This window comes from Aurantimonas aggregata (assembly GCF_010500835.1).
Taxonomy (GTDB): domain Bacteria; phylum Pseudomonadota; class Alphaproteobacteria; order Rhizobiales; family Rhizobiaceae; genus Aurantimonas; species Aurantimonas aggregata.
Map to the genome: position 1 here is coordinate 1 of NZ_JAAAMJ010000001.1, position 56,805 is coordinate 56,805.

Below are 56,805 nucleotides of genomic sequence, written 5' to 3' on the forward strand. Positions count from 1 at the left end.
CTACGACGACATCGTCGCCCACTGCTGTGACGCTTGGAACAAGCTCGTCGATCAGCCCTGGAAAATCATCTCAATCGGAATGCGGGACTGGGCGCATGAGTTCTGATCAGCGCACGTTGGTATCAGCTATGCGGGATGAAATTGGGGAAGTCGTCGGGGCTAAGGCCCCAGACCTGCGTCACCAGATAGAACGCAGCAAAGACCACGCTGGCCAGAATCGTCGTCTGGATGAACTTGCGGCCCATCCGCGCGTTCGACGGCGCCCCGTGGTCGGTGCCAAGCGTCACCTGGTCGTTCTCGATCTGGGAACGGTGGCCGAGCGGCAGAATGACGAACAGCGACGTCCACCAGATGATGAAATAAACGGCGAGCGCCGAGATCCAGCCCATCGTCACGCCTCCTCTAGTTCGGTGAGTGTGCCGAACAGATCGCCCGGATGCACGAACAGCACCGGTCTGCCATGGGCCCCTATCATAGGCTCCCCGTCGCCGAGCACCCGGCCGCCGGCGGCCAGGATCCGGTCCCGGGCGACCCTGATGTCACTCACTTCGTAGCACACATGATGCATGCCGCCTTTTGGGCTCTTTGCCAGGAAGGCCGCAATCGGCGAATTGTCGCCGAGCGGTTCAAGCAGTTCGAGCTTGGTGTTGCCGAGATCGACGAACACCACCGTCACGCCATGCTCCGGCAGCGCCAGCGGTGCCGATATCTCGGCACCGAGCATTGCCTGGTAGCGCTCGACCGCGACGGAAAGATCCGGCACGGCGAGCGCCACATGGTTCAGGCGACCGAGCATCGCGCTTCCTCAGGAACGGGTGACGAACACCGTCACGATCGGCTTCTTGCCCCAGGCCTCGAAGGCTGCCCCGCGGACGGCCCGCCGAACCGATTCCGCCACGAGGTCGAGGTCCTTGCGCCGGTTGGGCGGGATGCTCTCGACGGCGCCCGCGGCGGCGTCGATCATGATCTCCTCGATCTCCTCGCCGCCAGCATCGTCTTTCGGCATGCCGAGCGCGACGAGGTCGGGATCCTCGCGCATCTGCAGCTTGGCGGTCAATTCGACCAGCACCGAAACCTGCCCGACATTCGACAGCCGGCGCCGTTCGTTGATGCCCATCTCTTCGGCCGAGCCGATCAGGCGGCCATCCTTGTAGAGACGGCCGACCGGGACCTCGTCGATGATCGCGGCGGCACCCGGCGACAGTCGGACGACCCCGCCATTGCGCACCGGGATGACCTCGCGCACGCCGAGTTCGCTTGCCAGCAGCGCGTGCGCCGCCAGATGCGCCGCCTCGCCATGGGCGGGGATGGCGATCTTCGGCCGAACCCACTCGTACATCTGGCGCATTTCGCTGCGCCGCGGGTGACCGGACACGTGGACGAGCTTGGCGCCGTCCTCCAGCACCTCGATGCCACGTTCGACCAGGGCGTTCTTGATCTCGATGATGCCCTTCTCGTTGCCGGGGATCGAGCGCGAGGAGAAGATCACCAGGTCGCCCTTGGACAGCGAGACCGAGGGGTGCTCGTTGCGCGACAGGCGCGCCAACGCGGCGCGGGGCTCGCCCTGGCTGCCGGTGAGGATGATCACGGCCTTCTCCGGCGGGATGTAGCCGAAATCCTGTTCGCCCAGGAACGGCGGAATGCCTTCCAGATAGCCGAGCTCGCCGGCGACGTCGCAGACTCGCCGCATCGACCGGCCCATCAGCAGGACCTGGCGCCCGGCGTCGCGCGCGGCGGCCGCGATCGAGCGGATGCGCCCGACATTGGAGGAGAAGGTGGTTACCGCCACGCGCCCCTTGGCGGCGCGGATGATGTCGCCGAGCGAAGCGGAGACTTCCTTCTCGCTGGGGCTGATGCCCTCGCGCATGGCGTTGGTCGAATCGGCGATCATCGCCAGAACGCCCTCGTCGCCGATCTCGCGCAGGCGCTTCTCGTCGGTCGGCTTGCCGAGGACGGGCGTCGCGTCGATCTTCCAGTCGCCGGTGTGGACGACCGTGCCGGCGGGCGAGCGGATCGCCAGCGCGACCGGTTCCGGGATCGAATGGGTGACGTTGATCGCCTCGATCTCGAACGGGCCGACCTTGAACCGGTCGCCGGCGGCGAAGATCTCGACCGGGATCTTCGGCGCGCCGGCCTCGCCTTCGCGCTTGGCCGCGAGCAGCGCCGCCGTGAACGCCGTCGCGTAGACCGGCACCTTGTTCAGCCGCGGCCAGAGATCGAGCAGCGCGCCGTAATGGTCTTCATGGGCATGGGTGATGACGATACCCTTCAGCGCATGCTTCTCTTCCTCGAGAAACCGCGTGTCGGGAAAGATCAGGTCGGCGCCCGGGAAATCCGGCCCGGCAAAGGAGACACCGCAGTCGACCATGATCCACTCGCGGTCTTCTTCCGGACCATAGCCGTAGAGGGCGAGATTCATGCCGATCTCGCCGATGCCGCCTAGCGGCACGAACAATAGCTCACTCAAGGATGTTCTTCTTTCGCGTCATGTCACGGCGCGGGAAGCCGCGCTCGATGGGTTTCGTTCTCAGTCCAAATTCGTCGTGGCGGCAGGAGCCGTCGTGTCGGAGGGCGCCTTGCGGGCGTCTGCCTCCAGAAAGAAAAGATCGCCGGCGGAAATCGCCATGCGCGTTTCGTCCTCCCGCAGGAGGATCAGCCGTCCGTCCTCGTCGAGCGCCTCGAACCGCCCGGCCAGTGTCCGATCCGCCATGGCGACGCGACATTCGGCGCCGACGCCGACCGCGACGCCCAGCCATTCGCGGCGAACGTCGTCGAAGCCCCGCCCCCGATCGAACCGGGACAAGGCGCCGGCGAGGCCTTCGGCCACGGCGTCGAAGACGGTATCGAGTGCCAGGTCGGAAGCCCCTTCCCGCGCCAGGGAGGTGACCGGATAGGGAGCCTCATCGGGTATCAGTGAAACGTTGACCCCGCAACCGATCACCACCGCCATTCGCCCGTCCGGCAACCGTTCGCTCTCGAGCAGGATGCCGACCGCCTTGGCGCCGCCGATCAGAACGTCGTTCGGCCACTTGACCGCGACCGCCGCCGCGTCCGGCAACAGCCAAGCGAGCCCGTCGCGAATGCCGAGCGAGGCGACGAGGGGCAGCTTCGACAGATGTTCGAGCGGCGCCGGGTCCATCAGCAGCAGGCTGGCGTAGAGATTGCCCGGCTCGGAGGCCCAGCTGCGCCCTCGCCTGCCCCGCCCGGCGGACTGCCGCTCGGCGGTGACCCAGAGCGGGCCCGGATCGCCGGAACGCGCCGCCTCCAGCGCCACGCTGTTGGTCGAGGTGACCTCGCCGAGCGCCAGACGCCGCGGTCCTGAAGACGCCCCTTCCACCGTCAGAAGAAGGTGCGGGCCGCCGCCTCGGCGGCGGCGAAGATCGGGCCGCCGACGAGGAGATAGACCGGGAAGATGAACAGCGCCGAGACGCCGAGGACGACGCGCAGTTCCGTCGCCATCGGAACGAAGTCCTCCGAGGCGTCGTCGAACCACATCACCTTGACGATCCGCAGGTAGTAATAGAGGCCGACGACGCTGGCGAGGACGCCGATCACCGCCAGCGCGTAGAGCCCCGCCTCGACCGCCGCCATGAAGACGAAATACTTGGCGAAGAAGCCGGCAAGCGGCGGCAGGCCGGCCAGCGACAGCATCAGGATGGTCAGGAACAGCGCCATCGCCGGATTGGTCTTCGACAGGCCGGCGAGGTCGTCGATGTCCTCGACCATGCCGTCCTTGCGCCGCATGGCGAGGATGACCGCGAAGCTGCCTAGCGTCATGGCCAGGTAGATCGCCATGTAGAGCAGCACGCCGCGCACGCCCTCGGCCGTACCGGCGGACAGGCCAACGAGGGCGTAGCCCATGTGGCTGATCGAGGAGTAGGCCATCAGCCGCTTGATGTTGCGCTGCCCGATGGCGGCGAACGCCCCGAACACCATCGAGGCGATCGAGATGAATACCAGCACCTGCTGCCAGTCGACCGTCAGCGGCCCGAAGCCCTGGACGGTGAAGCGGGTCAGCAGCGCCATGGCGGCGACCTTCGGCGCCCCGGCCATGAAGGCAGTGATCGGCGTCGGCGCGCCTTCGTAGACGTCGGGTGTCCACATGTGGAACGGCACGGCAGAGATCTTGAAGGCGAGACCGGCGAGGACGAAGACCAGGCCGACGATGATGCCGAGCGAACGCTCGCCGAGCGCGACGGACGCCGCGATCGCGTGGAATTCGATCTGGCCGGTGAAGCCGTAGATCAGCGATGCGCCGTAGAGCAGCATGCCCGACGACAGCGCACCGAGGACGAAATATTTCAGGCCCGCCTCGGTCGAGCGCACGGAATCGCGGTTGATGGCGGCCAGCACGTAGATCGCCAGCGACTGCAGCTCGAGCCCCAGATAGAGGCCGATCATGTCCCCGGCCGAGACCATCATCATCATGCCGGTGGTCGACAGGACGATCAGCACCGGAAACTCGAAGCGGTTGAAGCGCTCGCTTTCGGCAAAGCCGACGGACATCACCACCGCCGCCGCAGCGCCGATCAGCACCAGCACCTTCATGAATACGGCGAACGGGTCGAGGATGAACGATCCGCCGAACGCCACGCCGAGCGGCGTCACCAGCACCAGCCACAGCCCGGCGATGATGATCAGGGCCACCGACAGACCGGTGACGGTCTGGGCGCTGCGCTCCCCGGCAAAGACGCCGTACATCAGCAGCAGCATCGCGCCGACCGCCATGATCAGTTCGGGCGCGACGATCGGAAGGCTCGTGGCCAACATGTCCGAAAGCATAGGCGTTCCGTTCCCGCTGTTACTGTGCCCGAGCGACCGCCGAGGCGGCTTCGAGCGCTGCCGTGTAGCCGCCGACGAGGTTCTCGACGGAGACGGCTGTCACGTTGAAGACCGGCATCGGATAGACGCCGAAGAAGATGATCAGGATCACCAGCGGATACAGGAGAATCTTCTCGCGCCGCGACAGATCCAGGATCGAACGCAGGCTCTCCTTCTCGAGAACGCCGTAGATTACCCGGCGATAGAGCCAGAGTGCGTAGGCGGCCGACAGGATCACGCCGGTGGCGGCGAAGATCGCCACCCAGGAATTCACCTGGAACACGCCGATCAGAGTCAGGAACTCGCCGACGAAGCCGCTGGTCCCCGGCAGACCGACATTGGCCATGGTGAAGATCAGCATCACCACCGCATAGTTCGGCATGCGGCTGACCAGCCCGCCATAGGCGGCGATCTCGCGGGTGTGCATGCGATCGTAGATGACGCCGACGCAGAGGAACAGCGCGCCCGAGACCAGGCCGTGCGACAGCATCTGGAAGATCGCGCCTTCGACGCCCTGCTGATTGGCGGCGAAGATGCCCATCGTCACGAATCCCATATGGGCGACGGAGGAGTAGGCGATGAGCTTCTTGATGTCCGTCTGCACCAGCGCGACCAGCGAGGTGTAGATGATCGCGACGACCGACAGGGTGAACACCAGCGGCGCGAAGTCGGCGGAAGCCAGCGGAAACATCGGCAGCGAGAAGCGCAGGAAGCCGTAGCCGCCGAGCTTCAGAAGGATACCCGCCAGGATCACCGAGCCCGCCGTCGGCGCCTCGACATGCGCGTCCGGAAGCCAGGTGTGCACCGGCCACATCGGCATCTTCACCGCGAAGGAGGCGAAGAAGGCGAACCACAGCCAGGGCTGCATCGACGCCGGGAAGTCATGCGCTAGGAGATCCGGGATCGAGGTCGTGCCGGCGTCCCAGTACATCGCCATGATGGCGACGAGCATCAGCACCGAGCCGAGGAAGGTGTAGAGGAAGAACTTGTAGCTGGCGTAGATCCGCCGCTTGCCGCCCCACACGCCGATGATCAGGAACATCGGGATCAGGCCGCCCTCGAAGAACACGTAGAACAGCACGAGATCGAGCGCGCAGAAGACGCCGATGACCAGCGTTTCCAGGACGAGGAACGCGATCATGTACTCCTTCACACGGAACTGCACCGACTCGACGCTGGCGAGGATGCAGATCGGCATCAGGAAGGTCGTCAGGATGACGAACAGCATGGAAATGCCGTCGACACCCATGTGGTAGGTGATGCCGCCGCCCAGCCAGTCGGCCTGCTCGACCATCTGGAAGCCGGCGATGGTCGGATCGAAGTCGACCCAGATCCACAACGACAGGACGAAGGTGAACGCCGTCGTCCATAGCGCCACGGCACGGATGTTCCGGCGCGCCAGGTCGTTGTCGTCGCGGATGAACAGGATCAGCAGCGCCCCGACCAGCGGCAGGAACGTGACGGTCGAGAGGATCGGCCAGTCGGTCATCAATTGACTCCCCCGAGCATCATCCACGTGACGAGCGCGGCGACGCCGATCAGCATCGCGAAGGCATAGTGGTAGAGATAGCCGGTCTGCAGCCGCACGACGTGGTTGGTGACGCCGAGCACCCGCGCCGAGACGCCGTCGGGCCCGAGCCCGTCGATGATCCGCCCGTCACCGGTCTTCCAGAGCATGCGGCCGAGCGCGATCGCCGGACGCACGAACAGGAAGTTGTAGAGCTCGTCGAAGTACCACTTGTTGAGCAGGAACTGGTAGAGGCCGCGATGGCGCTCCGCCAGGCGACGCGGCTGTTCCGGAAAGCGGATGTAGAAGAGCCAGGCCAGCGCGAAGCCGAGTGCCATCATCACCGTCGGCAGGAAGACGATCGCGAACGGGATCTCGTGCATGTCATGGAGAACGTGGTTCTCCGGCCCGGTGAACAGGGCACTGCGCCAGAAGGCGTCGTAGCCGCCGTCGATGAAGGAGTCGGCAAAGACGATGCCGGCAAGCAGCGCGCCGATGGCGAGGACGTAGAGCGGCACGAGCATCACCGGCGGCGACTCGTGGATATGGTGCATGACGTCGGCGGAGGCCCGCGGCTTGCCGTGGAAGGTCATGAAGATCAGCCGCCATGAATAGAAGCTGGTCAGAAGCGCAGCGAGCACGGTCAGGGCCCAGCCATACATGGCGAAGCTGTTGTGGCCGACGAAGGCCGCTTCGATCACCGCATCCTTGGAGAAGTAGCCGGCGGTGTACGGAAAACCGGTCAGCGCCAGCGTGCCGATCACCATCATCCAGTAGGTTTTAGGGATGTGCTTCCGCAGCCCGCCCATGCGGCGCATGTCCTGCTCGTCGGAAACGGCATGGATCACCGAGCCGGCGCCGAGGAACAGCAGCGCCTTGAAGAAGGCGTGGGTGAACAGGTGGAAGATCGCGACGCTGTAGGCGCCGACGCCGAGCGCGACGAACATGTAGCCGAGCTGCGAACAGGTCGAGTAGGCGATGACGCGCTTGATGTCGTTCTGCACGAGGCCGACCGTGGCCGCGAAGATCGCCGTGGTCGCGCCGACGAAGGTGACGACGGTCAGGGCGGTGTGGCTGAGCTCGAAGAGCGGCGACATCCGCGCAACGAGGAAGACGCCGGCGGTGACCATCGTCGCCGCATGGATCAGCGCCGAGACCGGGGTCGGGCCTTCCATGGCATCGGGCAGCCAGGTGTGAAGGCCGAGCTGCGCCGACTTGCCCATGGCGCCCATGAACAGCAGCAGGCAGACCGTGGTCAGCGCCGCGCCCATGCCGAGTGAATAGCCGGCGAAGCTCAGGACAGGCGCGCCAGTCGCCGCGGCGGCTTCCGCACCCTCCCCGCCCATCTGGGCCATGAGGTCGGCCGCACCGGCAAAGATCGTGTCGAGATTGACCGATCCGAACAGCACGTAGATGCCGAAGATGCCGAGGATGAAACCGAAATCGCCGACGCGGTTGACGATGAAGGCCTTCATCGCGGCGGCATTGGCCGACGGCTTCTTGTACCAGAAGCCGATCAGAAGATAGGACGCGAGGCCCACGCCTTCCCAGCCGAAGAACATCTGCACCAGGTTGTTCGACGTCACCAGCATCAGCATGGCGAAGGTGAACAGCGACAGATAGGCGAAGAAGCGCGGCCGATGCGGGTCGTGGTGCATGTAGCCGATCGAGTAGATGTGCACCAAGGCCGAGACGGTGTTCACCACCACCAGCATGACGAGCGTCAGCCTGTCGATCCGCAGCGACCAGGAAATGTCCAGCCCGCCGGACTGGATCCACGTCAGCAGCGTGACCCGAAGCGTCTCGCCGTTGCCGAAGCCGAAGGTGACGAAGGCGAACCAGGAAAGGGCCGCGGCGACGACCAGGAAGGCCGAGGTGATGTACTCGGCCTCCTTGGCGCCGATAGCGTTGCCGAACAGCCCGGCGACCAGGAAGCCGGCGAGCGGCAGCAGGACGATGATCTGATACACGCTCGATCAGCCTTTCATCGTGTTGACGTCGTCGACGGCGATGGAGCCGCGAATACGGAAGAAGACCACCAGGATGGCGAGGCCGATCGCGGCCTCGGCCGCCGCGACGGTCAGGATGAAGAGCGCGAAGACCTGCCCGACGAGATCGTTGAGAAAGGCCGAGAACGCCACGAAATTGATGTTGACGGCGAGCAGGATCAGCTCGACCGACATCAGGATCGTGATGATGTTCTTGCGGTTCATGAAGATGCCGAAGACGCCCGTGACGAACAGGATCGCTCCGACGGTAAGGTAGTGTCCGAGACCGACTTCCATTGCCAATTCCTTCGCTCTCAGATGCCCTTGCCGCTCTCGACCTTGCGGATCTCGATGGCGGTAGCCGGATTGCGCGCGACCTGCGTCGGGATCGACTGGCGCTTCAGCCCTTCCTTGTGTCGCAGCGTCAGGACGATCGCCCCGATCATCGCGACGAAGAGGATCAGCCCGGCCAGCTGGAAGAACAGGACGTAGCGCGTGTAGAGCACGGTCCCGAGCTGCTCGATGTTCGACATGGCCGCGAGCGGCAGCATCGGCATTGCCGTCGCGGCGGAAAGCTGCGGATCGTAGTAGCTGCCGGTCACCGCGATGATCAGCTGAGCGAGCAGGACCATGCCGATGATCGCCCCGATCGGCGCGTATTTCAGCGCCCCCTGCTTCATCCGCCCGAAATCGAGGTCGAGCATCATCACCACGAACAGGAACAGGATCGCGACGGCGCCGACATAGACGACGATGAGGATCAGCGCCAGGAACTCCGCCCCGACGAGCAGGAACAGCCCGGCTGCCGCGACGAAGGTCAGGATCAGGAACAGCACCGAGTGCACCGGATTGCGCGCGAACACGACCATCACGGCGGCACCGACCGCGATCAGCGCGAAGACGTAGAAGAACAGTGCCGGAAGGCCCAGCATGATCGGGCTCCTTGTGGTGGTCTTTAGGCCGCCCGCAGGCCGCCTTCTCGGAAAGTCAGGTGCTGGCGGAAGCCGGTCCCGCAGGCGAATTCGGGTGGTCGACCGGGGCGGAGAGGCCCCCGCCGCTTAGCGGTAAGGCGCGTCGAGCGCAATGTTGCGGGCGAGTTCCCGCTCCCAGCGATCGCCGTTGGCGAGCAGCCGTTCCTTGTCGTAGTAGAGCTCTTCACGCGTCTCGGTGGCGAACTCAAAATTCGGCCCCTCGACGATCGCGTCGACCGGGCAGGCTTCCTGGCAGAAGCCGCAGTAGATGCATTTCACCATATCGATGTCGTAGCGCACCGTCCGGCGCGTTCCGTCGTTGCGACGCGGGCCGGCTTCGATGGTGATGGCCTGCGCCGGGCAGATCGCCTCGCAGAGCTTGCAGGCGATGCAGCGCTCCTGGCCGTTCGGATAGCGGCGCAGCGCGTGTTCGCCGCGAAAGCGCGGGCTCACCGGGTTCTTCTCGAACGGATAGTTCACGGTCGCTTTCGGCGCGAAGAAGTACCGCATCGACAGGCCGAAGGCCTTGACGAACTCGACGAGAAACAGCGACCGGACGGTCTGGGCGATGGCGTTCATGAAAACCTAGCCTCCCAAGCTCGAGGCAACGACCGGTCCGACGAACCAGCCGACGATGGGAAAGAGGATCAACTGGGTGAACCGCGCGATATTCAGGGCGAGGCCAGGGCCAACCGGCTCCGACGCGCGCCGACGCGCCATCATGTCCCGCATGTAGCCGAGGACGAAGAAATCCGCGACGCCGATGAGGAGCCCAACCAGCGCACCGATGAAGGCCGGATCGCTCATAGACGCACCGGGCCCCAGCCCATGAACTGCAGCACGAAGGCGACGATCACGACCATCGCCAGCGAGATCGGCAGGAAGACCTTCCAGCCGAGCCGCATCAGCTGGTCGTAGCGGTAGCGCGGCACGAAGGCCTTCACCATGGCGAACATGAAGAAGCACAGCGCAACCTTGGCGAGGAACCAGATGACGCCCGGCACCCAGGTGAACGGGGCGAAGGCGAACGGTGGCAGCCACCCGCCCATGAACAGGATGGTCATGAGGCAGCACATCAGGGTGATGGCCGCATATTCGCCGAGCATGAACATCATGTACGGCGTCGAGCCGTATTCGACCATGAAGCCGGCGACGAGCTCGGATTCGGCCTCCGGCAGGTCGAAGGGCGGCCGGTTGGTCTCGGCCAGCGCCGAGATGAAGAAAACCACGAACATCGGGAACAGGCCGAGCCAGTGCCAGTCGAGGAAGGTGCCCGGCAGGCCGAGCATGGTGCCGATGCCGACCTGCTGTGCCAGCACGATGTCGGTCAGGTTGAGCGACCCGACGCAGAGCAGCACGGTGACGATGACGAAGCCGATCGAGACCTCGTAGGACACCATCTGCGCGGCCGAGCGCAGCGCGCCGAGAAAGGCGTATTTCGAGTTCGACGCCCAGCCGCCCATGATGACGCCGTAGACCTCGAGCGAGGAGATGGCGAAGACGTAGAGGATGCCGAGATTGATGTCGGCGATCACCCAGCCGTTGGCGACCGGCACCACCGCGAAGGTCGCGAGCGCCAGCGTCACCGCCACCAGCGGCGCCAGAAGGAAGACGATCTTGTCGGCACTCGCCGGGATCACCGGCTCCTTCAGGACGAACTTCAACAGGTCGGCGAAGGACTGGAACAGGCCCCAGGGCCCGACGACGTTTGGGCCGCGGCGCAGCTGCACGGCCGCCCAGATCTTGCGATCGGCGAGCAGGATGTAGGCGATCAGCACCAGGAGGACGACCAGGAACAGGACGCTCTGCGCCAGGATGATCAGGCCCGGGATGACGTAGAGGGAAAACATGTCTGCCACGGTCGCCGTCCCTTACTCTGCGGCTTCGAGCTGCGCGGCATGCGCAAGCTGCGAACATTCGGCCATCACCTTCGAGGCACGAGCGATCGGATTGGTCAGGTAGAAATCGCCGATCGGCGAAGCGAAGGAGAGACCCGAGAGCGTGGTTGCCCGGTCGGCGAGCGCCAGGACGCCCGAAGGGTCGGCTGGCTCGACGAAATCGGACTGCATCCACGGGTGCGACTGATACAAGTCCTGCCGCAGCGCCGCAAGGGAATCGAAGGGGAGCGTGCGTCCCAGCACCGCCGACAGGGCCCGAAGGATCGCCCAGTCCTCGCGGGCGTCGCCCGGCGGGAAGGAGGCGCGGCTGCCGACCTGTGCCCTGCCCTCGACGTTTACCCAGGTACCGGATTTCTCGGTATAGGCCGCGCCCGGCAGGATCACGTCGGCGCGGTGCGCACCGCGATCGCCATGCGTGCCGATATAGACGACGAACGGACCGGCCGCGATGTCGACCTCGTCGGCGCCAAGATTGAACAGCACGTCGACGCCACCCGACGTCATCGCCGCAAAATCCTGTCCGGCCTCGCCCGGGACGAAGCCGATGTCGAGCCCACCGACGCGCGATGCGGCGGTGTGCAGGACGTTGAAGCCGTTCCAGCCCTCACTGACCGCGCCGACCTGGCGGGCAAGCGCTGCGACCATGGCAAGCACGCCGGCGCCGTCACGCCCGGCAAGCGGGCCCTGGCCGAGGATGATCATCGGCCGCTCGGCCTTCATCAGCGCGTCGAAGAAGCCCTTGCTGGCGCCCTCGATGTCGGAGAGCGTGTCGCTGCCGGCGCCGAGATAGGTGGTGTCGTAGCGAAGGTCGATTGCCTCGCCGATCACCCCGATCGGGAAGCCGCCCATCCGCCAGCGCTTGCGGATCCGGGCATTGAGCACCGACGATTCGAAACGCGGATTGGCGCCGATGATCAAGAGCGCGTCGGCATCCTCGATGCCGGCGATGGTGGTGTTGAAGAGATAGGACGCCCGGCCATTGACCGGATCGAGCTGTGCGCCGTCCTGCCGGCAATCGAGACTGGTCGAGCCGAGCTCGGCCACCAGACGCTTCAGCGCCCACATCTCCTCGACCGCGGCGAGGTCGCCGGCGACGGCACCGATGCGGCTGCCGTCGACGCCCTCGACCCGCGCCTTGATGGCAGCGAAGGCCTCCGCCCAGCTGGCCGGTCGCAGCCGCCCGTCCTGGCGGACATAAGGCTGGTCGAGACGCTGGGTGCGCAGGCCGTCCCAGACGAAGCGGGTCTTGTCGGAGATCCACTCCTCGTTGATCTCGTCATTGGTGCGCGGCAGGATCCGCATGACCTCGCGGCCGCGCGTATCCACCCGGATCGCCGAGCCGACCGCGTCCATCACGTCGACGGTCTCGGTCTTCGACAGCTCCCACGGCCGTGCCTGGAAGGCGTAGGGCCGCGAGGTCAGCGCACCGACCGGGCAGAGGTCGATTACATTGCCCTGCAGCTCGGAGGTCATCGCCTGCTCGAGGAAGGTGGTGATCTCGGCGTCCTCGCCGCGGCCGACGAGGCCGAGCTCGGAGATGCCGGCGACCTCGGTGGTGAAGCGGACACAGCGGGTGCAGTGGATGCACCGCGTCATGATCGTCTTGACCAGCGGGCCGATATATTTGTCCTCGACCGCGCGCTTGTTCTCCTGGTAGCGCGAGCGATCGACGCCGAAGGCCATCGCCTGGTCCTGCAGGTCGCATTCGCCGCCCTGGTCGCAGATCGGGCAGTCCAGCGGATGGTTGATCAACAGGAATTCCAGCACGCCCTCGCGGGCCTTCTTGACCATCGGCGTGGTGGTGAAGACTTCCGGCAGTTCGCCGTTCGGCCCCGGGCGCAGGTCGCGCACGCCCATGGCGCAGGAGGCCGCCGGCTTCGGCGGTCCACCCTTCACCTCGACAAGGCACATGCGGCAATTGCCGGCGATCGACAGCCGCTCGTGGAAGCAGAAGCGCGGGATCTCGGCGCCGGCGGCCTCGCACGCCTGCAACAGCGTGAAATGGTCGGGCACCTCGACCTCGATATTGTCGACTCTCAGCTTGGTCATCTGCCAGATCCTGCCTATTCGGCCGCTACGAGCACGGGGCGAACCTCATGCGCATTGCGCGAGAACTCGTCGATCCGCCGCTCGATCTCGGCGCGGAAGTGACGCACCAGGCCCTGGATCGGCCAGGCGGCCGCGTCGCCAAGGGCGCAGATCGTGTGACCTTCCACCTGCTTGGTCACGTCCAGCAGCATGTCGATCTCGCGCTTCTGCGCGTTGCCCGTCGCGAGGCGTTCCATCACCCGCCACATCCAGCCTGTGCCCTCGCGGCACGGCGTGCACTGGCCGCAGCTCTCGTGCTTGTAGAAATACGAGAGCCGCGCGATCGCCCGGACGATGTCCGTCGACTGGTCCATGACGATCACCGCGGCGGTGCCGAGCGAGGTCTTGATGTCGCGCAGCCCGTCGAAATCCATCGGCGCGTCGATGATGTCCGCCGCCGGCACGAGCGGCACCGAAGATCCACCCGGAATCACTGCCAGCAGATTGTCCCAGCCACCGCGAATGCCGCCGCAATGCTTCTCGATCAGTTCGCGGAACGGAATGCCCATGGCTTCTTCCACCGTGCACGGCCGCTCGACATGGCCGGAAATGCAGAAGAGCTTGGTGCCGGTGTTGTTCTGCCGACCGATGCCGGCGAACCAGGCGCCGCCGCGGCGCAGGATCGTCGGCGCAACGGCGATCGACTCGACGTTGTTGACCGTCGTCGGGCAGCCATAGAGGCCGACATTGGCCGGGAACGGCGGCTTCAGCCGCGGCTGGCCCTTCTTGCCCTCGAGGCTTTCCAGAAGCGCCGTTTCCTCGCCGCAGATATAGGCGCCGGCGCCGTGGTGGACGATGATGTCGTAGTCCCAGCCGCATTTGTTGTCGCGGCCGAGCAGGCCCGCCTCGTAGCACTCGTCAATCGCCTGCTGCAGCGCCTGGCGTTCACGGACATATTCGCCGCGGACGTAGATGTAGCAGGTGTGCGCCGCCATCGAGAAACCGGCGTAGATGCAGCCCTCGATCAGCGTGAACGGGTCGTTGCGCATGATCTCCCGGTCCTTGCAGGTCCCGGGCTCGGATTCGTCGGCGTTGATGACGAGGTAATGCGGGCGGGCGGGATCGGCCTCCTTCGGCATGAAGGACCATTTGAGGCCGGTCGGAAAGCCGGCGCCGCCGCGCCCGCGCAGGCCCGACGCCTTCATCTCGTTGATGATCCAGTCGCGGCCCTTGCCGATGATCTCGGCGGTGCCGTCGAAATGGCCACGCTTCATCGCGGCCTTCAGGCTCTTGTCCCTGAGGCCGTAGATGTTGGTGAAGATGCGGTCTTTATCCTGAAGCATCTATCGTCTCCTCGCCCGCGTCATGCGCGGCCCGCGACGTCGCCCTGCAGCGCGCGCGCCTGGTCGATCCAGCGATCGCGCAGGACGCGGCCCCGGAAGTTCAGGTAGTTGTCGACCCAAACCAGCTCGGCCTCGCGCCACTCGGCGATCTGCCAGTAGTGGAACACGCCGAGCGCGTTGAGCTTGTTCTCGATCACCGGGCCGATGCCCTTGATCCGCTTCAGATCATCCTTGTCGCCGCGCGGTTCGGGCAACAGGTCGGTGGGCCGTTCGCCCGCCTCCTTCGCCGCGTCACCGCCCTCGCCCCGGCTGGCGAAGTGATCCTTCGCCGCGGGCCCCGGCGACGTATCCGACGTATCGGTTCGGTCGCCTTCGATCTCGGACGGGTCAAGCGGCACGTCACTCACCAGACCGGGCGTGGTGGCACGCCGATCACGCGCAACGCCCTCGTCGGGACGATACTTGCCGGCGATCGTCGCGGCCTCGGCATCGGCTTCCCGGGCACGCAGATTGCCACCCGCCGGCGCCTCGGCCACCGGGGTGTCACCGGACACCTGATCCGACTCGGCTGCGTCGCGATCGGCCTGGTCGCTGGGGCGCGCATCGACCGTACCTCCCTCTTGGCCGGATCCCGGGCGTGCGGCCGCGTCGACCAGCTCGTCCGTCACGTCCTCTTCGGCCGCATGGGAATCGTTCGCCGCATCGGCCTTGCCGGGGGCCGAAATGCTCGGATCGGTCTCTTCGGCGTAGCTGTCGGGACGGCCCGCCTTGGAATCGTCCTCGGTCACAGCCGAGCCGGCACCGCTGCCCTGCGGCGCAGCGCCCGATGCCGGTCCGTGCGCGCTGGCTTCCGAACCGCCGGCACTTGCCGTCTGCCCATCGGCGATCAGGTCGTCATAGTCGCCGGTGAGGCTGGTCAGGCCGCCGAGCGGCGCCGACAGATGGCGGCCGTTCTGGGGGCCGGGCGCGACGTCCGCACCCCTACCCGCCTCGAACAGATCGATGATCTCTTCCAGCCGCTCCGGCGTCAGATCCTCGTAGGTATCGTGGAAGACCATGACCATCGGCGCGTTGACGCAGGCCCCGAGGCACTCGACCTCTTCCCAGGACAGCGTCCCGTCGGCGTTGGTGTGGAACGGCTCGGGATGGATCTTGCTGCGGCAGACGTCCTTCAGGTCGTTGGCGCCGCGCAGCATGCAGGGCGTCGTGCCGCAGACCTGGATATGGGCTCTTGTGCCGACCGGCTTCAGCTGGAACTGGGTGTAGAAGGTCGCGACCTCGAGGACGCGGATCAGCGGCATCGCCAGCATGTCCGCGACATACTCGATAGCCGCCTTGGTGACCCAGCCATCCTGATCCTGCGCGCGCATCAGGAGCGGGATTACTGCCGACTGCTGACGGCCCTCGGGATATTTGCGGAGCGTCGCCTCGGCCCAGCGCGCGTTCGCCTCGGAGAAGGCGAACCCGGCGGGCTGGACGGTATCTTCCGCGAGACGTCTGACAGACATCGGACCTCGACTTAGAACCGGTTCAACATTGCGATGTTGCGCCGCGTTCTATCACATGAATGACAAAAGGCCAGTGGCCGAAAGCCGCACGGGCAGGCCCTTTGGCGGCCGCCTCGGCTTTCGGATGATGGCAGCAGGTAGTGGTTGGAAGACCGCCGCGACGCCGTGAAACCTGTCGCGACGGCTTGTTCGTTGGCAACGAGCGAACCGCCAACCGGCGGTCGCATACCGCCTTTGTCGTTGCTAGCGGTCGACCTCGCCGAAGACGATGTCGAGCGTGCCGAGAATCGCCGACACGTCCGCCAGCATGTGGCCCTTGCAAAGGAAATCCATCGCCTGAAGGTGAGCGAAGCCCGGCGCCTTGATCTTGCAGCGATACGGCTTGTTGGTGCCGTCGGCGACGAGATAGACGCCGAACTCGCCCTTCGGCGCCTCGACCGCGGCATACACCTCGCCTTCCGGTACGTGGAAGCCTTCGGTGTAGAGCTTGAAGTGGTGGATCAGCGCTTCCATCGAACGCTTCATGTGGGCGCGGCTCGGCGGCACGACCTTGCCCTCGGAAGCCGAGACCGGCCCGACGCGGTGCGCTCCCTGAAGCTGCTCGACGCACTGCTTCATGATCTTCACCGACTCGCGCATCTCGACCATGCGAATGAGATAGCGGTCGTAGCAGTCGCCGTTCTTGCCGATCGGGATGTCGAAATCCATCTCCTCGTAGCACTCGTAGGGCTGCGACTTGCGCAGGTCCCAGGCCGCGCCCGAGCCGCGCACCATGACGCCGGAGAAGCCCATCGCCCATGCGTCCTCCAGCGTCACAACGCCAATATCGACATTGCGCTGCTTGAAGATGCGGTTCTCGGTCAGCAGCCCCTCGATGTCGTCGCAGGTCTTGAGAAACGGGTCGCACCATGCGCCGATGTCGTCAATGAGCTGCGGCGGCAGGTCGACATGGACGCCGCCCGGACGGAAATAGGCCGCATGAAGCCGCGAACCCGAGGCTCGCTCGTAGAAGCCCATCAGCTTCTCGCGTTCCTCGAAGCCCCACAGCGGCGGCGTCAGGGCGCCGACGTCCATGGCCTGCGTCGTCACGTTCAACAGATGCGACAGGATCCGGCCGATCTCGCTGTAGAGGACGCGGATCAGCTGTCCGCGCTTCGGCACGTCGACACCCACCAGCCGTTCGATGGCGAGGCAGAAGGCATGTTCCTGGTTCATCGGCGCGACGTAGTCGAGCCGGTCGAAATACGGGATCGCCTGCAGGTAGGTCTTGTGTTCGATCAGCTTCTCGGTGCCGCGGTGCAGGAGGCCGATATGCGGGTCGACCCGCTCCACCACCTCGCCGTCCAGCTCGAGCACCAGGCGCAACACGCCGTGCGCGGCCGGATGCTGCGGGCCGAAATTGATGTTGAAGTTGCGGACGTCGATCTCAGCCATGCGGCTCTTCCTGCGTGGGCGCGACTTTGGCGAAGAATTCCGCGCCGGTCAGCATCTCGGTCTGGTTGGCGAAGGCGTACCAGTGCGGCTTGGAGTCGACGAAGATCTGCCGGGCAAATGGCGGCTCGCCGAGATCGTCTATCGCCGTCGCCGACAGCGCGTAATGCTCGCCATCGACGCTTCGCCAGAACAGCGGTGTTCCGCAATTGCGGCAGAAGCCCCGCTCGCCCCATTCCGACGAACGGTAGATGCCGAGGGCGTCGATGCCCGCCGGAACGACGTTCGTGGCGCCCTCGACGGTCAGGAAGGGTCCTGCCGTCCAGCGCCGGCACGCATCGCAGTGGCAGGCGGCAATCTCGAGCTCCTCGAAGTCGGCGTCGATCCGGACGCCGCCACAGAGGCATTTGGCATGCAGGCGCTTCTGGCTCATCTCGCCCTCCTCCAAACCTACTGCTTGGCCTTCTCGTCTCCCGGCAGGACGTACTCCGTCCCCTCCCAGGGCGAGAGAAAGTCGAAACTGCGGAATTCCTGGCGCAGGTCCACCGGCTCGTAGACCACCTGTTTCTTCTCGTCGTCGTACCGCACCTCGACGAAGCCGGTCAGCGGGAAGTCCTTGCGCAGCGGATAGCCCTCGAAGCCGTAATCGGTGAGGATCCGGCGCAGATCCGGGTGGCCGGTGAACAGGATGCCGTAAAAATCGTAGGCTTCCCGCTCGTACCAGTCGGCGGCGGGAAAGACGTCGCAGATCGACGGCACCGGCTCGTCCTCGCCGGTCGAGATCTTGACGCGGATGCGCTGGTTCTGGCGCGGCGACAGGAGGTGGTAGACCACCTCGAAGCGCTTGACCCGGGCCGGGAAGTCGACCCCGCACAGATCGACGAAATTGACGAACTGCGTCTGCGGATCGTCGCGCAGGAAGCTCAGCACCCGCACGATGGCTTCCGGGGCCACCGTCAGCGTCAGCTCGCCGAAGGCGAAGCGGCGGTCGATCAGGTGTTCGCCGAGGGTCTCGGCGACGTAGTCGGCCAGGTCGGTGGTCGCAAATTCGCGCATGGAGGTCCCGCTCAGCGTTCGATCGTTCCGGTGCGCCGGATCTTGCGCTGCAGCAGCAGCACGCCATAGAGCAGCGCCTCGGCGGTCGGCGGGCAGCCCGGGACGTAGATGTCCACCGGCACGATCCGGTCGCAGCCGCGCACCACCGAATAGGAATAGTGGTAGTAGCCGCCGCCATTGGCGCAGGAGCCCATCGAGATGACGTAGCGCGGCTCCGGCATCTGGTCGTAGACCTTGCGCAGTGCCGGGGCCATCTTGTTGGTCAGCGTGCCGGCGACGATCATCACGTCGGACTGGCGCGGCGAGGCGCGCGGCGCGAAGCCGAAGCGCTCGGCGTCGTAGCGCGGCATCGACATCTGCATCATCTCGACGGCGCAGCAGGCGAGACCGAAGGTCATCCACATCAGCGACCCGGTCCGGGCCCAGTGGATCAGCTCGTCGGTCGAGGTGACGAGGAAGCCCTTGTCGGCCAGCTCGTCATTGATGTCGGTGACGAAAGGATCGGCGGGAGCCGGCGCCAGCGGCCGCGCCGGAGCTGCCCCGGCATCGACAGCCGGCGAACGCAGCAGCAGCGGCTCGGAACCCTTGATCAATCCCATTCCAACGCGCCTTTCTTCCATTCGTAGATGAAGCCGATCGTCAGCACGCCGAGGAACACCATCATCGACCAGAAGCCGAACCAGCCCAGCGTCCCGAAGGTCGCTGCCCAGGGAAACAGGAACGCCACTTCGAGATCGAAGATGATGAATAGGATCGACACCAGGTAGAACCGTACGTCGAACTTCATCCGCGAATCGTCGAACGCGTCGAACCCGCATTCGTAGGCGGAGAGCTTCTCGTCGTCCGGCGCCCTGAACGCCACCAGGAACGGCGAAACCAGCAATGCCAGACCGATGAACAGGGCGACGCCCACGAAGATCACGATCGGCAGATAGGATGCGAGAAGCAGGTCCATCGCCTCGAAGCCTCATATCGGGTTGCCGCGGAACGCCCGCAACGGGCGGATCGTCGCGGTAAACGTGTGCGTCTACCGATCCGTATCGGATCGAAGCACCGCGGCCAGCGTCTCGGCAATGTCTGCCGCAATGCGGCGAGAACTATCCCCTTCTCCGCAGCGAAGCAAGAAGCCCGGCGGCGGCGGAAGCGGTGCCGGGAAGGCTTTACCCGGAACACGAGACGTCGCGCTCCGCCGCTACCTCGGCTAGGCTTGCGTTCCCGCCCGCCGAGCGCTGCGGGCCAGCCTGCGTCCCGACGCCGCCATAGAGGAGAAAGCATCATGGAAGAACGCGAACCCACCGCCTGGCAGCCGATGTCGAGCGTTCGACGCGACGGCGCGCGGATCCTCGTGACGGTCCGCTCGGGCGAACAGGGTCCTGCCGAGGTCGACACAGTCCGCTGGACCAGCGTCCGCGGCGCCCCCGAGAAAGCCTGGGTGGCGACGGACACCGATGCCGATTCGCCGGTCGCCTATCAGGACGACGAGTTGCTGGCATGGATGCCCTTCCCCGAGCCGACGGCCGACCGCGAGACGGCCACGTCGCCGCTCTGGCCGGACCCGGCACTGGAAAGCGATTTCGAGGAGGAGCAGGGCTCCGGCATCTGACCGCCGCTTCGGCGGAGGCTCGCCGGGAACGCGAAGGGCATGGTCAGCCCGGAAACGGGGACCAACGCAATGTCATGACCGCAGGAATGACTGCGGCGTCCACGGCTTCGACGATGAATGCTTTGGGAGGGGATCGATACGGATCAGGTAGAAACTGGCGCGAGTGACGGGGCTCGAACCCGCGACCTCCGGCGTGACAGGCCGGCACTCTAACCGACTGAGCTACACCCGCGCTCGACCGCTTGTGGCGGCTTGTGAGCGGTCGTTTACGGGCATCCCCGGGGGCTGTCAAGCGAAAGCCGGCGAGAAAGCCGGCACAAGTCGGCGACCGTCGCCAACCCGTCATAAACGGCCGAAATGGGCGGGTTTTTCCTGACGGGCAGCAGAGGGTCGAAAGCGCTCAGGCGCGAATCACGGCGGCAAATCACAGGGCAATCGCGCCGGGCGAGCGGTTCTTGCCGCCCTGCCTGCCCTGACCGACTCTTGCCAGCGGAGCGGCAAAGTCCTAGACGGAGCCGGCGGGCGATTAGCTCAGTTGGTAGAGCGCCTCGTTTACACCGAGGATGTCGGCAGTTCGAACCTGTCATCGCCCACCATTCCCCGTAGAAGCCATCAGAACGCCGCCGGCGGCGCATTCTTGCGCGGCACCTTATCGTTGCCTGCAAGCCTCCCCCGACCTTTCCTACCCCCCAAACGCGAACGGCCGGGACATGCCCGGCCGTTCGACGCTTGCTGGCGGTTAAGCCTACTTGTTGTTGACGGCGTCCTTGAGACCCTTGCCGGCAGCGAATTTCGGCACGTTGCGCGCCGGAATGTCGACCTCGGCGCCGGTCGAGGGATTGCGGCCCTTGGAGGCTGCGCGGTGCGAGACGGAAAACGTCCCGAAGCCGACGAGGCGGATGTCGTCGCCCTTGGCCATTGCGCCCTGGATGATCTCGAAGATCGCGTCCACGGCGGTGCCTGCCTGCTGCTTGGACAGCTCGGCCTTGTCTGCCACGGCAGACACGAGTTCGTTCTTGTTCATTGGATACCCTCCTGATTCGAAAGTCGTAACGACTCCGTGAGCACGGTGGTCGACTTTCGCGGATCGTCAACGCTTCGGCAACGGCAAAGTGCCGGATTCCGGGGACTTTGCTAAAAAAATGCCGCCCCGGAGGGCGGCATTTTCGATAATCGGCTCTGTTGCGTTCAGTGGGCAACAGCCGTTGCGCCGTCGTCGACCAGCGGAGTCCCCGTCATCGGCTCCTCCTTCTCGGACCACTCGACCGGCACGAGCGGCTCCGTGAGGGCATGCTTGAGCACCTCGCCCATGCGCGAGACCGGGATGATCTCCATCCGGTTCTTCACGCTGTCCGGGATCTCGGCGAGATCCTTGGCGTTCTCCTCCGGGATCAGCACCGTCTTGATGCCGCCCCTGAGCGCCGCCAGCAGCTTCTCCTTCAAGCCGCCGATCGGCAGGACGCGACCCCGCAGCGTGATCTCGCCGGTCATCGCGATATCCCGGCGAACCGGGATGCCGGTCAGCACCGACACGATGGCCGTCGCCATTGCGACGCCCGCGGACGGGCCGTCCTTCGGCGTCGCGCCTTCCGGCACGTGGACGTGGATGTCGCGCTTCTCGAACAGCGGCGGCTTGATGCCGTAGTCGAGCGCACGCGAACGGACATAGGACGCCGCCGCCGAGATCGACTCCTTCATCACCTCCTTGAGGTTGCCGGTCACGGTCATCTTGCCCTTGCCCGGCATCATCACGCCTTCGATCGTCAGCAACTCGCCGCCAACCTCGGTCCACGCCAGACCGGTGACGACACCGACCTGGTCCTCGGATTCCGCCTCGCCGTAGCGATAGCGGGTGACCCCGAGATAGTCTGACAGGTTCGCCGCCGTGACCTCGACCTTCGTCGCCTCGCCCTTCAGGATCTGCGTCACCGCCTTGCGGGCAAGCTTCGTCAGTTCCCGCTCGAAGCTGCGCACGCCCGCCTCGCGGGTGTAGCGCTGGGCGATCTCGCGCAGGGCGTCCTCGCTGACCGAGAACTCCTCCGGCTTCAGGGCATGGTCCTTGATCGCCTTCGGCAGCAGATGCCGGCGCGCGATCTCGACCTTCTCGTCCTCGGTGTAGCCGGCGATCCGGATAATCTCCATCCGGTCCATCAGCGGCGCCGGGATGTTCAGCGTGTTCGCCGTGGTGACGAACATCGTTGCCGACAGGTCGTATTCGACCTCGAGATAGTGGTCCATGAAGGTGGCGTTCTGTTCCGGATCGAGCACCTCGAGCAGGGCCGACGACGGATCGCCGCGGAAGTCCTGGCCCATCTTGTCGATCTCGTCGAGCAGGAAGAGCGGGTTAGTCTTCTTGGCCTTCTTCATCGACTGGATGACCTTGCCGGGCATCGAGCCGATATAGGTCCGCCGGTGACCGCGGATCTCCGCCTCGTCGCGCACGCCGCCCAGCGCCATGCGGACATACTCACGGCCGGTGGCACGCGCGATCGACTTCGCCAGCGAGGTCTTGCCGACGCCCGGAGGGCCGACGAGGCACAGGATCGGACCCTTGAGCTTCGACTGCCGGCTCTGCACCGCCAGATACTCGATGATCCGCTCCTTGACCTTCTCCAGACCGTAATGGTCGGTGTCGAGGATCTCCTCGGCCTTCTTCAGGTCGATCTTGATGCGCGAGCGATTGCCCCACGGCAGGCCGAGCAGCCAGTCGAGGTAGTTGCGGACGACCGTCGCCTCGGCCGACATCGGCGACATCTGCCGCAGCTTCTTCATCTCGGCGTTGGCCTTCTCGCGGCCTTCCTTCGAGAGCTTGGTCTTCTTGATGCGGTCTTCCAGCTCGGCCATCTCGTCGCGGCCGTCCTCGCCGTCGCCGAGCTCCTTCTGGATCGCCTTCATCTGCTCGTTGAGGTAGTACTCGCGCTGGGTCTTCTCCATCTGGCGCTTGACGCGCGAGCGGATGCGCTTCTCGACCTGGAGAACCGAGATCTCGGACTCCATGAAGCCGAGCGCGCGCTCCAGCCGCTCGCGGACGCTGACGAGGCTCAGCATCTCCTGCTTCTCGGGCAGCTTGATCGCCAGATGCGAAGCGACCGTGTCGGCGAGCTTGGAATAATCGTCGATCTGCCCTGCAGCACCAACGACTTCCGGCGAGATCTTCTTGTTGAGCTTGACGTAGTTTTCAAACTCCGAGACCACGGAGCGGGCCAGTGCCTCGATCTCGACCGGATCCTCGTCGGCTTCCTCGATGATGTCGGCATAGGCTTCGTGCCACTCGGAGCGGGCCGTGAAGCTTTCGATCCGCGCGCGATCGATGCCCTCGACCAGCACCTTCACGGTGCCGTCGGGAAGCTTCAGGAGCTGCAGGACGTTCGCCACCGTGCCGACCTCGTAAATCGCTTCGGCGGCCGGGTCCTCGTCGCTGGCGTTCTTCTGGGTGGCAAGCAGGATCTGCTTGTCCGCGCCCATCACTTCCTCGAGCGCCTTGATCGACTTTTCACGGCCGACGAAGAGCGGGACGATCATGTGCGGGAACACGACGATGTCGCGGAGAGGCAGCACCGGGTAGAGGCTCGCTTCGCCCCCGCCGGAACGTTCGGATGTATGGGACATGGTGTTCCTTTCTACGGCATCACGCCGTCCAGGCCGTCCGCGGCAGACCTTCATCAAGCATCCGCGGCGAACGCCTCAATGATCACTATCTGGGCAGGGAGCCCCTGCCATTCAAGCGGTTGCGGCACTACGCACTGGTCATCAAACCGTCACCAAAGAGCCCGCCCCGGCGGGAAGCCGGGACGGGCTCCTGTCCGTCCTCAGAGAATCCCGATTTGTAGGAACGTCAGGCGCTGACGTTCTCCTTCTCGGTGCTGCGGTCCGCGTAGATGTAGAGCGGCCGCGCATTCCCCTCGATCACGTCCTCGGAGATCACGACCTCCTGCACGCCTTCCAGCGTCGGCAGGTCGAACATCGTATCGAGCAGCATCGCTTCCATGATCGACCGCAGGCCGCGCGCCCCGGTCTTGCGCTCAATCGCCTTGCGGGCGATCGCCGTCAGCGCGTCCGAATGGAAGGTCAGCTCGACATTCTCCATCTCGAACAGCCGCTGATACTGCTTGACCAGCGCGTTCTTCGGCTGCTCCAGAATCTGCACCAGGGCCGGCTCGTCGAGATCCTCGAGCGTCGCCAGGACCGGCAGGCGACCGACGAACTCGGGGATCAGGCCGAACTTCAAGAGATCCTCGGGCTCGACCTGGCGGAAGACGTCGCCGGTGCGCCGCTCGTCCGGCGAGGCGACATTCGCCGCAAAGCCGATCGAGGTCTTGCGGCCGCGATCCGAGATGATCTTGTCGAGGCCGGCAAACGCGCCGCCGCAGATGAACAGGATGTTCGCGGTGTCCACCTGCAGGAATTCCTGCTGCGGATGCTTGCGGCCGCCCTGCGGCGGGACGGAAGCCACGGTGCCTTCCATGATCTTCAGCAGCGCCTGCTGCACGCCCTCGCCGGACACGTCGCGGGTGATCGAGGGGTTGTCCGACTTGCGGCTGATCTTGTCGATCTCGTCGATGTAGACGATGCCGCGCTGCGCCCGCTCGACATTGTAGTCGGCCGACTGCAGCAGCTTGAGGATGATGTTCTCGACGTCCTCACCGACGTAGCCGGCTTCGGTCAGCGTCGTCGCATCGGCCATCGTGAACGGCACGTCGAGGATGCGCGCCAGCGTCTGGGCCAGCAACGTCTTGCCGCAGCCGGTCGGGCCGATCAGCAGGATGTTGGACTTCGCCAGTTCGACGTCGTTGTTCTTCGCCGCGTGGGCGAGGCGCTTGTAGTGGTTGTGCACGGCGACCGACAGGACCTTCTTGGCGAAGGACTGGCCGATCACGTAGTCGTCGAGGACCGCGATGATCTCCTGCGGCGTCGGCACCCCCTCGCGCGACTTCACCATCGAGGATTTGTTTTCCTCGCGGATGATGTCCATGCAGAGTTCGACGCATTCGTCGCAGATGAAAACCGTCGGCCCGGCGATCAGCTTACGGACTTCGTGCTGGCTCTTTCCGCAGAAAGAGCAATAGAGCGTGTTCTTGGAATCGCCGCCGCTCGTTTTGCTCATTCGTCTTTCCTTCCGATCCGGTCCCCTCCAGGGAATCCGTTTATCGCTTCCGCGTCGAGCCTATCGCCACTTCACCGGCTCGCATAGGACCTGCCGGGGCAGACCTGCGATTTCGCACCGCACATTGTCGCACATTACAGCGTAGGCGCGAATGCTTGAGTGGCGCTTAACACCCTGGCAGGCATTATCCGCCCGCAAGTGTGGCCGGGACGTGGCGTCTCAGCTCTTGACTTCGGTCTCGAGGGCCACCCGCGAGGAGTAGACCTTGTCGACGATGCCGAATTCCCGCGCTTCTTCCGCCGTCATGAAGTGGTCGCGATCGAGCGTCCGTTCAATGGTCTCGTAGTCCTGGCCGGTGTGCTCGACATAGACCTCGTTCAACCGGCGCTTCAGCTTGATGATGTCCTGGGCGTGGCGTTCGATGTCTGACGCCTGTCCCGAGAAGCCGCCCGACGGCTGATGCACCATGATGCGGGCGTTCGGCGTGGCGAAGCGCATATCCTTGTGGCCGGCGCAGAGCAGCAGCGAGCCCATCGATGCGGCCTGGCCGATGCACAGGGTCGAGACCGCAGGACGGATGAACTGCATCGTGTCGTAGATCGCCATGCCGCTGGTGACGATGCCGCCTGGCGAGTTGATGTAGAGGGCGATTTCCTTCTTCGGGTTCTCGGCCTCGAGGAACAGCAGCTGGGCACAGACCAGCGTCGCCATCGAATCCTCGATGGGGCCGGTGATGAAGATCACCCGCTCCTTGAGCAGCCGGGAGAAGATGTCGTATGCGCGCTCGCCGCGGTTGGTCTGCTCGACCACCATCGGGACGAGGTTCATCGCGGTTTCGACGGGATGTGTCATGGAAGCGTCTCGCTGCTAGGTCGGATGACGGCCACCGGGTGATGGCGCCACAGAATCAGGTCGGGCCTGCGACCCCGTAGATAGGGCTTTGCAATCGGCCAGTGCAAGGCGGGTTGACAGCGGCGGTATTTTGACTGGGGTCATGCCGCATAGCCGGCACTCCACCCCCGGTATCAGCCGCGCCCGTCGCCGGAGCTGTCGATGTCGCTTTCGCCCGGCGGAATAGGCTTGCCGACGGCGTCCACCGAGCCATGCTGCGAGGTGCCGTCGCGTTCCGGCGGGTCGGCGGGCGCCAATGACGGCGGCAGGCTCTCGACCGGCCGAGGCCCCTCCGGCGCGTCCTGCGCCTCGACACGCACCGGCGGCGCCCTGCCCTTGCGGTCCTCGCCGAACCAGATGGTCGTCTGCGGGAACGGAATCTCGATGCCGCGCTCGTCCGCCATCCGCTTGACGATCTCCCGATAGGCACGGCCGATGCCCCATTGGGTTCCCGGTTTGGTCATCACCCGGCCGCGAACGACGACGGCCGAATTGCCAAGCTCCTGGACACCCCACATGTCGAACTCGCTGATCAGGTTCTCGCCGACGGCGCCCTGCTTCAGCTCGTCGAAGGCGTCGTGCATCATCTGCTTCACGTCGCCGATGTTCTCGCGATAGGCGACGCCGACATCCGCGACGTAATAGGCGAAGTCCTTGGAGAAATTCGCGACCTGGTCGACCGACGAGAAGGGAATCAGGTACCAGGTCCCCTCAACCGTCCTGAGTCCGACCGACCGGACAGTCAGGTGCTCCACCGTTCCCGAGATGCCGTTGACCTCGACGATATCGCCTTCGTTCATCGCGTTCTGGATTTGGATGAAAGCCCCGGTGATGATGTCCTGGACAAATTTCTGCGCGCCGAAACCGATGGCGAGGCCGACCACGCCGGCACCGGCGAGCAGCGGCGCGATGTTGATGCCGAGCTGCGACAGCACCAGCATCGTCACGATCACCACCATGGCGATGGTGAAGGCATTCCGGAACAGCGACAGGAGCGTGCGCTCGCGGGCCGTCGGGACGGTGCCGTAATGCGGGTTGAGCCGATACTCGACCCATGAGGACACGGCGATGTAGACCCCGACGCCGAGCACCAGTACGATGCCCGCGCCGATGACACTGCCGACGAAAAGCTGCCCGAGCGACGTCGCCAGCCAGGAACTGACGCTGAGCAGGTTCCAGACCTCCAATATGTACGCGACGACGATCAGGATCACGACGACCCGGATTACCGTCAGCGCGTTCGGAATGAACGAGTTCACCCGCTTTTCGAGCAGCGGCAGCCGGTCCTTGGCGGATTGCGGGATGGGGATGCCGCTGGCGATCACCCGCGACAGGACCGAGACGATCAGCCCGCCGATGGCCATCGCCGCGATCGACTTCAGGGAAGCGGTCGCCAGGAACGTCAGGCCGGTCTCCGGACTGCGCAGCCAGACGACGAACACGGTCAGCGCGAAGCCAATGGCGAGCAGCCACCAGACCTGCCCGAGAAAGGCGTTGATGCGCGCACCGAAGCTCTTGTCGCCGCGGTGCTTGGCGCGCTTCAGCCGCTCGCGGACGACGCCGCGATTGCGCAGGATGAGCCCGATCGTCAGGCCGAGCGTCAGCAGCACCACGACGAAGCGAACCGCGTCCGCCGCGGCTGCGCTCGACGACTGCTGGACGATCGGAGCCACGAACAGGAAGGTGTAGCCGAGGATCGAGATCAGCCGCGAAATCCAGAAATACCAGTAGCGGGCCTGCCGGTCCGAGAACGGCGTCAGGCGCAGCTCCGGGTATCGCGGCGACACGAACGCCGCTACCGCCACCTTGATCGTCTCGATCAGCAGGAACGCGTTGAGGAACAGCGCCTGGTTGATGCCCGGGCGCCCATCGTTGAAGATCGTCGCGGCGAGAAAACCGCCGGCCCCGCAGAGAAAGATCGAAAAGGCGTCTGCCAGACCCGAGACGACAAGCAGGGCCAGCTTGCGCAGCGGCCCCGCATGCTCGGCGCCGCGTGCCAGCCGACGGAACATCGGCGTCTTGGCAAGCCGCCCGACCGCCAGGATCAGGAAGACGACGACGGCGACCAGGCCGACCGGCGCCACCGCGTCGAAGATCCGGGGAATGTTGATGCGGCCGACGCCGGAGAGCATGTCGAGCGACGCCAGGCCACTGTCGCTCAGATGCGTCCAGGTCTCGCCAAGCCTGCCGATCAGGGCGCTGGAGTAGACGGCAATCTGGCCTGGCAACGTCAAGGCGGCGGCCTCGGCGACCGGATCGCCCGCCGCTTCCACGGGCGCACGATAGGCGGCCGCCTTCAGCGACTCGATGAGCCTGGCTCGTGTATCGTCGTTCTCGAGGATCCGGATCAGATCGTCGAGCGATGCCTCGTTTTCCGTCGTCGCCTCGTCCGTCCCGGCCCCGAGCGACAGGCTCGGCATCTGCGCCGGCACGGCGCTGGTCCACAGCAGCACGGCCATGAGACCGGCAAGGAAGGCGGCAGGGTGAAAGAGCGTCATGCAGGAAGAACCGTGTTTGCCTCGGATGCCGGTGGGGGTCTGGCGCGGGCTGCACCCTATCCCCTCGCCGGCAGTTCGTACCGGAAGCCCATCCTATTTCGAGGCGCTTTGACGAGACTGAGGCGCCCTAACGAAAAGGGCCGACTTGCGCCGGCCCTTTTATGATGACGTCTCGATCGGCGAGGATCAGGACCCGGCGATCATCGCCTTGTCGTCCTCGTCCTCGGCCATCAGCTCTTCCTTGGTGACCGTCTTGTCGGTCACGTCGGCTTCGGCCAGGAGGTGGTCGACGACCTTCTCCTCGTAGATCGGCGCGCGCAGGCTGGCGAGTGCGTCCGGGTTCTTCTGGAAATACTCGTAGAGCTGCTGCTCCTGGCCCGGATAGCGCCGGAGCTGCTCGAACATCGCCCGCTGCAGTTCCTCGTCGGTGATCTGGACGTTGGCCTTCTCGCCGATCTGCGAGAGCACCAGTCCGAGCCGGACGCGGCGCTCGGCCAGACGGCGATACTCGGCGCGCGCCTCGTCCTCGGTCGTGTCCTCGTCCTCGAAGGACTTGCCGGCCTGCGTCAGCTCGTTCTGGACCTGCGTCCAGATGTTGCCGAACTCGGCCTCGACCAGCTTCTCCGGCAGCTCGAAATCGTAGGTCTCGTCGAGCGCGTCGAGCAGCTGGCGCTTGACCTTCTGGCGGGTCGCTACGCCGTACTGGCTCTCGATCTGCTCGCGAACGACTTCCTTGAGGCGTGCGACCGACTCGATGCCGAGCTTCTTGGCCAGCTCGTCGTCGATCTCGGTCTCGAGCGGGGCCGCCACCGACTTGATGGTGACGTCGAAGGTCGCGGCCTTGCCGGCGAGATGCGCGGCGCCGTAATCTTCGGGGAAGGTCAGCTCGACGACCTTCTCGTCGCCGGCGGCAACGCCGATCAGCTGGTCCTCGAAGCCCGGAATGAACTGGCCGGATCCGAGCACGAGATTGGAGTCGCTCGCGGTACCGCCATCGAAGGGCTCGCCGTCGACCTTGCCGACGAAGTCCATCGTCACGCGGTCGCCGGTCTCGGCCTTGCCGTCCTTCGGCTCGTAGGTCTTGGCGCTATCGGCGATGCGCTTGACCTGCTCGTCGACTTCCTCGTCGGCGATCTCGACGATCGGCCGCTCGATCTTGATGCCGCTCGTGTCCTTCAGTTCGAAGGTCGGCAGCGTCTCGTAGGAGAGCGTGAAGCTGAAGTCGGACTTGCCGTCGAGGACCTTCTCGGCCTCGCCCTCGTCTTCGGTCATCACGATTTCCGGCTGCATGGCGGAGCGCTCGTTGCGCTCGGCGATGACGTTGCGCGGGGTCTCGTTGATGATCTGGTTGACGATCTCCGCCATCATCGACTTGCCGTACATTTTGCGCATGTGCGAGATCGGCACCTTGCCCGGCCGGAAACCCTTCAGCTGCACCCGGTCCTTGGCTTCGTAGAGCCGTGTCTGGAGGCGCGCTTCAAGGTCCGAAGCCGGCACGACGATCTGGATCTCGCGCTTCAGGCCCTCGGCCTTGGTTTCCGTTACCTGCATTCTCGATACCTTCTTGGTCTTGATAAGAGCCGATCCGTCACGCGGTCGGGCTTGTCACGAATTCGTCAGCAGCAGACTGGTGCGGGTGGAGGGACTTGAACCCCCATGCCTCTCGGCGCTTGGACCTAAACCAAGTGCGTCTGCCAATTCCGCCACACCCGCAGGAGCGCCGACATAGGGCGACGCGAGGCGCCGGCCTCTATATCACCCGCATCCGGGGCACGAAAGGGCAAATCGCGGCAGAAAACCCGGCCATTTGTGCCGAAAACCGCCGGTTTAGCTAATGAAGCGGCGTCACCTGCCTGTAGAGCTGCAGGTGGGGAGCATCGCCGGTCAGCACCACCCTCGTCGTGCGGATCCGGCGCCACCCGCCCAAGCTGCTGATTCGACTGTGCGAACCATCACCATGCTGCATTGCACCAAGCGCAAGGCTGTTATGCGCATTCGCGTCTAGCGAGGCCGCTCGCAGCCACCTAACTTCCTGACACCGAAGCGGCGCAGACAAATCACCAACGGCGCTTCAATCGATTGAAATTTTATCCGGGCGACACGACATGAACCTCATGCGGTCTTACAGCAACTGGCGGCGCTACCGCGAAACGGTCAACGAGTTGAACCGGCTTTCGCAGCGCGAGCTTTCGGATCTGGGCATCTCGCGCTCCGACATTCCTTCCCTGGCTCGCCGCGCAATCGGCTGACGCCTGACGACATCGAGTTTCGCGACGGCCCACCTCCTCCCGGGTCCTAGCGGATACGGGGCTGCCACTCCTCCTCCCAATCGGCAGTCTCATCCTAGTCGCCCGCCGGGTCCTCCCCCCGGCGGGCGCTCAGAATTGCAGAGATTTCACCGAAAGCCTTCTCCTCCCTAGGCTTAGGTGAATGTCGACCCGCGCATCCTCCTCCCAAAGCGCGCGGGTTTTTCTTGGTCGCTCGCCGGGTCCTCCCCCCGGCGAGCGTGCCGGGAAACAAGTTTCGCGACGACCCACCTCCTCCCGGGTCCGAGCGGATTGGTGCCTGCGCATCCTCCTCCCAGCGCAGGTTCAGTAGCGACGCCCGTCAGGTCCTCCCCCTGGCGGGCGTCTTCGTTTGTCGGGACGCACGTTCGAATTGCCGGCTCTTTCGGCAAGCGCGTTGCGCTGCTAGACTCGGCCCATGTCAAACAAACCCATTCACATCGTTGGCGGCGGTCTCGCCGGCTCGGAAGCCGCATGGCAAATCGCCGAGCAGGGCGTGCCCGTGGTGCTGCACGAGATGCGCCCCACCCGCGGCACTGAAGCCCACAAGACCGAGCACCTCGCCGAACTCGTCTGCTCGAACTCGTTCCGTTCGGACGACGCCGAGTCGAACGCCGTCGGCGTTCTGCACGCCGAGATGCGGCTGGCCGGCTCGCTGATCATGCGCGCCGCCGATTCCCATCAGGTGCCCGCCGGCGGGGCGTTGGCGGTCGACCGCGACGGATTCGCCGCTGCCGTTACCGCCGCCATCGAGGCACATCCGCTGATCCGCATCGAACGCGGCGAGGTCGAGGGGCTGCCTCCGGCGGAATGGGGCTCGTCCATCGTCGCCACCGGGCCGCTGACCGCTCCGGGTCTAGCCGAGTCGATACGCGCCGCAACGGGCGCCGACGCGCTGGCATTCTTCGACGCCATCGCGCCGATCGTGCATTTCGATTCGATCGACCTCGACAAGGCCTGGTTCCAGTCGCGCTACGACAAGATCGGCCCCGGCGGCACCGGCAAGGACTACATCAACTGCCCGCTCGACAAGGAAACCTACGAGCGCTTCGTCGCGGCGCTGGTCGAGGGTGACCGGGCCGAGTTCAAGGAATGGGAGGGAACGCCCTATTTCGACGGCTGCCTGCCCATCGAGGTGATGGCCGAGCGCGGCCCGGAGACGCTGCGTCACGGGCCGATGAAGCCGATGGGCCTGACCAATGCGCACCAGCCGGACATCAAGCCCTATGCCGTGGTTCAGCTGCGCCAGGACAATGCGCTGGGCACGCTCTACAACATCGTCGGTTTCCAGACGAAGCTGAAATACGGCGCCCAGGCCGGCATCTTCCGGATGATCCCGGGGCTCGAGAATGCCGAGTTCGCCCGGCTCGGCGGCCTGCACCGCAACACCTATCTCAACTCGCCGGTCTTCCTGGACTCCCGCCTCCGCCTGAAGGCGCTGCCGCATGTGCGCTTCGCCGGGCAGATCACCGGCTGCGAGGGCTACGTGGAATCGGCCGCGATCGGGCTCGTCGCCGGACGCTTCGCCGCGATGGAGGCACTCGGCGCGGAGATGGCGCCGCCGCCACAGACCACCGCGATGGGCGCTCTGCTCGCCCACATCACCGGCGGCCACCTCGCCCACGAGGAAGAAGGCGGCAAGCGCTCCTTCCAGCCGATGAACGTCAATTTCGGGCTGTTCCCGCCGCTTGAGCCGGGCACGATCCAGAAGCCGGAAGGCCTGAAGCGTTTCCGCGGCAAGGAGAAATCGGCCGCCCGCAAGAAGGCGATGTCGGCCCGGGCGCTAGGCGACTTCGCCGCGTGGCTGTCGCCACAGGCGCTCGCCGACGCGGCCGAATAGGCGTCGAGCGGCCCCCGGCCTAGGTCGGCCCGAACCGGCTTAAATCGGCTCCCATTCGCTGGCGCGGAAAAACAGGATCACTGTCGCGGCGCTGATGGCGCCGTCATTGCCCTCCTGGATAAGCTGCCGCAGCACCACGCGGAGCCGCCGCCCGGCGGCTCCCTCCAGATCCAGCACCGGCGGGACAAGTCGCTCAGGCTCGGTCGCAAAGACCGCTTCGGGAAGCTGCGCGACGGCTGGTGCAAGATCGAACCGATCATCGACGGTCCCGATCCGCACGACGAGCCGGTCCCCCTCGATCCAGGCGACGGGCCCGGCCACGGGAACTGGCTCCACAGGTGCGTCACCCGCAGCCATCGCCGCGACCGACAGCTCGGTCGTGGCGCGATCGAAGCCGTCGGTTTCGACGATGACACCCGCTGCAGCGGTAAAGCTTCGGACCGTCTGCAAGGCAGATGGTCGTGACAGGCCGAGCCCCACCATCAGGACGTCGAATGCCGCCGTATCGGTCACCCGCGTCTCCGCCGCCGCGACACGCTCGCGCAAGGCCGGATCGAGATAGGGTAGCACGCGCGCGATCTGCCCGGCCTCTTCCAGCGCCCGCAGTCGCGATCGCAAGCGCCGCTGCGCGACCGGATCGCGATCCGCGTCGCTGAGCGTCGCGGCTCCCGCGGCCCCGCCTGCCTCCGCGACGATCAGCGCCGTCTGGCTGCGACCGACGGTACTGGCTGCGCCCCAGGGTCCGAACGAGGAGAGGGCCAGCAGCACGAGCGGGACACCCGCCATGACGCGAATGTCGCCGCGCAACCGCTTCACCGCCTGCATCGCGACGACGAGACCGGCAGCCAGGATGCCGAGCGCCAGGTAATAGCGCGGCAGCGTCGCCCCTTCCGCGGCGATGCGGATGGTCGCGGCAATGGCCAGCAGCACCAGCGGCACGACGAGGATCGCCACGTAGCTCCGTCCGAACAGCCGGATCGGCGGCGTCGACTCCGAGAGGAAGGGCGCGATCGCGATCCGCAGCGAGAGGACGAGAAGCGCGAAGAAGGTGACGATCCAGCCGATCTCGTTCGCCGGCAGGCTCGCCGTCGACAGGATCTTCACGGCGTAGAGGTGGAGAACCAGTGCGGTGACGAGCGCCAGCGGCGCTGCGATCCAGCCCACCATGATCCGGACGCCCGCAACCAGCCGATCCTCCGGTCCCGGCAGGGCTTCGTCGAAACCGGTGGGCACGCGCCCCAGCGCGAACAGCGGACCGACCAGGGTAAAGGCGGCGACGAAAATGTGCTCATAGGCGTCGCCCGACAGCCCGACCGCGAACAGGAAGCGGATCATCTCGAGGATCGCCGACAGGCCGAGCGTGAACAGCAGCACCGACAGGAATGCGAGGACGACGCCGACGAAGGTCCACAGCGTATAGGTCCAGAAGCGCATGCCGTCGCCGCGCCCGACAAACGGCGACAGCGGCACCGCGAGCGTCACGGCCGCGATCAGTGCCGGGGGAAAGATGCCGAAGCGCGGCCCGAACCAGACGGCGAAACCGATCACCGCCGACACGGCCAGTGCACCGCCGTGTCGCAGCGGTGCAGCGAGTGAACGCGCCTCGGCCGCGAGCGTCGCCACGACGGCGCTTGCAGCCGCGCCATAGAGCGAGGCCAGCAGCCAGGGAAAATCCGCTTCGTTTGGGATAAAGCGTTCGCGGACCGCCAGGTTGGACAACAGGGAAATCGCGACGATCAGCAGGGTCGCCACCGGGAAACGCGCCGCGGCCGTTCCCGCACCGCGCGCCAGCGCCGCCGTCAGGCGCCTGATTCGTGCCGATCCTGTGGGGACCATCCCGCTCGCCATCCTGACAGCCTGTCCTTCCGGCCGGTCCCCGCGGACCGGTCCTGTTCGGTCCTAGCGCCGCATCCAGCGCCAGTAGTCGAAACTCTTGCGCAGCGCCGCGATCTGGACCGGGCGCTCGAGCGCCCCGGGCCCAGCCGCTTCGATCCGGTCGAGATATCGGGCGGCGAGAATGGCCGGCAGGAAAGCCGGGCGAAGGGCGAGCGGCATCCCGGCGGCATGCGACTGGAATGCCGCGATGTGCTCCCTGCCGAGAGCGACCATCGCCGCGATCGCGCGCGCTGCGGGTTCCCTGTCGCCGCGCAGCAGTTCTTCCGTCGTACAGCCCGCCGCCTGCAATAGGTCGCCCGGCAGGAACACTTGGCCCCGCGCGCGGTGGATGGGCAGGAGCAGCAGCGTTCCGGCGACCAACTGCGCCACACCCGCATGTCCCGCAGCATTCGCCGCATCGCCCGCCTCGTCCCGCGACAGCACCAGGCTCGCCAGCATGATCAGGGCCGACGCCGTCTCGCCGGCATAGGCCTCGTAGGCCTCCCGGGACGGCATCGGGTCGTCGTAGAGATCGAAGATCCGCGCCTCGAGCATGCGGTCGAAGGCATCGCGCGGCAGCTGATGGCGATCGATCGTCTCCAGCAGCGCCGCCGCCACCGGGTTGGCCGCCGCCTCGCCGGGCGACGCACCTTCTATCGTGTCGCGCCACCATTGCAGCCGGATCTCGCCGGGCAGCGGCTGGCTGACCTGCTCGCGCACCCGCGCCACTTCATAGTTGAAGGCGTACAGCGCTGCGAGATCGCCCCTCGCCTCGGCCGGCGCGAAGGCCAGCGAGAGCGCGCGGTCGCGGTCGTGCGTTTCGACCAGGCGCAGGCACTCGGCGGCGTCGGCGTTCATGCCGTACGGCTCCCGGGAGTCAACGAGGCGCGCGCCTCAATCCACCGCGATGAGAGCGGCGGCCACCGGCCGGCCCTCGGAGAGCATGATGTTGAACGTTCGAACCGCGGCGCCCGTCGACATCGGATCGCAGGAGATGCCGGCCTGGCGCAGGCGATCGGCGAGCGCCGGCGGCAGTCGCCGGATGTCGCGGCCGGTGCCGAACAGGAGAAACCGGATGCCATCGGCCTCTTCGAACACCTTGAGCAGCCGCTCGCCGTGGAAGGGCTGCTCGGCCGTCGCGTCCCAGCCATAGATCCCGGATGGCAGGCAGAGGATCGAGCCGCGATGCGACATGTCGGCAAAGCGAAAGCCGCCATTGCCATACGCCTCGATGGGTGCCCGCCCGGGGAAATGGGCGGCACGGATTTCGATCCCAGGCGCCATCCGGCGGTCAGGCCTTGCCTGCTGCCGAACCCGCGCGCTCGGCTTCCTCTTCTTCCTTCTTCGCCGCGAAATCCGCCGGGCGCAGCTTGAAGAAGATCAGCACCGGCGCCGCCACGAAGATTGTCGACAGCGCGCCGACCCCGACGCCGAACAGCATCGACGCGACGAAGGAACGGATCACCTCCCCACCGAAGATGAACAAAGCGAGCAGTGCCAGGAGGGTCGTCAACGTCGTCATGACGGTTCGCGCCAGCATCTCGTTGTCCGAGAGGTCGAGCAGCTCGCCGATCGGCATCTTCTTGAAGCGCCGGAGGTTCTCGCGGATTCGGTCGTAGATGACGACAGTGTCGTTCAGCGAGTAGCCGACGATAGTCAGGATCGCCGCAACGGTCGACAGGTTGAACTCCAGCTGGGTCACCGCGAGGAAGCCCAACGTCAGGATCACGTCGTTGATCGTCGCAATGATCGCACCGACCGCGAACTGCCACTCGAAGCGGATCCAGACATATACGAGGATGGCGAACAGCGCGGCGAGGACCCCGGTCACCGCCGCCCATGCCAGCTCGCCAGACACGGTCGGACCGACGACCTCGGTCCGCCGAAAATCGTAGTCGTCGCCAAGCGCCTGCTGCGCGGACTGGACGAGCGCCGCCTGAGCCGTATCGCCACCCTCGGCCGTGCCGAAGCGAACGAGAGCTTCGGTCTCGGATCCGAACTCCTGGACCTGGCTTTCGACGATGCCGACCGCGTTGAGCCGCTCGCGGATGTCGCCGACATCGGCGGTTCCGGATTTCGCCTGAACCTCGATCACCGTGCCGCCGGTGAAATCGATGCCGAAGTTCAGTCCCGCCGTGAACAGCATGACGATGGAAGCAAGGCACAGGAAGATCGACAGGGCGAAGACCTGCAGGCGGACCTTCATGAAGCGGATCGCGGTCACGTCCGGGACAAGCTTGATGAAGCCGCGCGGCAACTGCTTCGGCCGACGCCGCCGCACCCATTCCGAAGCGAGCAGCCGCGTCAGGGTAAAAGCAGTGAAGACCGTGGTGACGATGCCGATGGCCAGCGTCACGGCGAAACCGCGAACCGGGCCGGAGCCGAGGAAGAACAGGACGACGGCTGCGATCAGCGTCGTGATGTTGGCGTCGACGATCGTGCCGAGCGCCTTCTGAAAGCCGGTGTCGATCGACTGGATCACCGACCGACCCTGGCGCCGCTCGTCGCGGATGCGTTCGAAGATGAGGACGTTGGAATCGACCGCCATGCCGACGGTCAGCACGATGCCGGCGATGCCGGGCAAGGTCAGGGTCGCGCCGATGACGGTCAGGATAGCGAAGAGGATCAGGACGTTGGCGATCAGCGCAATGTTCGCCAATACGCCGAGGAAACCGTAGGCCGCCAGCATGAAGACGACGACGAGGATTGCCCCGATGACGCCCGCCGTCTCGCCGGCCGCGATCGAGTCGGCGCCGAGGCCGGGTCCGACCGTCCGCTCCTCGATGATGTTCAGCGTCGCCGGCAGCGCGCCGGCGCGCAGCAGCACCGAGAGATCGTTGGCGGTCTGGACGGTGAAATTGCCGCTGATCTGCGCCTGGCCGCCGAGGATCGGCTCGCGGATGTTCGGCGCCGACAGCACCTGCTCGTCGAGCACGATGGCGAAGGGGCTGCCGACGTTCTGCTGCGTGACGGCGCCGAAACGCTGGGCGCCCTGGCTGTCGAAGCGGATGTTGACGACCGGCTGGTTGGTCTGGCTGTCGAAGCCCGCCTGGGCGTCCGTCAGGTTCTCGCCGGAGACCATGATCTGGCGCTGTACCAGGATCGGCAGCGGCGGATTGTCGTTGGTGTAGAGAAGTTCCGAACCCGCGGGCGGCCGCGTGCCGCGCGCCACCTCGTCCGCCGAGGCGGACTGATCGACGAGACGGAAGCTCAGCTTGGCGGTCTGGTTCAGCAGCGACTTCAGCCGCTGCGGATCCTCCAGACCCGGCACCTGCACCATGATCCGGTCGTCGCCCTGGCGCTGGATCAGCGGCTCGGTGGTGCCCAGCTCGTCGACGCGGCGCCGCACCACCTCGATCGACTGCGCGACGGCGTTGGTCAGCCGGTAGTTCACGCCCGCATCGGTAAGCGTCAGCGTGATGACGCCCGGCTGCGGCTGCGCCAAATCAACCTCGGCAACGGAGGCGGTCCCCATCATGCCCGACGACAGAGGCGTCGCCAGAGGCTGGAGCGCTTCGATCGCAGCGTCGGCCTGCGCCGGATCACGCAACCGGACGGTAACGGTGGTTCCCGTGTCGGAGAGGCCCGCGTAGCCGATGCGCGCGGTGCGCAACGTCTGGCGCGCGTCGTCGCTCAGCGTCTGGACGCGCTCGCCCTGCAGTGACTGCCGGTCGATCTCGAGCAGGATATAGGATCCGCCCTGAAGATCGAGGCCGAGCGTCACCTGCTGCTTGGGTACGAACGAGGGCAGCTGATCGAGCATCTGCCGCGGGAAGAAGTTTGGGGCCGCATAGAGAATGCCGACGGCCACCATCAGCAGGACGAGAAACTTCTTCCAGGGCGAGAAATACAGCATAGGGATCCAAGCGGGTCGACGGACGTGCGGGTGGCAGCGTCCGTCCGTGGCATTCCGTCCACACGGTCGGCAAGTGCCGAGGCCGAGACATAGTCGAAGCTACGGCATCGGCGCCGTATCCTCAACAATCACGGCTATTTGGTGTTGGCAGCCGCCGGCTCGCCCTTGACCCGGACGTCGCTGACCATGGTCTGCAGCACCCGGACGCGGACCTGCTCCGAGATCTGGACCTCGAGTTCACCGTTATCCATGACCTTCGTCACCTTGGCGATGATGCCGCCGCCGGTGACGACCGTGTCGCCGCGACGGATGTTGCTCAGCATCGCCTCGCGCTTCTTCATCGCCGTGCGCTGCGGCCGGATGATGAGGAAATACATGATGGCGAAGACGGCGACGAAGGGCAGCACGCTGATCAGGAGATCGCTTCCACCGGCAGCGGAAACGCCGCTCTGCGCGAAAGCCTCGGACACGAACATCGGGAACCTCTTCGGAATCGAGGGCGGGAAGCCCTTTACGGAGTGCGCGGAATATACGAACGGTCGCCCCGAATGCAACAAGGCGTCCGTTTCACGCGACGGACATAGCCCAGGACTGATCGAAGACGCCATGGATGTCGAAGAATTTGCCCGGCTGCGGGAGACGATGGAGCGCATTGCCGCCAGCCTCGAGCGGCTTGCTCCCTCGCCGCCCCAGGCACCGGACTTTGCTGCTGCCGACTGCTTCGTGTTCGAGCCGCCGGCGGGCCTCGTGCCGGTCCAGATGGTCAACCGCGTGCCGATCGAACTGCTCAAGGGCGTCGACCGCTCGCGCGACATCCTGCTCGACAACACGTCACGCTTCGCGCGCGGGCTGCCCGCCAACAACGTCCTGCTGTGGGGCGCCCGCGGCATGGGCAAGTCGTCGCTGGTGAAGGCCGCCCATGCTTCGGTGAACGCGTCGCTGCCCGCCGGCAAGCCGCGGCTGAAGCTGATCGAGATCCACCGCGAGGACGTCGACGACCTGCCGCGCCTGATGGGCTTCGTGCGTGCCGCGCCCTACCCGTTCCTGCTGTTCTGCGACGACCTTTCCTTCGACATCGGCGATTCGTCGTACAAGTCGCTGAAGGCAGCACTGGAAGGTGGTGTCGAAGGACGACCGGCGAACGTCCTGTTCTACGCGACGTCCAACCGCCGGCACCTGCTGCCGCGTGACATGATCGAGAACGAGCGCTCGACGGCGATCAATCCGGCCGAGGCGGTGGAGGAAAAGGTCTCGCTGTCGGACCGATTCGGCCTATGGCTCGGCTTTCACCGATGCAGCCAGGATGATTATCTGGCGATGATCGACGGTTATCTTTCAGCCTACGGCATCGAGGCCGACCAGGCCGCCGTGCACCACGAAGCGCTGGAATGGTCGACGACCCGCGGCAGTCGGTCCGGCCGCGTCGCCTTCCAGTTCGTCCAGGACCTCGCCGGTCGGATGGGCCGGACGCTCGACGCGCCGGCAGCCTGAAACAAAGAGGCCCGGTTCCTCCCCTGGTGGAGCGGAACCGGGCCGAACGCCTGGAGGTCGGCGTTTACTGGAGGAACTTGGTCGGATCGACGGGGGTCGAATCCTTGCGAACCTCGAAGTGCAGGACTGGAACGTCCGTGTCCCCGCTCATGCCGGACTTGGCGACTTCCTGGCCCCGCTTGACGGTCGCGCCGCGCTGCACCGAGAGCGTATCGGCATGTCCGTAGACGGTGACCATGCCGTTGTCGTGCTTGACCAGCACCGTGTTGCCGAATTCCTTCAGGCCGTCGCCGGCATAGATCACGACGCCGTTCTCGGCGGCCTTCACCGAGGTGCCGCGTGGCACCGAGATGTTCAGGCCGTCGTTGCGGCGCGAGCCCACCTTCTCGCCGAAGCGATTGACGACGCGGCCCTGGACCGGCCAGCGGAACTGGCTGATGCCGGTGGAGGTCGGCGCGATGGCGGCCACCTGCTGCTCGGCTTCCTGCGCCACCGTGCTGGTGGGTGCGGCGGCCGGTGCTGCGGGCGCGGCGGCCTGTTCGGTGGACGGGCGGCCGGATTTCTCGGCCGTCGCCGGCGGCGTGTAGGCGACCGGCGTTACCGCCGGCTTGGTCTTCTCCGTCGGGGTCTGCGTCGCCGCGGCAGCCGGCTGGTTGCTGGCGACCTGTGTCGGGGCAGAGCCGCCTCCCGGCACGGTCAGCGACTGGCCGATGCGAATCGAATCGTCGCTAAGGCCGTTGGCCTGCTTCAACGCGCTGACGGATGTCCCGGTGCGACGGGCGATCGCGGCGAGCGTATCGCCGGAACTCACCGTCACCGAACCGCCCTGAGCCGACGACGCGGTACGCTGGTCGTTCGAGGGGCGGCGCTGCGGGGCCGACATCTGGGATGCCTGTGCCTGCAGCGTCGAGGGCGGCGCTCCGCGGTTGGCGTCGCTGGCGCCGACCGGCGCTGCGGCCATCGACGTCGAGCCGGCATTCGAGCCGTAGTTCGGCGCGGGCGGCGGCGGCAGAGATCCGCTCTGCACCGACGGCGTCGCGGCGCTGGCGCCGTAGGTCGGGGTCTGCTGGTAGGCTGGCGTGCCGATGGCGCCGGTGTTCAGCTGGTCGACGCCGCCCGGGTAGGGCTGCGCGGCAGCAGTCTGGGTCATCCCCGCCCGCGGCACCGCTCCGGTGTAGAAGCCGTCGTCGAATCGAGCCACGTCGGAGCTGCATCCGGCCGCGAGGCCCGCCAGGGCAACCATCGCAGCGGAACGCACCATACGGAGCCGTAGAGGTTTCAGCACATCGATACGCATCGCCGTCCCTTGCACGCAGAAATTCACTCTCGGGAGCATTGAAGCGCGTTAATGTTACTGCCGGGTTAAGTCTCTGGAGACGGACGTCGATTCTGTGCCGCCGCGGCACGAAAGCAGTAGTTTTCCACCGCCTCGAGCTCTGTCGGATGCATGGCGCGCCGTCGCGATCGGCCGCGCTTCGTCGCTCAGAGAACTTCGGCGGTTCCGAAGGCCAGAGGCTGGTAACGGACGGGCCAGAGATCCTCGCGCTCGAATCGGCTCCCGACCTTTCGGAGCCGAACCAGCGATTGCTCGCCGTCGCCCGGGCCAATCGCGCAGATCAGCACCGCCTGCATGCCGAGCTGTTCGAGGAACTGGCGGGGCACGCTCGGAAACGCGGCATGGACGATTGCCCGGTCGAAGGGCGCCCCGCCGGGAAAGCCGTCCCGCCCGTCCTCGAGGAAGAGCGAGACGTTGGTGACCCCGACCTGCTTCAGGCGCGCGCCGGCTGGCTCGACCAGCCCGCGGAAGCGATCGAAGGAGGAGACGTGCGCCGTCATGCGGGCGAGAAGCGCGGTCACGTAGCCGCTGCCTGTGCCGATCTCGAGGACGCGGTGTTCCGGCTCGAGCTCGAGCGCCGCCACGAGACGCGCTGCCGCGATCGCACCCGGCATCGTCTCGCCGCAGGCCAGCGGGGCAGCGCGGTCCTCGTAGGCATCCTCGACGCCATCGGGAACGAACAGTCGCCGCGGCACCGAGGCCACCGCCTGGTGCAGGGTCGGTCCGCCGATCCGCTGCGAGCGCAAGGCCAGCAGGAAGGCCGCGAGATCTTCGCGGTCACGGCCCTCCGGGTTCATGCGAACAGCGCGCCGAGATCGTCGCGCAGTTCGTGCGCGGTCAGGTCGAGCTGCAGCGGCGTGATCGATATGCGGCCTGCCTGCAGCGCGGCGATGTCGGAATTCTCGACTTCCGCCCCGGCCTGGCGGCCGAAGGTCAGCCAGAAATACGGAAAGCCCCGGCCGTCGCGGCGCTCTTCCATGCCGAGCGAATAGTCGAGCTTGCCCTGCCGCGTCACCGAAACGCCGGCCACCTCGTCCGCCGGCACGGCCGGGAAGTTGATGTTGATCAGGTGGCCGCGCGGCAGCGGGAAGCCGGCCAATCGTTCGAGCACGGCGGGTGCATGGCGCTCGGCCGTCTCCCACAGCGCCTCGCGATCGCGTCCCGGCGTGAAGGCCTGGCTGAGCGCCACCGAGCGCAGGCCGAGCATCGTGCCCTCCATGGCGCCGGCGACAGTGCCCGAATAGGTGACGTCGTCGCAGATGTTCTGGCCGGCATTGACGCCGGAAAGGACGAGGTCCGGCGGCGAGTCCATCAGGCGCTTCACCGCCATGATCACGCAGTCCGTAGGCGTTCCCGAGAGAGCGTAGCGCTTCTCGGAGACCTCGCGCAGCCGCAGCGGCGAGGACAGCGTCAGCGAATGCGACAGGCCGCTCTGGTCGGTCTCGGGCGCGACGATCCAGACGTCGTCGGTCAGCGTCCGGGCGATCCGTTCGAGGACCGCCAGCCCTTCGGCGTGGATGCCGTCGTCGTTGGTAAGGAGAAGACGCATCAGCCGGGTCCCCCGATCTGGTCAATTCCGCCCATATAGGGCCGGAGCACCGGCGGGACGGTGATGCTGCCGTCCTCGTTCTGGTAGTTCTCCATTACCGCGATCAGCGCCCGCCCGACGGCGACGCCGGACCCGTTCAGCGTATGGACGAACTGCGCCGCCTTCTCGCCCTCGGCGCGGTAGCGCGCATTCATCCGGCGGGCCTGGAAGTCGCCGCAGACCGAACAGCTGGAAATTTCGCGATAGGCGCCCTGCCCCGGCAGCCAGACCTCGATGTCGTAGGTCTTGCGGGCGCCGAAGCCCATGTCGCCGGTGCACAGCGTCACCACCCGGTACGCCAGCCCGAGGCGTTTGAGAACTTCCTCGGCGGCGCCGGTCATGCGCTCGTGCTCGTCGACGGACGTATCGCTCGTCGTGATCGAGACCATCTCGACCTTGTTGAACTGGTGCTGGCGCAGCATGCCGCGCGTATCGCGTCCCGCTGATCCGGCTTCCGAGCGAAAGCATGGGGTCAGCGCCGTGACGCGCATCGGCAGCTCGGCGACGTCGATGATGCGCTCGCGGGCGAGATTGGTCAGCGGCACTTCCGCGGTCGGGATCAGCCAGCGGCCTTCCGTCGTATGGAATTGGTCCTCGGCAAATTTCGGCAACTGGCTGGTGCCGAACAGCGCCTCGTCGCGCACCAATAAGGGTACGGCGACTTCCTGGTAGCCGTGCTCGCTCGTGTGGAGGTCCAGCATGAACTGGCCGAGCGCCCGCTCCAGCCGCGCAAGGGCGCCCTTCAGGATGGTGAAACGGGAGCCGGAAATCTTCGCGGCCTGGTCGAAGTCCATGAGGCCCATGGCCTCGCCGAGCTCGTAATGCTCCCGTGGCTTGAAGGCGAAGTCGGGACGCTCGCCGACCCGGCGAAGCTCGACATTGTCTGCCTCGTCCTTGCCGACCGGAACGTCGTCGAACGGCAGGTTCGGAATCCGCGCCAGCGCGTCCTCGAGAGAGCCGTCGAGACGCCGCTCGGTCTCCTCGCCATCCTGGATCTCGGCCTTGATCTCGGCGATTTCGGCGATCAGCCGCTCGGCCAGCGTCTCGTCTTTCGTGGCCTTGGCCTTGCCGATCTCGCGGGAGGCTTCGTTGCGCCGGTTCTGAAGCTCCTGCAGGCGCTTCAGATGCTCCCGGCGCGCCTCGTCGAGCTTGATCAGGTCGGCGGCGGCAGGCGGAGCGCCGCGACGCGCCAAAGCCTCGTCCAGCTTTTCCGGATTTTCCCGTATCCACTTGATGTCGAGCATGAAATTCCCGTTCCCGTCGAAATGCGACGGGACACGGGTCGCGGGTCTCAGCTCTCGGCTTGAGCCCCGTCGCCGCCGAGCGCCTCGGCCGCCCGCTTCTTCTCGATCATCCGCGCCACAATGATCGACACCTCGTAGAGAAGGATCGTGGGCAGGGCAAGACCGATCTGGGAGACCGGATCGGGCGGCGTCAGGATCGCCGCAGCGACGAAGGCGATGACGATGGCGTATTTGCGCTTCGACGCCAAGCCGTCCGCTGTCGTGAGGCCTGCCCGCACCAGCAATGTCGCCACGACGGGCAGCTGGAACACCAGCCCGAAGGCGAAGATCAGCGTCATGATCAGCGACAGATATTCCGAAACCCGCGGCAGCAGCTGGATCGCCGCCTGGCCGCCGGTGCCGGTCTGTTCCATCGACAGGAAGAACCACATCACCATCGGGGTGAAGAAATAATAGACCAGCATCGCCCCCATCAGGAACAGCACCGGCGTTGCAACGAGGAACGGCAGGAAGGCGTGGCGCTCGTTGCGGTAGAGGCCGGGCGCGACGAACTTGTAGATCTGGCTGGCGATGATCGGAAAGGCCAGGAACAGGCCGCCAAACGCCGCGATCTTCACCTGGGTGAAGAAGAATTCCTGCGGCGCGGTGTAGATCAGCTCGACCTGGCGGTCGTCTATCCCGGCCCAGACAGTCGCCGTCTGGTAGGGCACGACGAGGAAATTGAAGATTTCCTTGGCGAAGAAGAAGCAGCAGATGAAGGCGATCATGAAGCCGCCGATGCTCCACATCAGCCGACGCCGCAGCTCGAGCAGATGCTCCATCAGCGGGGCGGAGGAGGCCTCGATATCGTCCTTGGGTGCACTCACGCGGCGTCCTCGGTCTTGCGGGCCTTGGCCTCGCTCGTCGACGCCGCGCCGGCATCGGTATTCGCTTCTGTCGGCGCGGTAGAGCCGGGTTTATCCGGTTCGGCAGGCTCTGCCGGGGCCGTCGGCGACGGCACCTTCGGCTCCGGCGCCTTGGTCGCCGCGGTCAGCGATGAGCGTATTTCATCGCCGATCGCTTTCATCGGATTCATCGCCGCGCGCACGTCCTTGGTCGGGTCGAACTTCTTGGCGTCGGCCACCGTCTGGCGGACTTCGTCGAGTTCGGCCTCGCGCAGCGCATCGTCGAACTGGCGGCGAAAATCGGACGCCATCGAACGCACCTGCTTGGTGGTGCGCCCGAACGTCCGCAGCATCCGCGGCAGGTCCTTGGGGCCGACGATGACCACAAGGACGACCGCGATCACCAGTAGCTCGGTCCAGCCGATATCGAACATGTCATTAACTCGAAGGCGACGACGCGAGACGGTGGCGGAGCGGCACGCCCCGCGCCCTCCGCCGCCGATCGACCTGTCAGCTGACCGACTTTTCCGTCTTCACGTCGCGGGCGACGACATCGCCTTCGCGATGGTCGAGCGCGCGGCGCTCCTGGGCAGCGGCTTCGGTCTCTTCCTCCGACATGCCCTTCTTGAAGCTCTTGATGCCCTTGGCGACATCGCCCATCAGCTCGGGAATCTTGCCCCGACCGAAGAGAAGCAGCACGACGGCGAGGACGATGAGCCAGTGCCAGATGCTGAAGCTACCCATAACCAAATCTCCTATGAGCGCGTGAGCGCGCTCGCTTTCGCCATGCTAACGATCGTCGGCGGACTTTTCAAACACGATAACGTCCTGCGGATCAACGGAAACAACGACATCCCGCTTGGTCGCCGGCACGATTCCGGCCCGCATCCGCGAACGAAGCGGCTTGTCGAGCCCTTCGATGGCCACCGTCATCAGGTCGACGCCGCCGAGGAAGCGCCTTGCGGTGATCCGTCCCGATACGCCGCCGGGCCGCTCGTCGAGCCGCAGCCCTGTTAAACGCAGGGCAACGGTCACCCGCGTACCGTCGGATGATGACGAATCTGCGACGGGTCCGAGCGCCGTCACGACCCGTCCGCCGTGAACTTCGCCCTCGACGACGTTGAGCTCCGAGAAGAATCCGGCGGCGAAGAGATTGACCGGCCGGCTGTATAGTTCGGCCGCAGTGCCGGTCTGGACGATCCGCCCGTCCCGCAGCAGCGCGATGCGATCCCCGAGCCGCATCGCCTCCTCCGCATCATGAGTGACGATGATCGCGGTCGCCCGGCTCTCGCGCAGGATCTGCAGCGTGTCGGTGCGCACGACGTCCTTGAGGCGGCTGTCGAGACCGGAAAACGGCTCGTCCATCAACAAGACGGACGGCCGCGGCGTCAGCGCCCGGGCGAGCGCGACGCGCTGCTGCTCGCCGCCGGACAGCGTGTGCGGATACTGGCCGGCGGCACTGGCGAGCCCGACCCGTTCGAGCGCGACCAGCGCTTCCTTCCGGGCGGCGGCCCCCGGCATGGCGGTCAGGCCGAAGCGCACATTGTCGAGGATCGTCATGTGCGGAAACAGCGCGAAATCCTGGAACATCAGGCCGATGCCGCGCCGCTCCGGCGGCACGAACACCTTGTCGCCGGCAATCTCCTGACCGTTGAGGACCAACCGCCCGGCGCTCTGCCGCTCGATCCCGGCGGCGACCCGCAGCATCGTCGTCTTGCCGGAGCCGGAAGGCCCCAGAAGACAGAGCACCTCGCCGGGCTCGGCCGTCAGGTCGATGCCATCGAGGATCTGGACGGAGCCGGCCGCGTGGGAGACGTTCTCGAAGCTGAGCCGCGCCGCGAAGCTGACGCCGGCACTCGTTCGGCCGCTGGTCTTTGATGAGACGGTATCGTGGTCCTGCAAGTCCTGGCCCGCTCGCTCGCTGCCATCAGCGTGCGTGTCGCCGACGGGGCCTTCGCTACGCCTTCGGGCCTGTGGCGGCAACATGTCAGGCAATACGGCTCATCAACTCTTGGTATTCCGCGCGAAATGCCGCGTCGTCTCTGGCGCCGGCGATCCCTCGCGCGATGACGGCTTCGGCATCGCGCGCCCGGCGCTCGGCATCGCCGCTGAGCGGCCCGGCGGCCGCGGCGATGCGGCGCATCTCGTCCATCTCGCCGTTGCAATGAAGCAGCACGTCGCAGCCGGCTTCGAGGGCCCTCCGCCCGAGATCGAGGAGATCACCGGCCAGCGCCTTCATCGACATGTCGTCTGTCATCAACAATCCGTCAAAGCCGATCTCGGTCCGGATGACGTCCCCGATGACGCTCGGCGACAAGGTGGCCGGCGCCGACGCATCGATGTCGCTGTAGAGGATATGCGCCGTCATGGCTGCCGGGAGGGCGCGAAGCGCACGGAACGGCGCGAAGTCGGTACGCGCCAGCTCGTCCCGGCTCGTGGCGACGACCGGCAGCGCGTGGTGGCTGTCGGCATTGCCGCGGCCGTGGCCGGGTATGTGCTTCATCACCGGCAGCACGCCGCCCGCCATCAGCCCCTCCGCCACCGCCTTGCCTAGCGCGGCGACAGCCGCCGGCGTCTCGGCATAGGCGCGATCGCCGATGACGGAGTTGGCGCCCGGCACCGGCACGTCGACGCAGGGAATGCAGTCGGCATTGATCCCGTAGGGCATCAGGTCGGCGGCCAGCAGCCGCCCCTGCAGCCAGGCAGCTCGCTCGCCGGCTTCGGCGTCCGCCGCATGGAGTTTCCCGATGTCGGCGGGCGTCGGATAGCTCGGCGCCAGCGGGGGCTTCAGGCGATTGATGCGCCCACCTTCCTGGTCGACGAAGATCGGTGTCGATTCCCGCCCGCCGACATCACGCAGTTCCGCGACGAGATCGGACAGCTGGCTGCCGCTGGCGATGTTGCGACCGAACAGGATGAAGCCGTAAGGCCGCTCCCCGGCAAAGAAGGCACGCTCCTCCGCCGACAGACGCTGTCCCAGGGGCGCGGCAATCCACGCCTTCGATCCGCTCATGCTGCACTCCGGGGACGACGCCGAGCCGCAATCGCGGCCGGCCGGCCCGCCCGATGATGATGTGGGGGAAAAGGCCGGCCCCGAGGACCGGCCGAGAAGGCCGAGCGTCGCGGCGCCTAGCGCGACACGAAGCAGCTGCCGCCGGCGGATTTCAACCGTTGGCATAGATCGTTGGCCTCGTTCTTCGAACCGGTGGCGACCCTGACGCGGTGATAGGTGCCCTTGCCCGGAATGTCGGCCGACTGGATCACCAGGCTGCGACCGCCGATGACGTCGGAAAAGCGCTGGCCGAGGGTCCGCGAAGAGTCCTCGGCAGCCTCCCGGGACGGGTGCGACGAGATCTGGACGTAGTAGCTGCCCTCTGCGGCAGCAGCGGGCGGCGTCGCCGCCGGGAGGGCTGCGACTTCGGTCGCAACCGGCTCCGGCGCAGGCGCCTCGATGGCCGCCGGTACTTCAGCGGGAGCCGCTTCCGTCACGACGGCGGTCGGCTGCGGCTCTGCGGGCGCTGCGGCCGCGACCTGCACCGGGGCAGCCGGCTCGGTTCCCGGCTTCATCGACGGCATCGGGATGCCAGGCGCGGGATCGCCTTCTGCCGCCGTGTCGGAGGCGGCCTGCGCCGCCGGCGCGCCAGTCTCCAGGGAACCGATCGGACGAGACGCCGCCTCGATCAGAGCCGGGTTCTCGCCGCGCAGTTCCTGCAGCGACGTCGACGGCACCTGTTCTGTGGCCACCAGCGTGCCATCGGGATTTACCGTCAGCGTCCGCACACGCCGCGGCGTCAGGACCGCGATCGGCGAGCTGTCGCCCGCATCGGCAACGCGGATGGGTTCGGCTGCCAACGCGGTCCCGATGGGGTTCAGGTCGACGCCGGGCAGATCCGACAAAGCCGGCTCGGGTTCCGGTTGCGGCAGTTCCGCCGGCTCCTCGGCCGCAGTCAGCAGAGTCTGCTGGGAGGGCTCGATGGCAGCGTCGGCGCTCTGGACGCGCTCGTAGACGGCCTTGTTCTGATTGGGGATCGCCCGTCCGCCCGGATCCTTCGGCGCTACCTTGACCGGCTCAGGGTCCGCCTGAACGATGAGTGGCGCGTCGTAGACCTTTCCGCCGTCACCGGTGAGCATGTAGGCGCCCGCACCGCCAACCAGCGCGATGACGAGCAGACTGGCGCCGACGCTCATCATTCGCCGGGACATTGGCTGCCGCGCTGCGCCCGGCGAGGCACCGGTCGCGGCAAAGCCTACGCGCCGGCTGGACCCCGCCTGTCGACGGGCAGCATGGGCTGCCTGACGCACCTCGGGATCCGCCTGCGAATAGTCCTCATGGCCGGATGCCGGCGCATCCCTTTCGGCCGAACCATACATCGCGAAGACCGGGGTAGCCTCGGCGGCGGGAACGGCCGGTACCGGCTTCTGCATGGCCGCAAGTTCACTGGCGATCAACGCATCGAAATCGTCGAAGAGCTGGGCGGTGGGTTCATGGGCCGCAGCGTCCGCCTTGCGAGCCGGTGCGAACGCCTCACTCTCCTGGTACTTCGAGTCTCGCGGATTGGCGGGCGCCGAAAGCCCGCGGAACGCTGCCTCGAGGACCGGGTCGGAGACCGGCTCCTCGGCTGCGGCCTGGGCAGATGGCGCTGCCGACGAAACGGAGGGAGCCGCAGGTACCGTCACGACCGGCATGCGCGGTGCAGGCGACAACCAGCTGGAATAGGACGCCGCAGCCTTCGGGGCGGGAACCGCGGAAGCGACCGGTGGCGCTGCCGCCACGACTGCGGCCGAGCTGACGCTATCGCGCGCCAGCTCTTCGTCGAGCGCGCCGGCGAAGGCGTCCATGTCGAGATCGAACTCAGGGTCCGAAACAGATTCGAAGTGTAGTTCCTCCAGGGGCGGTGCCGGCGCGACCGCAGGCCGCTCGGCCTCCGTCGTATCGATCAACCTGGCGAGTTCCGCGAAAGGATCGTCATCGAACGGCTCGGCCTGTCTGCCGACCCCGCGTTCGTCGTCCGTCAATTCCCCCATCGACATCGTCCCCGCCTGTTCCCCTCGCGCCGGAGGCCCAAGGCCTCCGTGTTCCAGCGCTATGAGAGGAAGTTGACCAAAGCGTGATGGCTCACCGCATTTCTTCCGGAGCGTCGGCCCCAACGAGGCCGAGTCCTGATTTGATGACGATGGCAACTGCCCGAACCAGGGCCAGTCTAGCCTCAGTCACTTTTGGCTCGTCAGGGTTAACAAACCGTAAGTGCGGCAAGTCCTTGCCGCGATTGTACTGGGCATGGAACGTCGCCGCGACGTCGTAGAGGTAGAACGCCAGCCGATGCGGCTCCTTGGCCTCTGCGGCCGAGGCAATCAGCCGGGGGAACTCGGCGAGCTTGCGGATCAGGCCGAGTTCGCCCTCGTCGGTCAGGCACGCGAGATCCATCTCGCCAACCCGGGCGAAGTCGGGCGCGGCGATGCCGGTCTCCGCCGCCTGGCGGAAGATCGCGGCGGCGCGGGCGTGGGCGTACTGCACGTAGAAGACCGGGTTGTCCTTCGACTGCTCCGTCACCTTCTCGAAGTCGAAGTCGAGCGGCGCATCGCTCTTGCGGTAGAGCATCATGAACCGGACCGGATCGCGGCCGACCTCCTCGACCACGTCGGCGAGCGTGACGAAGCTGCCGGAGCGTTTCGACATGGTGACCGGCTCGCCGTTGCGGAACAGCTTCACCAATTGGCAGAGCACCACGTCGACATGCGCCGTCTCGCCGGCCACGGCGCGCGCCACCGCTTCCAGCCGCTTGACGTAGCCGCCATGGTCGGCGCCGAGCACGTAGACCATCTCCTCGAAGCCGCGCCGGTACTTGTCCCGGAAATAGGCGACGTCGGCGGCGAAGTAGGTGTAGGCGCCGTCGGACTTCACCAGCGGCCGGTCCTGGTCGTCGCCGACCTCGGTCGAGCGAAGCAGCGTCTGCTCGCGATCCTCCCACTCCTCCGGAACCTGGCCCTTCGGCGGCGGCAGGGCTCCCTGGTAGATGAAGCCCTTGGCGCGCAGATCCTCGATTGCCGCGCCGATAAGGCCCTCGTCGTGCAGCTTGCGCTCGGAGAAGAACACGTCGTGCTCGACGCCGAGGAGCTTCAGGTCGGAGCGGATCATCGCCATCATGGCCGTGATCGCCCGCTCGCGGACCAGCGGCAGCCACTCGGCCTCGTCCATCGCGGCCAGCCGGTCGCCGTATTCGGCGGCCAGCGCCTCGCCCACCGGCTTGAGGTAGTCCCCGGGATAGAGCCCGGCCGGGATCTCGCCGATCGTCACGCCCCGCGCCTCGCGGTAGCGCAGGAAGGCCGAGCGGGCGAGAACGTTCACCTGCTCGCCGGCGTCGTTGATGTAGTATTCGCTGGTGACCTCGGCGCCGACGAAGGCGAGGATGTTGGCGATGGCGTCGCCGACAACGGCGCCGCGTGTATGGCCGACATGCATCGGGCCGGTCGGATTGGCCGAGACATATTCGACGTTCACCTTGCGGCCGGTCGGCTTGCCGCGCCCGTAGTCGGTACCCGCCGTCAGGATGTCGGCGAGATGCGCCGACCAGAAGCCCGGCTTCAGCCGGAGATTGATGAAGCCCGGGCCGGCGACCTCGGCCGTCTCGACATCCGGATCGCGGGCGAGGCGCGCGGCGATCTTCGTCGCCAGTTCCCGCGGCTTTGCCCCGAGCGGCTTGGCCAGCACCATCGCGGCGTTGGTCGCCAGGTCTCCATGGGTCGCGTCCCGCGGCGGCTCGACGGTCACGCGCGAGAGGTCCTGAGAAGGCATTTCGCCATCCGACAGAACTGTTTCCACCGCGTGTCTCACCCGGTTCTCGAAGTCAGCGAAGATGTTCATCCGATTGCCTTGCATGATTCCGGAGCGTCCGGGCCGGTCGTCCGGCCTGGTACGACCTGCTGGATCGCCTGCCGCCTGTGCCGATCGGGCCTGAAGGGAGACTGGCCGGCTAGCGCAAACGCGGCGTGGCGTCAAACAACCGGCTGTGTTCGCTCAGGGCATAGGTGTCGGTCATGCCGGCGAGATAGTCGGCCACCCGGCGCGCCAGGCGGTCGTCGCTGAGACGATCGGAGGCGACACTCCAGGCCCCGGGCATCAGGTCCGGGCGCTCGATCAGCCGGTCGAAGAGGTTCTCGACAATCCCTTCGGCGGTCCGCATGACGCGCATGACGCTGTCATGGCGATAGACCCGCTCGAAGAGGAAGCGTCGCGTCTGGTCGACGGCCGCCCGCATCGGCGCCGAGAAGGCGACGAGCGTCCGGTCCGCGCCGCGAACCGCTGCCGCGTCGCCGGGTCCCAGGTCACCGATCCCCCTGACCGTCGTCTCGATGACGTCTTCCACCATCCGCGTGATGTGCCGCCGCATGATCTCGTGCGCCGTGCGGGCCGGATCGAGAGCGGGATAGGCCGCGCGGACTTCGGCGAGGATCGCCCCGGCAAGGTCGAGCCCCGCAAGGTCGTCGAGATCGATCAGCCCGGCCCGCAACCCGTCGTCGAGATCGTGGGTGTTGTAGGCAATGTCGTCCGAGATTGCCGCGGCCTGGGCTTCGAGGCTGGCGAAGCTGGCGAGATCGAGCGGAAACAACTTGTCGAAATCGGCGATCGGCCGTGGCACTGGACAAGCTTCGGGTGCATTCGGTCCAACCAGGGGCCCGTTGTGCTTGACGAGGCCCTCCAGCGTTTCCCAGGCAAGGTTCAACCCGTCGAACTCGGCGTAGTGGCGTTCCAGTGCGGTAACGATCCGCAGCGACTGGGCATTGTGGTCGAAGCCGCCATAGGGCCGCATCCGCCGGTCCAGCGCCCGCTCGCCCGCATGGCCGAACGGCGTGTGGCCGAAATCGTGGACGAGCGCGATGGCCTCAGTGAGGTCCTCGTCGAGACGCAGGGCCCGGGCAAAGGCACGGGCGATCTGCGAGACCTCGATCGTATGGGTGAGCCGCGTGCGGAAATGGTCGCCTTCGGTCGCCACGAAGACCTGCGTCTTGTGCTTCAGCCGGCGAAACGCCGTCGCGTGCACGATACGGTCGCGGTCGCGCTGAAAGGGTGTGCGCGTCGGGCTGGCCGCTTCGGCGAACAGCCGGCCCCGCGTTTCCTCCGGCTGCACGGCATAGGCGGCGCGCGCCAGACCGCCCATTCCGATCTGTGCGATCGTGTTCACTTGCATGGGAAACGATGTGTCCCGATTGACCGGCCTCTCCCCGCTCCATACTTAGGGAAGAGCCCGCGAACAAGGAGCGGCCCCGGCGAAAGCCGCTGCGCCGATGTACCAGATGAGCGACACGATCAATTTGCCCGTCACGATATCCGACACCGCCGCCCGGCGCATCGCGGCGATTCTCGCCCGCAGTGCGGACGCCGACTCGCTGCGGATCTCCGTCGAAGGGGGCGGCTGTTCCGGCTTCTCCTACAAATACGACCTGACGCACGAGCGCGAGGAGGACGATCTGGTGCTGGAGCGCGACGGCGCCCGGGTGCTGATCGACCAGGTCTCGCTGGCCTATCTCGAAGGCTCGGTGGTGGATTTTGTCGACGACCTGATGGGGCAGTCCTTCCAGATCCGCAATCCGAACGCGGTCGCCGCATGCGGCTGCGGCACCAGCTTCTCGGTCTGACCCACACGTGATCATCGCCACCTGGAACATCAACGGCGTCAAGGCGCGCATCGAGGGCCTGACTGCCTGGCTCGCTGCGCGCTCGCCCGACATCGCCTGCCTGCAGGAGATCAAGAGCGTCGACGAGACCTTCCCGCGCGAGCCGATCGAGGCGCTCGGCTACCATGTCGAGACGCATGGCCAGAAGGGCTTCAACGGCGTCGCGCTGCTGTCGAAGCAGAAGCCGCTGTCGATCGAGCCGCGGCTGCCCGGCGACACGGCCGACGAGCATTCACGGTTTATCGAAGGCGTATGGGACTTCAACGGCCAGACGCTGCGTGTCGCCTCGCTGTATCTGCCGAACGGCAATCCGATCGGCACGGAAAAATTCACCTACAAGCTCGCCTGGATGGACCGGCTCATCGCCCACGCGAAACAGTCGCTGGCGCGGGAGGAAATGCTGGTCCTCGCCGGTGACTACAATGTCATCCCCGAGCCGGCGGACGCCGCCAATCCGGCTGTCTGGCGCGACGACGCGCTGTTCCAGCCGGAGACCCGGGCGGCCTACCGGCGGCTGCTCAATCTCGGCCTCGCGGACGGGCTGCGCGCGTCGACCGACGCGGCGGGCACCTACACGTTCTGGGACTATCAGGCCGGCGCCTGGCAGAAGAACAACGGCATCCGCATCGACCATCTGCTGCTCTCGCCGGAAGCGCAGGTCCAACTCGTGTCGGCCGGGATCGACAGCCATGTCCGGGGCTGGGAAAAGCCCTCAGACCACGTGCCTGTGCTGATCGAACTCGCCTGACGGCCGAGGAGAGGAAGCGGCCCGTCAGTTCTTGGCGACGGAGGCGCTGCCCGCCGATGCCAGCTGCTGCTCCGCATAGGCCAGCGCCGTGCGTCGATCGGCTTCCGAGGCCATCGCGAAGACCTCTTCCTGCAACGGACGGATCCACTGCGCGTCGGTCGTCGACGCGCTCTTGAGCGCCAGGGTCAGCATGCCGAGACCCTGCACGGGCTGCGCCGGCAGGGAAATCTTCTCGCCATCGAACAACAGATAGCCGAGCAGCGCCCGAGCGCCGACATGCTCCTTTTCAGCCGCCAGCTTCAGCCAGCGCGCCGCCTGCCGTGCGTCGGCCTTGCCGCCCTCCCCCTGCAGGATCATTCGGCCCAGTTCGAACTGCGCCTTGGGATCGCCAAAGAACGAAGCGGCATGAAAATAGAACTGCCGCGCGCGCGGCAGGTCCGAGCCGACCGGGGTACTCGGAATGCCCCGGCGCAGGTAGTCGCCAAGCGCGACGACGGCGCTCGAGACATAGGCGGCGTTGGTATAGCCGCCGCCATCCTCGTCCTGATCGCGAACGATCTGCTCGAAGATCTTGAAGGCCTCGTAGTCGTTTTCGGGCACGCCGTCGCCGTCGGCGTACATCTTGCCGAGCTTCCAGCGGGCGCCAGGATGCCCCTTGTCAGCGGCGTAGCGCAGGGCCTCGAACGCCTCGAGCTTTTCGCCACGCTGATAGGCCTTGAAGCCGAAGGAGAACAGCTCCAGCGGTCCTGCCTCCGGGTTCACCCGGGCAGCCGGATCCAGTGCCGCTGCGCCGCCTGCCGAAAACAGCATGGCGCCGGCGAACGACGCCGAAAGAGCGATTCGTCTAGAGATCCGCATAGCAATGCTTCTCTGCGGCGGCGCCTGGATGCGTCACAGCGCCTTTGCGGGCCGTCCCGACCTGCTGGGCATATTTCCAGATGGCGCCCGACTGGTAGTCCGTCTCGCGTGGCTGCCAGGCTTCGGCACGCAGCTTCAGTTCGTCATCCGATAGCGCAACGTCAAGCGTGCCCTCGACGGCGTCGATGGTGATGATATCGCCATCGCGCAGCAGCCCGATCGGGCCGCCGACCGCCGCCTCCGGACCGACATGGCCGATGCAGAAGCCGCGCGTCGCGCCGGAGAAGCGCCCATCGGTGATCAGCGCCACCTTGTCTCCCATGCCCTGGCCGTAGATTGCTGCGGTGGTCGACAGCATCTCGCGCATGCCGGGTCCGCCCTTCGGCCCTTCGTAGCGGATGACGAGCACCTCGCCTTCCTTGTAGTCGCGCTTGGAGACGGCCGCGTAGCAGGCCTCCTCCGAATCGAAGCAGCGTGCCGGGCCGGAGAAGCGCAAGTTCTTCATGCCGGCGACCTTCACGATCGCGCCGTCGCTGGCGAGGTTGCCCTTCAGGCCGACCACGCCACCGGTCACGGTGATCGGGTTGTTCGCCTCGCGCACCACGTCCTGGTGCGGGTTCCAGGCCACCTTTTCCATGTTCTCGGCGATGGTCCGGCCGGTGACGGTCATGCAGTCGCCGTGCAGGTAGCCGTGCTGCAGCATCGTCTTCATCAGCAGCGGAATGCCGCCGGCTTCGAACATGTCCTTGGCGACGTATTTGCCGCCCGGCTTGAGGTCGGCGATGTAGGGCGTCTTCTTGAATATCTCGGCGACGTCGAACAGGTCGAATTCGATGCCGCATTCATGCGCGATCGCCGGCAGGTGCAGCGCGCCGTTTGTCGAACCGCCGGTCGCGGCCACCACGGCAGCAGCATTTTCGAGCGCCTTGCGGGTGACGATGTCGCGCGGCCGGATGTTGCGGGCGAGCAGCTCCATGACGATTTCGCCGGACGCGTAGCAGAAGCGGTCGCGAATCTCATAGGGCGCCGGCGCGCCGCAGGAATAGGGCAGCGCGAGGCCGATCGCTTCGGCGACGGTCGCCATCGTGTTGGCGGTGAACTGCGCGCCGCAAGATCCGGCGGAGGGGCAGGCCACCTGCTCGATCTCATCGAGATCGTCGTCGCTCATGTCGCCGACGGAATGCTTGCCGACCGCCTCGAAGATGTCCTGAACCGTCACCTGCTGGCCACGGAAAGTTCCGGGCAGGATCGAGCCGCCATAGATGAACACCGACGGGACGTTCAACCGGACCATCGCCATCATCATCCCGGGCAGCGACTTGTCGCAGCCGGCCAGCCCGACGAGCGCGTCATAGGCATGACCGCGCATGGTCAGCTCGACCGAGTCGGCGATGAGATCGCGCGAAACCAGCGACGCCTTCATGCCCTGGTGGCCCATGGCGATGCCGTCGGTGACGGTGATGGTGCAGAATTCGCGCGG

At 66.2% G+C, this 56,805-nt stretch carries 51 protein-coding genes and 3 tRNA genes (1 of these 54 only partly in view); 7 read left to right on the forward strand and 47 right to left on the reverse strand.

Features of this window, described 5'->3' with window-relative positions:
- Nucleotides 1-122: 122 nt before the first annotated feature.
- The 20 genes from GTW51_RS00005 to GTW51_RS00100 form a co-directional block, all read right to left on the reverse strand.
- Nucleotides 123-389, reverse strand: a complete 267-nt coding sequence (locus tag GTW51_RS00005) for a DUF1467 family protein (RefSeq protein ID WP_163041844.1) — start codon at nt 387-389, stop codon at nt 123-125.
- A gap of 2 nt (nt 390-391) precedes the next feature.
- The gene (gene mce, locus GTW51_RS00010; protein WP_163041845.1) at nt 392-796 is read right to left on the reverse strand and encodes a methylmalonyl-CoA epimerase; all 405 of its coding nucleotides are present in this window, start codon (nt 794-796) and stop codon (nt 392-394) included.
- A gap of 9 nt (nt 797-805) precedes the next feature.
- Nucleotides 806-2,419: a ribonuclease J gene (locus GTW51_RS00015; protein ID WP_163042620.1), complete on the reverse strand. Its 1,614-nt coding sequence runs from the start codon at nt 2,417-2,419 to the stop codon at nt 806-808.
- Nucleotides 2,420-2,527: 108 nt separating this feature from the next.
- Nucleotides 2,528-3,337 carry a biotin--[acetyl-CoA-carboxylase] ligase gene (locus GTW51_RS00020; protein WP_163041846.1) on the reverse strand — a complete coding sequence of 270 codons (810 nt, stop codon included), beginning with the start codon at nt 3,335-3,337 and terminating at the stop codon, nt 2,528-2,530.
- Nucleotides 3,338-3,339: 2 nt separating this feature from the next.
- Complete coding sequence (gene nuoN / locus GTW51_RS00025; protein ID WP_163041847.1) at nt 3,340-4,782, reverse strand: NADH-quinone oxidoreductase subunit NuoN; 1,443 nt, start codon at nt 4,780-4,782, stop codon at nt 3,340-3,342.
- Nucleotides 4,783-4,801: 19 nt separating this feature from the next.
- Nucleotides 4,802-6,310, reverse strand: a complete 1,509-nt coding sequence (locus GTW51_RS00030) for an NADH-quinone oxidoreductase subunit M (RefSeq protein WP_163041848.1) — start codon at nt 6,308-6,310, stop codon at nt 4,802-4,804.
- Entirely contained in the window at nt 6,310-8,298 is a 1,989-nt protein-coding gene (gene nuoL, locus GTW51_RS00035; RefSeq protein WP_163041849.1) for an NADH-quinone oxidoreductase subunit L, read from the reverse strand. Before nuoL ends, GTW51_RS00030 begins: the two co-directional genes overlap by 1 nt.
- 6 nt (nt 8,299-8,304) lie before the next feature.
- Entirely contained in the window at nt 8,305-8,613 is a 309-nt protein-coding gene (gene nuoK / locus GTW51_RS00040; RefSeq protein WP_163041850.1) for an NADH-quinone oxidoreductase subunit NuoK, read from the reverse strand.
- Nucleotides 8,614-8,630: 17 nt separating this feature from the next.
- Entirely contained in the window at nt 8,631-9,251 is a 621-nt protein-coding gene (locus GTW51_RS00045) for an NADH-quinone oxidoreductase subunit J (RefSeq protein ID WP_163042621.1), read from the reverse strand.
- 123 nt (nt 9,252-9,374) lie between these two features.
- Nucleotides 9,375-9,866, reverse strand: coding sequence for an NADH-quinone oxidoreductase subunit NuoI (gene nuoI / locus GTW51_RS00050; RefSeq protein ID WP_163041851.1), 492 nt, complete (start codon nt 9,864-9,866; stop codon nt 9,375-9,377).
- A 6-nt stretch (nt 9,867-9,872) separates the two neighbouring features.
- Nucleotides 9,873-10,094 carry a hypothetical protein gene (locus GTW51_RS00055; protein WP_163041852.1) on the reverse strand — a complete coding sequence of 74 codons (222 nt, stop codon included), beginning with the start codon at nt 10,092-10,094 and terminating at the stop codon, nt 9,873-9,875.
- Nucleotides 10,091-11,137 (reverse strand): NADH-quinone oxidoreductase subunit NuoH, encoded by a 1,047-nt coding sequence (nuoH, locus tag GTW51_RS00060; RefSeq protein WP_203565854.1) that lies wholly within the window; start codon nt 11,135-11,137, stop codon nt 10,091-10,093. The genes GTW51_RS00055 and nuoH overlap by 4 nt, the downstream gene beginning before the upstream one ends.
- Before the next feature lie 21 nt (nt 11,138-11,158).
- Nucleotides 11,159-13,234, reverse strand: a complete 2,076-nt coding sequence (gene nuoG / locus GTW51_RS00065) for an NADH-quinone oxidoreductase subunit NuoG (protein ID WP_163041854.1) — start codon at nt 13,232-13,234, stop codon at nt 11,159-11,161.
- Between the two features lie 14 nt (nt 13,235-13,248).
- Entirely contained in the window at nt 13,249-14,556 is a 1,308-nt protein-coding gene (gene nuoF, locus GTW51_RS00070; RefSeq protein WP_163041855.1) for an NADH-quinone oxidoreductase subunit NuoF, read from the reverse strand.
- 20 nt (nt 14,557-14,576) lie between these two features.
- Complete coding sequence (gene nuoE, locus GTW51_RS00075; RefSeq protein WP_163041856.1) at nt 14,577-16,064, reverse strand: NADH-quinone oxidoreductase subunit NuoE; 1,488 nt, start codon at nt 16,062-16,064, stop codon at nt 14,577-14,579.
- Nucleotides 16,065-16,307: 243 nt separating this feature from the next.
- Entirely contained in the window at nt 16,308-17,498 is a 1,191-nt protein-coding gene (locus GTW51_RS00080) for an NADH-quinone oxidoreductase subunit D (RefSeq protein WP_163041857.1), read from the reverse strand.
- Nucleotides 17,491-17,928: a GFA family protein gene (locus GTW51_RS00085; RefSeq protein WP_163041858.1), complete on the reverse strand. Its 438-nt coding sequence runs from the start codon at nt 17,926-17,928 to the stop codon at nt 17,491-17,493. Before GTW51_RS00085 ends, GTW51_RS00080 begins: the two co-directional genes overlap by 8 nt.
- 17 nt (nt 17,929-17,945) lie before the next feature.
- Nucleotides 17,946-18,551, reverse strand: coding sequence for an NADH-quinone oxidoreductase subunit C (locus tag GTW51_RS00090; protein ID WP_163041859.1), 606 nt, complete (start codon nt 18,549-18,551; stop codon nt 17,946-17,948).
- Nucleotides 18,552-18,562: 11 nt separating this feature from the next.
- On the reverse strand, nt 18,563-19,150 hold the full coding sequence (locus tag GTW51_RS00095) for a NuoB/complex I 20 kDa subunit family protein (protein ID WP_163041860.1): 588 nt from the start codon (nt 19,148-19,150) through the stop codon (nt 18,563-18,565).
- The gene (locus tag GTW51_RS00100) at nt 19,141-19,506 is read right to left on the reverse strand and encodes an NADH-quinone oxidoreductase subunit A (protein ID WP_163041861.1); all 366 of its coding nucleotides are present in this window, start codon (nt 19,504-19,506) and stop codon (nt 19,141-19,143) included. Before GTW51_RS00100 ends, GTW51_RS00095 begins: the two co-directional genes overlap by 10 nt.
- 321 nt (nt 19,507-19,827) lie before the next feature.
- On the opposite strand from GTW51_RS00100, the gene GTW51_RS00105 reads away from it, so the two are divergent.
- A complete protein-coding gene (locus tag GTW51_RS00105) occupies nt 19,828-20,154 on the forward strand; it encodes a hypothetical protein (protein WP_163041862.1) in 327 nt (108 codons plus the stop codon).
- Nucleotides 20,155-20,309: 155 nt separating this feature from the next.
- Here GTW51_RS00105 and GTW51_RS00110 read toward each other — a convergent pair.
- Nucleotides 20,310-20,386: transfer RNA gene (locus GTW51_RS00110), tRNA-Asp, on the reverse strand.
- A 288-nt stretch (nt 20,387-20,674) separates the two neighbouring features.
- Here GTW51_RS00110 and GTW51_RS00115 point away from each other — a divergent pair.
- A tRNA-Val gene (locus GTW51_RS00115) sits at nt 20,675-20,750 on the forward strand.
- A gap of 149 nt (nt 20,751-20,899) precedes the next feature.
- Here the strand turns inward: GTW51_RS00115 and hupB are convergent.
- From hupB to GTW51_RS00150, 7 genes are all read right to left on the reverse strand, one after another.
- Nucleotides 20,900-21,178: a DNA-binding protein HupB gene (gene hupB / locus GTW51_RS00120; RefSeq protein ID WP_163041863.1), complete on the reverse strand. Its 279-nt coding sequence runs from the start codon at nt 21,176-21,178 to the stop codon at nt 20,900-20,902.
- A 164-nt stretch (nt 21,179-21,342) separates the two neighbouring features.
- Complete coding sequence (lon, locus tag GTW51_RS00125; protein WP_163041864.1) at nt 21,343-23,763, reverse strand: endopeptidase La; 2,421 nt, start codon at nt 23,761-23,763, stop codon at nt 21,343-21,345.
- Nucleotides 23,764-23,989: 226 nt separating this feature from the next.
- On the reverse strand, nt 23,990-25,258 hold the full coding sequence (clpX, locus tag GTW51_RS00130; protein ID WP_163041865.1) for an ATP-dependent Clp protease ATP-binding subunit ClpX: 1,269 nt from the start codon (nt 25,256-25,258) through the stop codon (nt 23,990-23,992).
- 219 nt (nt 25,259-25,477) lie between these two features.
- The gene (locus GTW51_RS00135) at nt 25,478-26,110 is read right to left on the reverse strand and encodes an ATP-dependent Clp protease proteolytic subunit (RefSeq protein WP_163041866.1); all 633 of its coding nucleotides are present in this window, start codon (nt 26,108-26,110) and stop codon (nt 25,478-25,480) included.
- 173 nt (nt 26,111-26,283) lie between these two features.
- The gene (locus GTW51_RS00140) at nt 26,284-28,647 is read right to left on the reverse strand and encodes a mechanosensitive ion channel domain-containing protein (RefSeq protein ID WP_163041867.1); all 2,364 of its coding nucleotides are present in this window, start codon (nt 28,645-28,647) and stop codon (nt 26,284-26,286) included.
- Between the two features lie 186 nt (nt 28,648-28,833).
- Nucleotides 28,834-30,198 (reverse strand): trigger factor, encoded by a 1,365-nt coding sequence (gene tig, locus GTW51_RS00145; RefSeq protein WP_163041868.1) that lies wholly within the window; start codon nt 30,196-30,198, stop codon nt 28,834-28,836.
- Nucleotides 30,199-30,275: 77 nt separating this feature from the next.
- A tRNA-Leu gene (locus GTW51_RS00150) sits at nt 30,276-30,360 on the reverse strand.
- A gap of 392 nt (nt 30,361-30,752) precedes the next feature.
- Here GTW51_RS00150 and GTW51_RS00155 point away from each other — a divergent pair.
- Together GTW51_RS00155 and trmFO are read left to right on the forward strand one after the other, a co-directional pair.
- Nucleotides 30,753-30,896: a DUF1127 domain-containing protein gene (locus tag GTW51_RS00155; RefSeq protein ID WP_163041869.1), complete on the forward strand. Its 144-nt coding sequence runs from the start codon at nt 30,753-30,755 to the stop codon at nt 30,894-30,896.
- 454 nt (nt 30,897-31,350) lie between these two features.
- Nucleotides 31,351-32,772 carry a methylenetetrahydrofolate--tRNA-(uracil(54)-C(5))-methyltransferase (FADH(2)-oxidizing) TrmFO gene (gene trmFO / locus GTW51_RS00160; protein ID WP_163041870.1) on the forward strand — a complete coding sequence of 474 codons (1,422 nt, stop codon included), beginning with the start codon at nt 31,351-31,353 and terminating at the stop codon, nt 32,770-32,772.
- Between the two features lie 39 nt (nt 32,773-32,811).
- Here the strand turns inward: trmFO and GTW51_RS00165 are convergent, their stop codons facing one another.
- The 5 genes from GTW51_RS00165 to yajC form a co-directional block, all read right to left on the reverse strand.
- Nucleotides 32,812-34,608, reverse strand: coding sequence for a DUF4153 domain-containing protein (locus GTW51_RS00165; protein ID WP_163041871.1), 1,797 nt, complete (start codon nt 34,606-34,608; stop codon nt 32,812-32,814).
- 63 nt (nt 34,609-34,671) lie between these two features.
- A complete protein-coding gene (locus GTW51_RS00170; protein WP_163041872.1) occupies nt 34,672-35,505 on the reverse strand; it encodes a phytoene/squalene synthase family protein in 834 nt (277 codons plus the stop codon).
- 36 nt (nt 35,506-35,541) lie between these two features.
- Nucleotides 35,542-35,931, reverse strand: coding sequence for an Mth938-like domain-containing protein (locus tag GTW51_RS00175; RefSeq protein WP_163041873.1), 390 nt, complete (start codon nt 35,929-35,931; stop codon nt 35,542-35,544).
- A gap of 7 nt (nt 35,932-35,938) precedes the next feature.
- Nucleotides 35,939-38,503, reverse strand: coding sequence for a protein translocase subunit SecDF (secDF, locus tag GTW51_RS00180; protein ID WP_163041874.1), 2,565 nt, complete (start codon nt 38,501-38,503; stop codon nt 35,939-35,941).
- A gap of 134 nt (nt 38,504-38,637) precedes the next feature.
- Nucleotides 38,638-38,979, reverse strand: coding sequence for a preprotein translocase subunit YajC (gene yajC / locus GTW51_RS00185; protein WP_163041875.1), 342 nt, complete (start codon nt 38,977-38,979; stop codon nt 38,638-38,640).
- A 130-nt stretch (nt 38,980-39,109) separates the two neighbouring features.
- On the opposite strand from yajC, the gene GTW51_RS00190 reads away from it, so the two are divergent.
- Nucleotides 39,110-39,994, forward strand: coding sequence for an ATP-binding protein (locus GTW51_RS00190; RefSeq protein ID WP_163041876.1), 885 nt, complete (start codon nt 39,110-39,112; stop codon nt 39,992-39,994).
- A 64-nt stretch (nt 39,995-40,058) separates the two neighbouring features.
- Here the strand turns inward: GTW51_RS00190 and GTW51_RS00195 are convergent, their stop codons facing one another.
- The 12 genes from GTW51_RS00195 to GTW51_RS00250 all read right to left on the reverse strand — a co-directional run bounded on the left by GTW51_RS00195 (nt 40,059) and on the right by GTW51_RS00250 (nt 53,232).
- A complete protein-coding gene (locus GTW51_RS00195) occupies nt 40,059-41,195 on the reverse strand; it encodes a peptidoglycan DD-metalloendopeptidase family protein (protein ID WP_343033842.1) in 1,137 nt (378 codons plus the stop codon).
- 281 nt (nt 41,196-41,476) lie between these two features.
- A complete protein-coding gene (locus GTW51_RS00200; RefSeq protein ID WP_163041877.1) occupies nt 41,477-42,127 on the reverse strand; it encodes a protein-L-isoaspartate(D-aspartate) O-methyltransferase in 651 nt (216 codons plus the stop codon).
- Nucleotides 42,124-42,879 carry a 5'/3'-nucleotidase SurE gene (surE, locus tag GTW51_RS00205; protein ID WP_163041878.1) on the reverse strand — a complete coding sequence of 252 codons (756 nt, stop codon included), beginning with the start codon at nt 42,877-42,879 and terminating at the stop codon, nt 42,124-42,126. Before surE ends, GTW51_RS00200 begins: the two co-directional genes overlap by 4 nt.
- Complete coding sequence (gene serS / locus GTW51_RS00210) at nt 42,879-44,162, reverse strand: serine--tRNA ligase (RefSeq protein ID WP_163041879.1); 1,284 nt, start codon at nt 44,160-44,162, stop codon at nt 42,879-42,881. Before serS ends, surE begins: the two co-directional genes overlap by 1 nt.
- A gap of 47 nt (nt 44,163-44,209) precedes the next feature.
- On the reverse strand, nt 44,210-45,028 hold the full coding sequence (gene tatC / locus GTW51_RS00215) for a twin-arginine translocase subunit TatC (protein WP_343033843.1): 819 nt from the start codon (nt 45,026-45,028) through the stop codon (nt 44,210-44,212).
- A complete protein-coding gene (gene tatB, locus GTW51_RS00220; RefSeq protein ID WP_163041880.1) occupies nt 45,025-45,480 on the reverse strand; it encodes a Sec-independent protein translocase protein TatB in 456 nt (151 codons plus the stop codon). The genes tatC and tatB overlap by 4 nt, the downstream gene beginning before the upstream one ends.
- A gap of 76 nt (nt 45,481-45,556) precedes the next feature.
- Nucleotides 45,557-45,790 (reverse strand): twin-arginine translocase TatA/TatE family subunit, encoded by a 234-nt coding sequence (locus GTW51_RS00225; RefSeq protein ID WP_163041881.1) that lies wholly within the window; start codon nt 45,788-45,790, stop codon nt 45,557-45,559.
- A 45-nt stretch (nt 45,791-45,835) separates the two neighbouring features.
- The gene (locus GTW51_RS00230) at nt 45,836-46,948 is read right to left on the reverse strand and encodes an ABC transporter ATP-binding protein (RefSeq protein WP_246232450.1); all 1,113 of its coding nucleotides are present in this window, start codon (nt 46,946-46,948) and stop codon (nt 45,836-45,838) included.
- Nucleotides 46,949-47,033: 85 nt separating this feature from the next.
- Entirely contained in the window at nt 47,034-48,059 is a 1,026-nt protein-coding gene (gene nagZ, locus GTW51_RS00235; protein WP_246232453.1) for a beta-N-acetylhexosaminidase, read from the reverse strand.
- 116 nt (nt 48,060-48,175) lie between these two features.
- Nucleotides 48,176-50,071, reverse strand: a complete 1,896-nt coding sequence (locus GTW51_RS00240) for an SPOR domain-containing protein (protein ID WP_163041883.1) — start codon at nt 50,069-50,071, stop codon at nt 48,176-48,178.
- A 91-nt stretch (nt 50,072-50,162) separates the two neighbouring features.
- Nucleotides 50,163-51,908, reverse strand: a complete 1,746-nt coding sequence (argS, locus tag GTW51_RS00245) for an arginine--tRNA ligase (RefSeq protein ID WP_163041884.1) — start codon at nt 51,906-51,908, stop codon at nt 50,163-50,165.
- Between the two features lie 109 nt (nt 51,909-52,017).
- Nucleotides 52,018-53,232, reverse strand: coding sequence for a deoxyguanosinetriphosphate triphosphohydrolase (locus tag GTW51_RS00250; protein ID WP_281354552.1), 1,215 nt, complete (start codon nt 53,230-53,232; stop codon nt 52,018-52,020).
- A gap of 106 nt (nt 53,233-53,338) precedes the next feature.
- Here GTW51_RS00250 and erpA point away from each other — a divergent pair, with 106 nt between their 5' ends.
- Together erpA and xth are read left to right on the forward strand one after the other, a co-directional pair.
- Nucleotides 53,339-53,680: an iron-sulfur cluster insertion protein ErpA gene (gene erpA, locus GTW51_RS00255; protein ID WP_163041885.1), complete on the forward strand. Its 342-nt coding sequence runs from the start codon at nt 53,339-53,341 to the stop codon at nt 53,678-53,680.
- A 7-nt stretch (nt 53,681-53,687) separates the two neighbouring features.
- Complete coding sequence (gene xth / locus GTW51_RS00260; RefSeq protein ID WP_163041886.1) at nt 53,688-54,467, forward strand: exodeoxyribonuclease III; 780 nt, start codon at nt 53,688-53,690, stop codon at nt 54,465-54,467.
- Nucleotides 54,468-54,491: 24 nt separating this feature from the next.
- On the opposite strand, the gene GTW51_RS00265 is transcribed toward xth, so the two are convergent.
- Together GTW51_RS00265 and ilvD are read right to left on the reverse strand one after the other, a co-directional pair.
- Nucleotides 54,492-55,325 carry a tetratricopeptide repeat protein gene (locus GTW51_RS00265; RefSeq protein ID WP_163041887.1) on the reverse strand — a complete coding sequence of 278 codons (834 nt, stop codon included), beginning with the start codon at nt 55,323-55,325 and terminating at the stop codon, nt 54,492-54,494.
- Nucleotides 55,312-56,805: the 3' portion of a dihydroxy-acid dehydratase gene (gene ilvD / locus GTW51_RS00270; RefSeq protein ID WP_163041888.1), read on the reverse strand. It continues 231 nt past the right edge of the window; the window shows 1,494 of its 1,725 coding nt (coding positions 232-1,725); the start codon falls outside the window, past its right edge; it ends in the stop codon at nt 55,312-55,314. The genes GTW51_RS00265 and ilvD overlap by 14 nt, the downstream gene beginning before the upstream one ends.

Excerpts from the sequence above, each read along its gene's own strand:
- GTW51_RS00005 (WP_163041844.1), bottom strand. The coding sequence starts at position 389 with ATGGGCTGGATCTCGGCGCTCGCCGTTTATTTCATCATCTGGTGGACG.
- mce (WP_163041845.1), bottom strand. The coding sequence starts at position 796 with ATGCTCGGTCGCCTGAACCATGTGGCGCTCGCCGTGCCGGATCTTTCC.
- GTW51_RS00015 (WP_163042620.1), bottom strand. The coding sequence starts at position 2,419 with ATGAATCTCGCCCTCTACGGCTATGGTCCGGAAGAAGACCGCGAGTGG.
- nuoN (WP_163041847.1), bottom strand. The coding sequence starts at position 4,782 with ATGCTTTCGGACATGTTGGCCACGAGCCTTCCGATCGTCGCGCCCGAA.
- GTW51_RS00030 (WP_163041848.1), bottom strand. The coding sequence starts at position 6,310 with ATGACCGACTGGCCGATCCTCTCGACCGTCACGTTCCTGCCGCTGGTC.
- nuoK (WP_163041850.1), bottom strand. The coding sequence starts at position 8,613 with ATGGAAGTCGGTCTCGGACACTACCTTACCGTCGGAGCGATCCTGTTC.
- nuoI (WP_163041851.1), bottom strand. The coding sequence starts at position 9,866 with ATGAACGCCATCGCCCAGACCGTCCGGTCGCTGTTTCTCGTCGAGTTC.
- GTW51_RS00055 (WP_163041852.1), bottom strand. The coding sequence starts at position 10,094 with ATGAGCGATCCGGCCTTCATCGGTGCGCTGGTTGGGCTCCTCATCGGC.
- nuoH (WP_203565854.1), bottom strand. The coding sequence starts at position 11,137 with ATGTTTTCCCTCTACGTCATCCCGGGCCTGATCATCCTGGCGCAGAGC.
- nuoG (WP_163041854.1), bottom strand. The coding sequence starts at position 13,234 with ATGACCAAGCTGAGAGTCGACAATATCGAGGTCGAGGTGCCCGACCAT.
- nuoF (WP_163041855.1), bottom strand. The coding sequence starts at position 14,556 with ATGCTTCAGGATAAAGACCGCATCTTCACCAACATCTACGGCCTCAGG.
- nuoE (WP_163041856.1), bottom strand. The coding sequence starts at position 16,064 with ATGTCTGTCAGACGTCTCGCGGAAGATACCGTCCAGCCCGCCGGGTTC.
- GTW51_RS00080 (WP_163041857.1), bottom strand. The coding sequence starts at position 17,498 with ATGGCTGAGATCGACGTCCGCAACTTCAACATCAATTTCGGCCCGCAG.
- GTW51_RS00085 (WP_163041858.1), bottom strand. The coding sequence starts at position 17,928 with ATGAGCCAGAAGCGCCTGCATGCCAAATGCCTCTGTGGCGGCGTCCGG.
- GTW51_RS00090 (WP_163041859.1), bottom strand. The coding sequence starts at position 18,551 with ATGCGCGAATTTGCGACCACCGACCTGGCCGACTACGTCGCCGAGACC.
- GTW51_RS00095 (WP_163041860.1), bottom strand. The coding sequence starts at position 19,150 with ATGGGATTGATCAAGGGTTCCGAGCCGCTGCTGCTGCGTTCGCCGGCT.
- GTW51_RS00100 (WP_163041861.1), bottom strand. The coding sequence starts at position 19,506 with ATGGACCTGCTTCTCGCATCCTATCTGCCGATCGTGATCTTCGTGGGC.
- GTW51_RS00105 (WP_163041862.1), top strand. The coding sequence starts at position 19,828 with ATGGAAGAACGCGAACCCACCGCCTGGCAGCCGATGTCGAGCGTTCGA.
- hupB (WP_163041863.1), bottom strand. The coding sequence starts at position 21,178 with ATGAACAAGAACGAACTCGTGTCTGCCGTGGCAGACAAGGCCGAGCTG.
- lon (WP_163041864.1), bottom strand. The coding sequence starts at position 23,763 with ATGTCCCATACATCCGAACGTTCCGGCGGGGGCGAAGCGAGCCTCTAC.
- clpX (WP_163041865.1), bottom strand. The coding sequence starts at position 25,258 with ATGAGCAAAACGAGCGGCGGCGATTCCAAGAACACGCTCTATTGCTCT.
- GTW51_RS00135 (WP_163041866.1), bottom strand. The coding sequence starts at position 26,110 with ATGACACATCCCGTCGAAACCGCGATGAACCTCGTCCCGATGGTGGTC.
- GTW51_RS00140 (WP_163041867.1), bottom strand. The coding sequence starts at position 28,647 with ATGACGCTCTTTCACCCTGCCGCCTTCCTTGCCGGTCTCATGGCCGTG.
- tig (WP_163041868.1), bottom strand. The coding sequence starts at position 30,198 with ATGCAGGTAACGGAAACCAAGGCCGAGGGCCTGAAGCGCGAGATCCAG.
- GTW51_RS00155 (WP_163041869.1), top strand. The coding sequence starts at position 30,753 with ATGAACCTCATGCGGTCTTACAGCAACTGGCGGCGCTACCGCGAAACG.
- trmFO (WP_163041870.1), top strand. The coding sequence starts at position 31,351 with ATGTCAAACAAACCCATTCACATCGTTGGCGGCGGTCTCGCCGGCTCG.
- GTW51_RS00165 (WP_163041871.1), bottom strand. The coding sequence starts at position 34,608 with ATGGTCCCCACAGGATCGGCACGAATCAGGCGCCTGACGGCGGCGCTG.
- GTW51_RS00170 (WP_163041872.1), bottom strand. The coding sequence starts at position 35,505 with ATGAACGCCGACGCCGCCGAGTGCCTGCGCCTGGTCGAAACGCACGAC.
- GTW51_RS00175 (WP_163041873.1), bottom strand. The coding sequence starts at position 35,931 with ATGGCGCCTGGGATCGAAATCCGTGCCGCCCATTTCCCCGGGCGGGCA.
- secDF (WP_163041874.1), bottom strand. The coding sequence starts at position 38,503 with ATGCTGTATTTCTCGCCCTGGAAGAAGTTTCTCGTCCTGCTGATGGTG.
- yajC (WP_163041875.1), bottom strand. The coding sequence starts at position 38,979 with ATGTTCGTGTCCGAGGCTTTCGCGCAGAGCGGCGTTTCCGCTGCCGGT.
- GTW51_RS00190 (WP_163041876.1), top strand. The coding sequence starts at position 39,110 with ATGGATGTCGAAGAATTTGCCCGGCTGCGGGAGACGATGGAGCGCATT.
- GTW51_RS00200 (WP_163041877.1), bottom strand. The coding sequence starts at position 42,127 with ATGAACCCGGAGGGCCGTGACCGCGAAGATCTCGCGGCCTTCCTGCTG.
- surE (WP_163041878.1), bottom strand. The coding sequence starts at position 42,879 with ATGCGTCTTCTCCTTACCAACGACGACGGCATCCACGCCGAAGGGCTG.
- serS (WP_163041879.1), bottom strand. The coding sequence starts at position 44,162 with ATGCTCGACATCAAGTGGATACGGGAAAATCCGGAAAAGCTGGACGAG.
- tatB (WP_163041880.1), bottom strand. The coding sequence starts at position 45,480 with ATGTTCGATATCGGCTGGACCGAGCTACTGGTGATCGCGGTCGTCCTT.
- GTW51_RS00225 (WP_163041881.1), bottom strand. The coding sequence starts at position 45,790 with ATGGGTAGCTTCAGCATCTGGCACTGGCTCATCGTCCTCGCCGTCGTG.
- nagZ (WP_246232453.1), bottom strand. The coding sequence starts at position 48,059 with ATGAGCGGATCGAAGGCGTGGATTGCCGCGCCCCTGGGACAGCGTCTG.
- GTW51_RS00240 (WP_163041883.1), bottom strand. The coding sequence starts at position 50,071 with ATGGGGGAATTGACGGACGACGAACGCGGGGTCGGCAGACAGGCCGAG.
- argS (WP_163041884.1), bottom strand. The coding sequence starts at position 51,908 with ATGAACATCTTCGCTGACTTCGAGAACCGGGTGAGACACGCGGTGGAA.
- GTW51_RS00250 (WP_281354552.1), bottom strand. The coding sequence starts at position 53,232 with ATGCAAGTGAACACGATCGCACAGATCGGAATGGGCGGTCTGGCGCGC.
- erpA (WP_163041885.1), top strand. The coding sequence starts at position 53,339 with ATGAGCGACACGATCAATTTGCCCGTCACGATATCCGACACCGCCGCC.
- GTW51_RS00265 (WP_163041887.1), bottom strand. The coding sequence starts at position 55,325 with ATGCGGATCTCTAGACGAATCGCTCTTTCGGCGTCGTTCGCCGGCGCC.